The 57,395-nt window shown below is 72.2% G+C and carries 47 protein-coding genes (2 of these 47 cut by a window edge); 18 read left to right on the top strand and 29 right to left on the bottom strand.

All coding sequences use genetic code 11. From position 1 onward, the window contains the following. Positions 1-328 carry the beginning of a cation:proton antiporter gene (locus OG904_RS19610; RefSeq protein WP_405498120.1) on the bottom strand. 923 nt of this gene lie to the left of the window's left edge, so only the first 328 of its 1,251 coding nucleotides appear in the window; the start codon lies at positions 326-328; its stop codon lies beyond the left edge, outside the window. A gap of 164 nt (positions 329-492) precedes the next feature. Here OG904_RS19610 and OG904_RS19605 point away from each other — a divergent pair, with 164 nt between their 5' ends. After that, positions 493-726: a heavy-metal-associated domain-containing protein gene (locus OG904_RS19605; protein ID WP_405492699.1), complete on the top strand. Its 234-nt coding sequence runs from the start codon at positions 493-495 to the stop codon at positions 724-726. Positions 727-816: 90 nt separating this feature from the next. Then, on the top strand, positions 817-3,135 hold the full coding sequence (locus tag OG904_RS19600) for a heavy metal translocating P-type ATPase (RefSeq protein ID WP_405492697.1): 2,319 nt from the start codon (positions 817-819) through the stop codon (positions 3,133-3,135). Positions 3,136-3,427: 292 nt separating this feature from the next. On the opposite strand, the gene OG904_RS19595 is transcribed toward OG904_RS19600, so the two are convergent. Together OG904_RS19595 and OG904_RS19590 are read right to left on the bottom strand one after the other, a co-directional pair. Further along, positions 3,428-4,717 carry a citrate synthase gene (locus OG904_RS19595; RefSeq protein WP_405492695.1) on the bottom strand — a complete coding sequence of 430 codons (1,290 nt, stop codon included), beginning with the start codon at positions 4,715-4,717 and terminating at the stop codon, positions 3,428-3,430. A 183-nt stretch (positions 4,718-4,900) separates the two neighbouring features. Then, positions 4,901-7,147: an ATP-dependent RecD-like DNA helicase gene (locus OG904_RS19590; protein ID WP_405492693.1), complete on the bottom strand. Its 2,247-nt coding sequence runs from the start codon at positions 7,145-7,147 to the stop codon at positions 4,901-4,903. A gap of 299 nt (positions 7,148-7,446) precedes the next feature. Between OG904_RS19590 and OG904_RS19585 the strand changes: the two genes are divergently transcribed. Next, positions 7,447-8,034 (top strand): DUF937 domain-containing protein, encoded by a 588-nt coding sequence (locus OG904_RS19585; RefSeq protein ID WP_405492691.1) that lies wholly within the window; start codon positions 7,447-7,449, stop codon positions 8,032-8,034. 111 nt (positions 8,035-8,145) lie between these two features. On the opposite strand, the gene OG904_RS19580 is transcribed toward OG904_RS19585, so the two are convergent. The 14 genes from OG904_RS19580 to OG904_RS19515 form a co-directional block, all read right to left on the bottom strand. Then, positions 8,146-8,520, bottom strand: a complete 375-nt coding sequence (locus OG904_RS19580; RefSeq protein WP_405492689.1) for a nuclear transport factor 2 family protein — start codon at positions 8,518-8,520, stop codon at positions 8,146-8,148. Between the two features lie 105 nt (positions 8,521-8,625). Further along, the gene (locus OG904_RS19575; RefSeq protein ID WP_405492687.1) at positions 8,626-9,855 is read right to left on the bottom strand and encodes a PLP-dependent aminotransferase family protein; all 1,230 of its coding nucleotides are present in this window, start codon (positions 9,853-9,855) and stop codon (positions 8,626-8,628) included. Beyond that, positions 9,852-11,189 (bottom strand): MFS transporter, encoded by a 1,338-nt coding sequence (locus OG904_RS19570; RefSeq protein ID WP_405492685.1) that lies wholly within the window; start codon positions 11,187-11,189, stop codon positions 9,852-9,854. Before OG904_RS19570 ends, OG904_RS19575 begins: the two co-directional genes overlap by 4 nt. Then, positions 11,186-13,807, bottom strand: a complete 2,622-nt coding sequence (locus tag OG904_RS19565) for an acetyl-CoA carboxylase biotin carboxylase subunit family protein (protein WP_405492683.1) — start codon at positions 13,805-13,807, stop codon at positions 11,186-11,188. Before OG904_RS19565 ends, OG904_RS19570 begins: the two co-directional genes overlap by 4 nt. A 119-nt stretch (positions 13,808-13,926) precedes the next feature. Beyond that, positions 13,927-15,195: an acetyl-CoA carboxylase biotin carboxylase subunit family protein gene (locus OG904_RS19560; protein ID WP_405492681.1), complete on the bottom strand. Its 1,269-nt coding sequence runs from the start codon at positions 15,193-15,195 to the stop codon at positions 13,927-13,929. Beyond that, a complete protein-coding gene (locus OG904_RS19555; RefSeq protein WP_405492679.1) occupies positions 15,192-16,496 on the bottom strand; it encodes an amidohydrolase in 1,305 nt (434 codons plus the stop codon). Before OG904_RS19555 ends, OG904_RS19560 begins: the two co-directional genes overlap by 4 nt. A 10-nt stretch (positions 16,497-16,506) precedes the next feature. Continuing rightward, positions 16,507-17,904, bottom strand: coding sequence for an MFS transporter (locus OG904_RS19550; RefSeq protein ID WP_405492677.1), 1,398 nt, complete (start codon positions 17,902-17,904; stop codon positions 16,507-16,509). Continuing rightward, entirely contained in the window at positions 17,891-18,625 is a 735-nt protein-coding gene (locus OG904_RS19545; protein ID WP_405492675.1) for a hypothetical protein, read from the bottom strand. The genes OG904_RS19550 and OG904_RS19545 overlap by 14 nt, the downstream gene beginning before the upstream one ends. 80 nt (positions 18,626-18,705) lie before the next feature. Continuing rightward, positions 18,706-20,040 (bottom strand): diaminobutyrate--2-oxoglutarate transaminase family protein, encoded by a 1,335-nt coding sequence (locus tag OG904_RS19540; RefSeq protein ID WP_405492673.1) that lies wholly within the window; start codon positions 20,038-20,040, stop codon positions 18,706-18,708. A gap of 4 nt (positions 20,041-20,044) precedes the next feature. Next, positions 20,045-22,441: a carbamoyltransferase HypF gene (hypF, locus tag OG904_RS19535; protein WP_405492671.1), complete on the bottom strand. Its 2,397-nt coding sequence runs from the start codon at positions 22,439-22,441 to the stop codon at positions 20,045-20,047. A 20-nt stretch (positions 22,442-22,461) separates the two neighbouring features. Then, positions 22,462-23,487, bottom strand: coding sequence for a hydrogenase expression/formation protein HypE (hypE, locus tag OG904_RS19530; RefSeq protein WP_405492669.1), 1,026 nt, complete (start codon positions 23,485-23,487; stop codon positions 22,462-22,464). Between the two features lie 43 nt (positions 23,488-23,530). After that, complete coding sequence (locus OG904_RS19525; RefSeq protein WP_328298773.1) at positions 23,531-24,115, bottom strand: isochorismatase family cysteine hydrolase; 585 nt, start codon at positions 24,113-24,115, stop codon at positions 23,531-23,533. Between the two features lie 437 nt (positions 24,116-24,552). After that, entirely contained in the window at positions 24,553-25,134 is a 582-nt protein-coding gene (locus OG904_RS19520; RefSeq protein ID WP_405492667.1) for a GNAT family N-acetyltransferase, read from the bottom strand. Between the two features lie 159 nt (positions 25,135-25,293). Continuing rightward, a complete protein-coding gene (locus tag OG904_RS19515) occupies positions 25,294-26,097 on the bottom strand; it encodes a hypothetical protein (protein ID WP_405492665.1) in 804 nt (267 codons plus the stop codon). Between the two features lie 401 nt (positions 26,098-26,498). On the opposite strand from OG904_RS19515, the gene OG904_RS19510 reads away from it, so the two are divergent. Then, a complete protein-coding gene (locus OG904_RS19510; RefSeq protein WP_405492663.1) occupies positions 26,499-27,374 on the top strand; it encodes a helix-turn-helix transcriptional regulator in 876 nt (291 codons plus the stop codon). A gap of 53 nt (positions 27,375-27,427) precedes the next feature. Here OG904_RS19510 and OG904_RS19505 read toward each other — a convergent pair whose 3' ends face one another. Next, a complete protein-coding gene (locus tag OG904_RS19505; protein WP_405492661.1) occupies positions 27,428-28,444 on the bottom strand; it encodes an EamA family transporter in 1,017 nt (338 codons plus the stop codon). Between the two features lie 108 nt (positions 28,445-28,552). Here OG904_RS19505 and OG904_RS19500 point away from each other — a divergent pair, with 108 nt between their 5' ends. Then, complete coding sequence (locus OG904_RS19500) at positions 28,553-29,509, top strand: LysR family transcriptional regulator (protein ID WP_405492659.1); 957 nt, start codon at positions 28,553-28,555, stop codon at positions 29,507-29,509. A gap of 10 nt (positions 29,510-29,519) precedes the next feature. Beyond that, complete coding sequence (locus OG904_RS19495) at positions 29,520-31,403, top strand: glycoside hydrolase family 3 protein (RefSeq protein WP_405492657.1); 1,884 nt, start codon at positions 29,520-29,522, stop codon at positions 31,401-31,403. Positions 31,404-31,428: 25 nt separating this feature from the next. Here OG904_RS19495 and OG904_RS19490 read toward each other — a convergent pair whose 3' ends face one another. The 3 genes from OG904_RS19490 to OG904_RS19480 form a co-directional block, all read right to left on the bottom strand. After that, a complete protein-coding gene (locus OG904_RS19490) occupies positions 31,429-32,883 on the bottom strand; it encodes a S28 family serine protease (protein ID WP_405492655.1) in 1,455 nt (484 codons plus the stop codon). An 84-nt stretch (positions 32,884-32,967) separates the two neighbouring features. After that, on the bottom strand, positions 32,968-33,381 hold the full coding sequence (locus OG904_RS19485; RefSeq protein WP_405492653.1) for a hypothetical protein: 414 nt from the start codon (positions 33,379-33,381) through the stop codon (positions 32,968-32,970). 73 nt (positions 33,382-33,454) lie between these two features. Continuing rightward, positions 33,455-35,062, bottom strand: a complete 1,608-nt coding sequence (locus tag OG904_RS19480) for an aldehyde dehydrogenase family protein (RefSeq protein ID WP_405492651.1) — start codon at positions 35,060-35,062, stop codon at positions 33,455-33,457. A gap of 99 nt (positions 35,063-35,161) precedes the next feature. Here OG904_RS19480 and OG904_RS19475 point away from each other — a divergent pair, with 99 nt between their 5' ends. After that, a complete protein-coding gene (locus OG904_RS19475) occupies positions 35,162-35,719 on the top strand; it encodes an EF-hand domain-containing protein (protein ID WP_405492649.1) in 558 nt (185 codons plus the stop codon). Between the two features lie 24 nt (positions 35,720-35,743). Here OG904_RS19475 and OG904_RS19470 read toward each other — a convergent pair whose 3' ends face one another. The 3 genes from OG904_RS19470 to OG904_RS19460 form a co-directional block, all read right to left on the bottom strand. Further along, a complete protein-coding gene (locus tag OG904_RS19470) occupies positions 35,744-39,547 on the bottom strand; it encodes an ABC transporter ATP-binding protein (protein WP_405492647.1) in 3,804 nt (1,267 codons plus the stop codon). Between the two features lie 149 nt (positions 39,548-39,696). Beyond that, on the bottom strand, positions 39,697-39,831 hold the full coding sequence (locus OG904_RS19465) for a hypothetical protein (protein ID WP_405492645.1): 135 nt from the start codon (positions 39,829-39,831) through the stop codon (positions 39,697-39,699). Positions 39,832-39,840: 9 nt separating this feature from the next. Further along, on the bottom strand, positions 39,841-40,605 hold the full coding sequence (locus OG904_RS19460) for a GntR family transcriptional regulator (protein WP_405492643.1): 765 nt from the start codon (positions 40,603-40,605) through the stop codon (positions 39,841-39,843). Positions 40,606-40,768: 163 nt separating this feature from the next. Between OG904_RS19460 and OG904_RS19455 the strand changes: the two genes are divergently transcribed. Beyond that, positions 40,769-41,194 carry an ATP-binding protein gene (locus OG904_RS19455; RefSeq protein ID WP_405492641.1) on the top strand — a complete coding sequence of 142 codons (426 nt, stop codon included), beginning with the start codon at positions 40,769-40,771 and terminating at the stop codon, positions 41,192-41,194. Here OG904_RS19455 and OG904_RS19450 read toward each other — a convergent pair. Together OG904_RS19450 and speB are read right to left on the bottom strand one after the other, a co-directional pair. Beyond that, positions 41,166-42,833: a thiamine pyrophosphate-binding protein gene (locus OG904_RS19450; protein WP_405492639.1), complete on the bottom strand. Its 1,668-nt coding sequence runs from the start codon at positions 42,831-42,833 to the stop codon at positions 41,166-41,168. The two genes, OG904_RS19455 and OG904_RS19450, sit on opposite strands and share 29 nt — an antisense overlap. Before the next feature lie 5 nt (positions 42,834-42,838). Then, a complete protein-coding gene (gene speB / locus OG904_RS19445) occupies positions 42,839-43,804 on the bottom strand; it encodes an agmatinase (protein ID WP_399266963.1) in 966 nt (321 codons plus the stop codon). 114 nt (positions 43,805-43,918) lie between these two features. On the opposite strand from speB, the gene OG904_RS19440 reads away from it, so the two are divergent. The 5 genes from OG904_RS19440 (at position 43,919) to OG904_RS19420 (ending at position 49,215) form a co-directional block, all read left to right on the top strand. Continuing rightward, positions 43,919-45,466 (top strand): helix-turn-helix domain-containing protein, encoded by a 1,548-nt coding sequence (locus OG904_RS19440; protein ID WP_405492636.1) that lies wholly within the window; start codon positions 43,919-43,921, stop codon positions 45,464-45,466. A 43-nt stretch (positions 45,467-45,509) separates the two neighbouring features. Then, entirely contained in the window at positions 45,510-46,034 is a 525-nt protein-coding gene (locus tag OG904_RS19435) for a hypothetical protein (protein ID WP_405492634.1), read from the top strand. Between the two features lie 109 nt (positions 46,035-46,143). Next, positions 46,144-47,301, top strand: a complete 1,158-nt coding sequence (locus OG904_RS19430; protein WP_405492632.1) for an acyl-CoA dehydrogenase family protein — start codon at positions 46,144-46,146, stop codon at positions 47,299-47,301. 27 nt (positions 47,302-47,328) lie between these two features. Next, complete coding sequence (gene tesB / locus OG904_RS19425) at positions 47,329-48,207, top strand: acyl-CoA thioesterase II (protein ID WP_405492630.1); 879 nt, start codon at positions 47,329-47,331, stop codon at positions 48,205-48,207. 27 nt (positions 48,208-48,234) lie between these two features. Next, the gene (locus tag OG904_RS19420) at positions 48,235-49,215 is read left to right on the top strand and encodes a cation diffusion facilitator family transporter (protein ID WP_405492628.1); all 981 of its coding nucleotides are present in this window, start codon (positions 48,235-48,237) and stop codon (positions 49,213-49,215) included. Here the strand turns inward: OG904_RS19420 and OG904_RS19415 are convergent. Beyond that, complete coding sequence (locus OG904_RS19415; RefSeq protein WP_405492626.1) at positions 49,193-49,654, bottom strand: MarR family winged helix-turn-helix transcriptional regulator; 462 nt, start codon at positions 49,652-49,654, stop codon at positions 49,193-49,195. The genes OG904_RS19420 and OG904_RS19415 overlap by 23 nt on opposite strands. 120 nt (positions 49,655-49,774) lie before the next feature. Between OG904_RS19415 and OG904_RS19410 the strand changes: the two genes are divergently transcribed. Continuing rightward, the gene (locus OG904_RS19410) at positions 49,775-50,626 is read left to right on the top strand and encodes an SDR family NAD(P)-dependent oxidoreductase (protein ID WP_405492624.1); all 852 of its coding nucleotides are present in this window, start codon (positions 49,775-49,777) and stop codon (positions 50,624-50,626) included. A 46-nt stretch (positions 50,627-50,672) separates the two neighbouring features. Here OG904_RS19410 and OG904_RS19405 read toward each other — a convergent pair whose 3' ends face one another. Then, on the bottom strand, positions 50,673-51,479 hold the full coding sequence (locus tag OG904_RS19405; protein WP_405492622.1) for a phosphatase: 807 nt from the start codon (positions 51,477-51,479) through the stop codon (positions 50,673-50,675). A gap of 56 nt (positions 51,480-51,535) precedes the next feature. Further along, a complete protein-coding gene (locus tag OG904_RS19400) occupies positions 51,536-52,114 on the bottom strand; it encodes a TetR/AcrR family transcriptional regulator (protein WP_405492620.1) in 579 nt (192 codons plus the stop codon). A 100-nt stretch (positions 52,115-52,214) separates the two neighbouring features. On the opposite strand from OG904_RS19400, the gene OG904_RS19395 reads away from it, so the two are divergent. The 4 genes in view from OG904_RS19395 to OG904_RS19380 are tightly spaced (at most 16 nt apart) and all read left to right on the top strand, a layout consistent with a single transcriptional unit that may run on beyond the window. Further along, positions 52,215-53,831 carry a carboxyl transferase domain-containing protein gene (locus OG904_RS19395; protein WP_405492618.1) on the top strand — a complete coding sequence of 539 codons (1,617 nt, stop codon included), beginning with the start codon at positions 52,215-52,217 and terminating at the stop codon, positions 53,829-53,831. 16 nt (positions 53,832-53,847) lie between these two features. Continuing rightward, on the top strand, positions 53,848-56,073 hold the full coding sequence (locus tag OG904_RS19390; protein ID WP_405492616.1) for a biotin carboxylase N-terminal domain-containing protein: 2,226 nt from the start codon (positions 53,848-53,850) through the stop codon (positions 56,071-56,073). 11 nt (positions 56,074-56,084) lie between these two features. Next, positions 56,085-57,002, top strand: a complete 918-nt coding sequence (locus OG904_RS19385) for a hydroxymethylglutaryl-CoA lyase (protein WP_405498118.1) — start codon at positions 56,085-56,087, stop codon at positions 57,000-57,002. A gap of 8 nt (positions 57,003-57,010) precedes the next feature. Further along, positions 57,011-57,395: the beginning of an acyl-CoA dehydrogenase family protein gene (locus tag OG904_RS19380; RefSeq protein WP_405492614.1), read on the top strand. It continues 776 nt past the right edge of the window; the window shows 385 of its 1,161 coding nt (coding positions 1-385); the start codon lies at positions 57,011-57,013; its stop codon lies off the right edge, out of view.

Here is a 57,395-nt window from a genome sequence, read left to right as displayed (position 1 = left end):
TCGCCAGCAGCAGGCCGACGCCGAGCCCCAGCCCGAGGGCGACCACCCAGGCCCACACCGACCGCTTCAGGGTGTCGCCCCTGACCTGGTCGAACTGGATCTCGTAGCCGGCCAGGAAGATCAGCATCGCGAGACCGAGCTCGCTCAGTACGTCGACCACCTCGCCGGAGTGCGCCCAGCCGAGGACGTCGGGCCCGACCAGGACGCCCAGCAGGATCTCGAAGATCACCAGCGGTACGGGAAGCCAGCGCGCGACCCCGTACGCGAGCAGGGGGGCGAGCACCGCGATCGACATGATCAGGATGAGGGTGACCCCCGAGTGCGCCATGGGTGCCATTTACATACGCTTCACCCCGATTGTCCACTTCATGGATTCGCGGCGAACGCTCGCATCGATACCCCCTAGGGGTATAGTCTCGGAGTGTCGGGAAGAAGGTGGGGAGATCCACCGCTTTCCGGCCGCCCGGAAACGCCCCTCAAGAGGAGAACGACATGAGCGCCGACACGGACACCCAGACCACCGCCGTCTACCGGGTGACCGGCATGACCTGCGGGCACTGCGAGGGCGCGGTGACCACCGAGCTCTCCGCCCTGGCGGGCGTCACCTCGGTCAAGGCCGTCGCCGCGACCGGCGAGGTCACCGTGGTCTCGGCCGCCCCGCTCGACGAGGCCGACGTGCGCGCCGCCGTGGACGAGGCCGGCTACGCGCTCGCCGACCAGGCCTGAGCACCTCCTCTTCGGCAGTGTCCCGCCGGGCCGTGCCGGCCAGCTCATACTGGTTCCGTACGGCCCGGCCCTCCCCCTGGAGCCCGGATCATGAGCAGCAGCACAGTGCACGACGGACCCATAGCGGCGACCGGCGCCACCCCCGCACCGGACGGGGGCGCGGACGGGGCCACGGCCGAGGTCGAGCTGACCATCGGCGGGATGACCTGCGCCTCCTGCGCGGCCCGCATCGAGAAGAAGCTCAACCGGATGGACGGGGTCACCGCCTCGGTGAACTACGCCACCGAGAAGGCCAAGGTCTCCTACCCCGCGGGCCTCCAGGTCGCCGACCTCATCGCGACCGTCGTCAAGACCGGCTACACCGCCGAGGAGCCCCCGCCGCCGCAGCCCGAGCCGGGACCGGAGGAGGCGCAGGCCGCCGGATCGCCGGAGGTGCGGGACCCCGAGCTGGCCGCCCTGCGCCAGCGCCTCCTGGTCTCCACCGCGCTCGCCCTGCCCGTCGTCCTGCTCGCGATGGTCCCGGCCTTCCAGTTCGACAACTGGCAGTGGCTCTCGCTGACCCTCGCCTCCCCCGTCGTCGTCTGGGGCGCCCTCCCCTTCCACAAGGCCGCCTGGACCAACGTCCGGCACGGCGCCGCCACCATGGACACCCTGGTCTCGGTGGGCACCCTGGCCGCCTTCGCCTGGTCGCTGTGGGCCCTGTTCTTCGGCCACGCCGGAATGCCCGGCATGCGGCACGAGTTCGATCTGACCATCTCCCGCACGGACGGCTCCTCGGCGATCTACCTGGAAGTGGCGGCCGGGGTCGTCTCCTTCATCCTGCTCGGCCGGTACCTGGAAGCCCGCTCGAAGCGGAAGGCCGGGGCGGCCCTGAAGGCCCTGATGCGCCTCGGCGCCAAGGACGTGGCGGTACTGCGCGGCGGCGCCGAGGTGCGCGTCCCGGTGAGCGCGCTCGCCACGGGCGACCGGTTCGTGGTCCGGCCCGGCGAGAAGATCGCCACCGACGGCACGGTCGTCGAGGGCAGCTCCGCCGTGGACGCCTCCATGCTGACCGGCGAGTCCGTACCGGTGGAGGTCTCCGCCGGCGACACCGTCACCGGAGCCACCGTCAACACCTCCGGCCGGCTGGTCGTCGAGGCGACCCGCGTCGGCTCGGACACCCAACTCGCCCGGATGGCCAGGCTGGTCGAGGACGCGCAGAACGGCAAGGCCGAGGTGCAGCGCCTCGCCGACCGGATCTCCGGCGTGTTCGTGCCGGTCGTGCTCCTCCTGGCCCTGGGCACCTGGGTGACCTGGCTGCTGATCACCGACAACCCGACGGCCGCCTTCACCGCCGCCGCGGCCGTACTGATCATCGCCTGCCCCTGCGCCCTGGGCCTGGCCACCCCGACCGCGCTGATGGTCGGCACCGGGCGGGGCGCGCAGCTCGGCATCCTGATCAAGGGTCCCGAGGTGCTGGAGTCCACCCGCCGCGTGGACACGATCGTCCTGGACAAGACCGGCACGGTGACCACCGGCCGGATGACCCTGACCGGCGCGTACCCCGCCGATGGCGTCGACGCGCACGAACTGCTGCGCCTGGCCGGCTCGCTGGAGCACGCCTCCGAGCATCCGATCGCCCGGGCCATCGCGGCGTCGGCGGCAGACCTCGCCGAGGGGCTGTCCGTCCCGGAGGGCTTCCGGAGCCACGGCGGCCTCGGCGTCCAGGGCGTGGTCGACGGCCGTGCCGTGCTGGTGGGCCGCGAGAAGCTGCTGGCCGACTGGTCGATCGCGCTGCCCGCCGGGCTTTCGGAGCACAAGGAGGCCGCCGAGGCCGCCGGTTCCACCGCCGTCCTGGTCGCCTGGGACGGGGAGGCGCGCGGGGTGCTGACCGTGGCCGACGCGGTCAAGGAGACCAGCGCCGAGGCCGTTTCCCGGCTGCGGGCCCTGGGACTGACCCCGGTGCTGCTGACCGGCGACAACAGGGCCGTCGCCGAGACGGTGGCCCGCGAGGTGGGCATCGGGGAGGTCATCGCCGAGGTCCTCCCGCAGGACAAGGTGGACGTCGTACGCCGCTTGCAGGCCGAGGGCCGTACGGTCGCCATGGTCGGCGACGGGGTCAACGACGCGGCCGCGCTGGCCCAGGCCGACCTGGGCCTGGCGATGGGCACCGGCACCGACGCGGCGATCGAGGCGAGCGATCTGACCCTGGTGCGGGGCGACTTGCTGGTCGCGGCGGACGCGATCAGGCTCTCCCGCCGCACCCTGGCCATCATCAGGGGCAACCTGTTCTGGGCCTTCGGCTACAACGTCGCGGCGCTGCCGCTGGCGGCCGCCGGACTGCTCAACCCGATGATCGCGGGGGCCGCGATGGCCTTCTCCTCGGTCTTCGTGGTGACCAACAGCCTGCGGCTGCGCTCCTTCCGCTAGTGATCACCCTTCGCAATTCGCGCACACTTCCTTCACGCGAGACGCAGATCACAGCGATCACAACGTAACCATCGGGCAGGCCCATGGGTCTAATGGGGCGATGCCAGAAACGCGTTGAGGTGTACGCGCGTTTTTCGGCACGCAGACACCCGGTCCGGGTCCCGTGGGGGGAATCCGTTCCGGGGTACGGAAAGCGCCCCGACCTTCGACCCGTGGGGGGATCGATGGCGGGGCGCTTTTCCTGTACTGCGGGTACTACGGGTCCTACGGGTACTGCGGCTCTGCCCTCGGGTCAGCGGGACTCGACCGGGACGAAGTCGCGCAGGACCTCGCCGGTGTAGATCTGGCGCGGGCGGCCGATGCGGGAGCCGGGCTCCTTGATCATCTCGTGCCACTGGGCGATCCAGCCGGGCAGCCGGCCGATCGCGAAGAGCACGGTGAACATCTCGGTCGGGAAGCCCATGGCCCGGTAGATCAGGCCGGTGTAGAAGTCGACGTTCGGGTAGAGGTTGCGCTCGACGAAGTACTCGTCGGCCAGCGCGTGCTCTTCCAGCTTCAGGGCGATGTCGAGGAGCTCGTCGTCCTTGCCGAGCGCCGAGAGGACATCGTGCGCCGCCGCCTTGATGATCTTCGCCCGCGGGTCGAAGCTCTTGTAGACGCGGTGCCCGAAGCCCATCAGGCGGACGCCGTCTTCCTTGTTCTTCACCTTGCGGATGAAGGCGTCGACGTCGCCGCCGTCGTTCTTGATGCCCTCGAGCATCTCCAGAACCGACTGGTTGGCGCCACCGTGCAGCGGACCCCACAGGGCCGAGATGCCGGCGGAGATCGAGGCGAACATGTTCGCCTGCGAGGAGCCGACCAGGCGCACGGTGGACGTGGAGCAGTTCTGCTCGTGGTCCGCGTGCAGGATGAGCAGCTTGTCGAGCGCGGCGACCACGACCGGGTCCAGGTCGAACTCCTGGGCCGGCACGGAGAAGGTCATGCGCAGGAAGTTCTCGACGTAGCCGAGGTCGTTGCGCGGGTAGACCACCGGGTGGCCGACCGACTTCTTGTACGCGTAGGCCGCGATCGTCGGGAGCTTGGCCAGCAGCCGGATCGTCGAGAGGTTGCGCTGCTTCTCGTCGAACGGGTTGTGGCTGTCCTGGTAGAACGTCGACAGCGCGCTGACCACGGAGGACAGCATCGCCATCGGGTGCGCGTCGCGCGGGAAGCCGTCGTAGAAACGCTTGACGTCCTCGTGCAGCAGCGTGTGCTGGGTGATCTCGTTGCGGAACGACGCGAGCTGGTCGACGGTCGGCAGCTCCCCGTTGATCAGCAGGTAGGCGACCTCGATGAAGGTCGAGCGCTCCGCGAGCTGCTCGATCGGGTATCCGCGGTAGCGCAGGATGCCCTGCTCACCGTCGAGGTAGGTAATGGCGGACTTATAGGCGGCGGTGTTTCCGTAGCCGCTGTCCAGGGTGACCAGCCCGGTCTGAGCCCTGAGCTTCGCGATGTCGAAGCCCTGGTCACCGACGGTGCTCTCGACCACCGGGTAGGTGTATTCACCGTCCGCGTACCGCAGTACTACAGAGTTGTCGCTCACGTCATCCCTCACCGACGTAGTGCCTCTTCTTCGAGGTGCCCTGACTGCCTCTACCTTCCCCCATTTGGCGCAGGTGAGTGCACTCGGGGTCGAGCTTTGGTGTTTTTGACGGCACTGAGTGCCGCCAACCTGCACATCCTGCCCCGTCCGCGCCGGTTGTAGGAACCCCAAATGATCGATCATCTAGGTGATGTTTCCCACCGGTATGCGGCCGGCCAGTCTCGGTGCGACGGCGGTGTACCTCCTGCCTGCGGAAACGGTACGCACCGCCTGGGCAAGGGCTTTGCGGGACCCGACCAGGACGACCAGTTTCTTCGCCCTGGTCACCGCCGTGTAGAGCAGATTTCGCTGGAGCATCATCCAAGCACCCGTGGTGACCGGGATCACCACGGCCGGGTATTCACTCCCCTGGGAACGGTGGATGGTGACGGCGTACGCGTGGGCCAGCTCGTCGAGCTCCGCGAACTCGTAGGCCACTTCCTCGTCTTCGTCCGTGCGCACCGTCAGACGCTGTTCTTCCAGGTCGAGGCCGGTGACCACGCCGACCGTGCCGTTGAAGACGCCGTTGGCCCCCTTGTCATAGTTGTTCCGGATCTGAGTGACCTTGTCGCCTACCCGGAAGACCCGGCCGCCGAACCGCTTCTCGGGCAGGTTCGGCCGGGCGGGGGTGATGGCCTGCTGGAGCAGGGCGTTGAGGTTCCCGGCGCCGGCCGGGCCGCGGTGCATGGGGGCGAGGACCTGGATGTCACGCCTCGGGTCGAGCCCGAATCTGGCTGGAATTCGACGTGCGGCGACGTCGACGGCGAGTTTTCCGGCCTCCTCGGTGTCCTCCTCGGGGAAGAGGAAGAAATCGGGCAGCCCGTCGGTGATCGGCGGCACTCCGGTGTTGATCCGGTGGGCGTTGGTGACCACGCCGGACTGCTGGGCCTGCCGGAAGATGGTGGTCAGCCGGACGGCGGGGACCGGCCCGCCCTCGGCGAGCAGATCGCGCAGCACCTCGCCCGCCCCGACGGAGGGCAGCTGGTCCACGTCTCCGACCAGCAGCAGGTGGGCACCCGGTGCCACGGCCTTGACCAGCTTGTTCGCCAACAGCAGGTCGAGCATCGAGGCCTCGTCCACCACGACCAGGTCCGCGTCGAGCGGCCGCTCCCGGTCGTACGCCGCGTCCCCGCCCGGCTTGAGCTCCAGGAGCCGGTGCACGGTGGAGGCGTCGGCCCCGGTGAGCTCGGCCAGCCGCTTCGCCGCCCGCCCGGTGGGGGCGGCGAGGAGGACCTTGGCCTTCTTGGCCCGGGCCAGCTCCACGATCGAGCGGACGGTGAAGGACTTGCCGCAGCCCGGGCCGCCGGTGAGGACCGCCACCCGGCGGGTGAGCGCGAGGCGGACCGCGTCGCGCTGCGCGGGGGCCAGCGTGGCCCCGGTCCGGCCCGCGAGCCAGCCCAGGGCCTTGTCCCAGTCCACGTCCCGGAAGGCGGGCAGCCGGTCCTCGTCGGCGTGCAGGAGCCGGCGTACCTGACCGACCAGGGACAGCTCGGCACGGTGGAACGGCACCAGGTAGACCGCGGTGAGGGGGTCCGGGCCGCCCTGCGGGTCCGGTACGGATTCCCGTACGACGCCCTCCGGATCGGCGGCGAGCTCCGCCAGGCAGTCGATGACCAGCCCGGTGTCCACCTGGAGCAGCTTGACCCCGTCGGCGATGAGCCGGTCCTCGGGCAGGAAGCAGTGCCCCTGGTCGGTGGACTGGGACAGGGCGTACTGGAGCCCGGCCTTGACCCGCTCCGGACTGTCGTGGGGGATCCCGACGGCCTGCGCGATGCGGTCGGCGGTGAGGAAGCCGATGCCCCAGACGTCGGCGGCGAGCCGGTAGGGCTGGTTCTTCACCACGGAGATGGAGGCGTCGGCGTACTTCTTGTAGATCCGGACGGCGATCGAGGTGGAGACGCCGACCCCCTGGAGGAAGACCATGACCTCCTTGATCGCCTTCTGCTCCTCCCAGGCGGCACCGATCAGCCTGGTCCGCTTGGGGCCGAGGCCGGGCACCTCGATGAGCCGCTTCGGCTGCTCCTCGATGACGTCCAGGGTGTCGAGGCCGAAGTGCTCCACGATCCGGTCGGCGATCTTCGGCCCGATGCCCTTGATCAGGCCGGAGCCGAGATAGCGCCGGATGCCCTGGATGGTCGCGGGCAGGAGCGTCGTGTAGTTCTCCACGGTGAACTGCTTGCCGTACTGGGCGTGCGAGCCCCAGCGGCCCTCCATGCGCAGCGATTCACCCGGCTGGGCCCCGAGCAGGGATCCGACCACCGTCAGCAGGTCACCGGCGCCGCGGCCGGTGTCGACCCGGGCGACGGTGTAACCGCTCTCCTCGTTGGCGTAGGTGATGCGCTCCAGCACCCCCTCGACCACAGCGGACCGCACGTCCGCGTTCGTCGTCATGGCCCGAAGCTACAGCCCGGATCCGACAGCCCGCCGGGCCTGTGGAAAGACCGGGGAGGACCGGCCGGAAAACCAGAAGGGGGTCCGGCCTTCCGGCCGGACCCCCTCACGGTTACCCCTCCCTCGCCGGACTTCCCGATCCCCCCGGATCCCTCCCCGGAAGCGCCGACGCAACATACGACCCGCGACCCCCGCCGGTGGTTGCACGCGGATCCGGAGCTTTACCTTTCCATTACTCAGGGGTGGTCCGGAGGCCATCCGAGGTGCCGGTGAATCACCACAGAAGTAGCGTTTCAGGCATGAGCGAATCTTCATTCCAGGACGACGTGCTGGGCGAGCTCGGCGACGACAAGCTGACCGAGATCGCCGGGCTCCTCGGCACCGACGCCGACGGCGCCCGCGACACCGTCGCGGCCACCGTCGGCGCGATGACCGGCGACCTCCAGCAGAAGGCCGACGCGGACGACGACGACGGCAACGAGGTGCGCCAGGCCTTCGCCGAGGTGACCGAGGCCCCGCTCGAAGGCGTGGCCACCCTCGGCGGCGGCCTGGGCGGCCTGCTCAGCGGCGGGATGATGGCCGGGGTGCTCGCCAAGGTGAGCAAGCCCGTGGCCAACGCCGTCTCGAAGAAGACCGGCATCCCCGCGCCCACCATCGCCCGGGTCATCGAACTGCTGATCCCGGTCCTGCTGGCCGTCTTCGCCAAGCGCGCGGCCGCCGGCAAGGGCGGGGCCGGGGCCGGCGCCCCGACGGCGGCGGGCGGGGAGTCCGCCATCCCGTCGCCCGGAGCCGTGCCGGGCGCGGCGGGCGCGGCCCCGGCCGCCCCGGCGGGCGGTGGCGGTCTCGGTGACCTGCTCGGCCAGATCCTCGGCGGCGGCAAGAAGTAGCACCGCGGATTCACCCGTTCGGCGGAGACGAGCCGGGTACGGGCCGGAACCGGGCCTTACCCGGCGAGTCCCGGCCCGCACCGGCCCGCACCGCCCGTACCGGCCCCGTGCTCAGATCGCCGGGCGGTAGAAGAAGGTCTTGCGGCGCTCGATCCTGCCGTCCCGTACGAGGTAGGTGTCGGCGAAGGCCTCGTCCAGGGCCGTGCCGTCCTTGTCGGCCCCCCGGAAGCGCCCCCAGCAGGCAGCCGCGGCGAGGCCGCCGGTCACCTGGCTCACCTCGTGGGCCCCCGAGGTGATGATCCGTTCGTGCTCGTAGAACCGGCGGATCCGGTCGAGCCCCTCCAGCGCCGGGTAACCCGGCCGCTCGTACACGGCGTCCGGCGCGAAGACCTCGCCGAGCCGGTCCCACGAGCGGGTGTCGATCACCTGGAACAGCCGGGCCACCAGGGATTCGGCGGTCACCGGTGCGGGCGACGTCGTTGTCACGGCCTTGCTCCTTAAGGGTGTGGACGGAAAAACGGTGCGGATGCCGTTCGTGCGGATGCCGTTCGTGCGGATGCCGTTCGTGCGTACGCAGGCACTGCGGCCGGGTCAGGCTCCGTCGGCCAGGGCCTTCTCCCATGCCGCGGCCAGGCGCGAAACGCCCTCCTGGCGCTGCGCGTCGTCCAGGGAGGCGAAGGACAGGCGCAGGACCCGCGAGCCGTCCTCCTCTATGCAGAAGGGCGTACCGGGCACGATGGCCACGCCCTGCGCCAGCGCGTGCTCGTACAGCGCGTCCGAGCCGACCCTCGGGTCGGTCAGCCGGCACCAGAAGAAGAGGCCGCCGCGCGGCCGCTCGAAGTCCAGCCAGGGCAGGCGCTCGCGCAGCAGCGTCTCCATGTCCCGGGCCCGGCCGCCGTACAGGGTGCGCAGTCCGGCCAGGTGGGCCGGCAGGAACTCCGGGTCCCCGAGCAGATCGGCGAGGAGGTACTGGCCGAAGGTGTTGGTCTGGAGGTCCCCGCACTGTTTGGCGGCGACCAGCTCCCCGATCAGTTCGGCCGGGGCGACCAGGCCCGCCACCCGCAGCCCCGGGCAGACCGTCTTGGACAGGCTCATCAGCCGGACCACCCGCCCGCTGTGGACGTCGGTGGACGGCAGCCGGCTGCCCTCGAAGGCCAGGTCCCCGTACGGATCGTCCTCGACGACCAGGAATCCGTACCGTTCGGCCAGCGCGGCCAGGTGGCGGCGGCGCTCCTCGGAGAGCACGGCCCCGGTGGGGTTGTGGAAGTGCGGTACGACGTAGACTAGTTTGGGCCGCGCCCCGGCGGCCAGCCGCTGCTCCAGCACGTCGGTGCGCATCCCCTGCGCGTCGCCGGGCACCGGCAGCAGCCGGGCACCGGCCCGCCGGAAGACCTGTACGGCGCCCAGGTAGCTCGGGTCGTCCAGGGCCACCTCGTCGCCCTCGTCGATGAGGGTCTGGGCGACGAGGTCGAGCCCCTGCTGGCTCCCGGCCGTGACCATCACCCGGTCGGACGTGACGGGGGCGCCGGTCGCACTGGCCCGCGCCGCGATCACCTCGCGCATCGGGGCGATGCCGTCGGTGGGGGCGTACTGGAGCGCCCGGACGGCGGAGCCGGCGAACAGCCGGTCGGTGGCCTCGGCGAGCCGGGCCACGGGGAAGCTGTCGGGGGCCGGGATCCCGCCGGCCATGGAGAGCACGCCGGGGGCGGCGGCCGCCGCCAGGATCCGGCTCACCGCGTCGGAGCGGCCCCAGCCGGTCCGGCGGGCGAGCAGGCTCTCGATGGCCCCGGGGGCGGGGGCCTGCCGTACTGCGGAGCTCATCTTGCGTCCACCTTCCGGGGCTGCGCGACGATCTGGGGCGGGAAGTCCTTCAGGCGCCAGACCGGCGACTTCAGGACCACCAGGACGGCGGTGAGGAAGACCCCGGCCGTGACGAAGAGCGTTTCCCGCAGCCCGATGAGGTCGCCGAGCCAGCCGCCCAGCAGGGCGCCGAGCGGCAGGGTTCCCCAGGAGACGAAGCGGTAGCCGGCGTTCATCCGGCCCAGCAGGTGGTCCGGGGTCATGGACTGGCGCAGGCTGATGATGTGGATGTTGGCGATGGTGCCGCCCGCGCCGATCAGGCCGAACGCGGCGACGAACAGGGCCAGTGAGAGCGCCCCGCCGTTCGCCGGGGCCGCCGGGATGGCCACGGGGGCCAGGCAGCACAGCAGCAGGGCCGTCAGGATGGCCGGGCCGAGCCCGGTCCTGCGCTTGAGCCACTGCGCGACCATCGAGCCGGCCAGCGAGCCGACCGCTCCGGTGCCCAGCAGGAGGCCGATGCCACCCGGCGAGATGCCGAGCGTGCGGGCCGCGTAGAGCACGAATACCGTCTGCAGCGACATCCAGCACAGGTTGTACAGCCCCGACTGGAGTGCGCAGGCCCGCAGGTGGGCGCTGTCCCAGATGATCCGGATGCCCTGGGCGATGCTGGTCCGGATCCCGGTCCGCTCCTGCTGGGGCACCGGCTCCGGCTCGGGCCGGCGTACCGCGAGCAGGGTGAGCACGGAGACCAGGTACGAGATCCCGTTGATCAGCAGGGCGTACGGGGCGGTGACCCAGCCGATGAGCAGGCCGGCCAGTCCGGGTCCGCCGATCTGGGCCAGTGAACTGGTGCCCTGGAGCTTGCTGTTGCCCTCCACCAGGTGTTCCTTGCCGACCAGGGTCGGCAGGTAGGACTGGTAGGAGACGTCGAAGACCACCGTGAGGGTGCCGACGAGCAGCGCGGCCACGTACACGTACTCGATGCGGAGCATGTCGAGCACGGCCAGCAGCGGTACCGCGCTGACCAGCACCGCGCGCCCCACGTTGGCCATGATCATCAGGGGCCTGCGCCGCACCCGGTCGACCCAGACGCCGACCAGGAGGGTGACCATCAGGAACGGGGCGTAGGAGGCCGCGTTGACGAAGCCCACCTGGGAGGAGCTGGCGTCGAGCGTCAGCACCGCGGTGAGCGGCAGCGCCAGGGTCGTGACCTGGGCCCCGACCTGTGAGATCGCCTCCCCGGACCAGAACTTGAGGAATTCCGGGTCCCGCCAGAGCGTGGTGGGGGCGGCGGGAGCGTCCGCGGCCACCGTCTCCCCGGTCTGCTCGGCGGCCCCGTTCCCGATGTCGGTCACTTGGAGTCCACTCCCTCTGCCGCCGGGTCCACGTGGAACGCGCAGCCGATCTGGGCGCCGCGCAGCATGCTCACGATGCCCACGGCCGGGTCGGTGACCCCGCGGGCCAGGGTGCCGGCGTAGCGTCCGTCGACCATCAGCGTCCCGTAGGCGACGGCCATGTCCTCGCAGGTCTCGCCGTCCTCGGAGAGGAACCGCTCGGTGGTCGGCAGCAGGCGGTGCTGCAGGACGTACGGGCCGTCGACGGCCTGGCGCAGCTTGGCCACCCACTCCTTCTGGTCGGTGGTCCAGCCGGGGGTCACGCCGACGCCGCCGTAGAGCAGGGTGGGCTTGAGGACCAGGTGGTCCTTGTTGGCGATGGCGTAGGGCAGCAGGTCGATCTTCTCGCCGCCGAAGGTGACCTTCTCGTCGCGGACGAACCGGGTCCACGGGAGGATCCGGTCGATCAGCTCGCGCTCGGCCTCGGTGAAGACGGCGCGGTTGCGCTCGTCGCTGAGCATGGCGAGGCTGCCCTTGTTGCCGTACAGCTCGCAGTCCAGCGGGGCGAACAGTTCGACCGTGCCGGCCTCGACGGCGTCGAGCAGCGGGTTGACGAGGTCGTAGGTGCGGGGCTCGTCCGGCATTTCGCCGGGCAGGAACATCCGGTAGACCACGTCGACCTTGCGGCCCCGGTGGAGGACGTTTCCGTCCTCGTAGGCGAAGTCGCCCAGGTGGCAGACGACGGGCTCGAAGCCGAGCCGCTCGAAGGCCGGGACGACGAACTCCATCCAGCACTTGGACTTCTCGAAGCCCTCGGGCCAGTCGGTGATCGCCAGCAGCGGCCGCTCCACGCCTTCCAGGGCCGGAGCCTGGCGGCGCAGCACCTCGGTGATGCGGGCGAGCGGGTCGGGGTACACCAGGCCCTCGGCAGCCGCGAACTTCGCGAACTCCTCGTCCTGGATCAGGGCGCGGGCGAACTCGCCCATCTGCCAGCCGCCCAGCGAGGAGCCGGTGTTGAGCTCCATGACGCGGAAGCCGCCGGTCTCGCGGTACAGGTCGGCGCGGGAGAGCGGGGCGAGCTCCTCGGAGGAGCCGCGCAGGACCAGGTCGGCCTGGGTGTCGGACATCCCGACGGCGGTGGCGAAGGCGCGCAGGTCGCCGCCGAAGAGCCGGGCGGGCACCGCCTTCAGCAGCTCGAAGAGGCCGTTCAGGTCGTTCTCCAGGCCGGTCACGTCGGCCGCGCTGAGGAAGACGGGGCGGTTGAGGCCCTCGCCGCCGCCGGCTCCGTAGCGGAACCACTCCACGCCGCGGACGCCGGAGACGGTCATCCGGGCCGAGGTGCGCTCGTGGTCGAAGAAGCGGCGGGTCACGGCGTTCTCGACGCGGGCGCCGAGCCGGTGCGCGGCGACTCCGGAGACCTCCGTACGGGAGAGCGCCTCGGCATCGTCCAGGGCGCGGCGGGTGCCCGCCGGGGTCGCGCTCACCGCGACGAGGGCGGCGGAGCGCGGGGTCAGGCCGCGCGGCGGGAGCAGCAGCTCGTCGCCGGGCTCCACCAGCGCGACGGCCTCGACGAGGTCCTCGACCTGGTCGGGGGCGGGCAGCACGACCCGGTCGACGGCGCCGTCGTAGGCCGGGTAGAGGAAGCGGACCTCAGCGCTCAGGGCGCGGGTCGGGGTGATGTCCGGGGTCTCCTCGAAGGCGATCCGGGCGGCGGCCAGCGGCAGGTCCACGCCGGTGGCCAGCTTGTTCAGGTGCGGGATGAGGTCCCCGCCGAGGCGGCCGTTGAGCTCGATCAGGCGCGGGCCGTTCGCGGCGACCCGCAGTTCGGTGTGGGTGACGCCGTAGTCGACGCCGGCCGCGCGGTGGGAGTCCTGGACCAGCTGGGTGACGGCGTCCGCCCACGGCTCGTGGCGCCAGTCGGTGACCAGGTGGCCGACCTCCTCGAAGTACGGGTGGGCGCCGAGCCGCTTGCGGGCCACGCACACGGGGGTGGCCACGCCGTCCACGACGACGCTGTCCACGCTCAGTTCGGGGCCTTCGATGAACTCCTCGATCAGGACCGAGGCGGTGGTCCCGGCGCCGCGCAGCCGGCTGGTGGAGGCGAGCCGGAAGGCCCGGCGCAGGCCGTCCACGTCGCGGGCCATCATCACGCCGAAGCTGCCGCCGAGGGTGCGGGGCTTGACGACGACGGGGAAGCCGATGGACTCGGCGGCGGCGACCGCCTCCTCCTCGGTGGTGGCCGGGATGTAGCGGACGGCGGCCATGCCGGCCGCCTCCAGGGCCTGCCGGGTGGCGTACTTGTCGCGGCAGATCTTGGCGGCGGCCGGGTCCATGGCCCGCATGCCCAGCTTCTTGGCGACCGAGGACACGGCGACCAGGGACCACTCGTCCCAGGTGACGACGGCGGCGTCCGCGACCTCGCCCCGCAGGTCGGCGACCGGGGCGTACAGCTTGGCCGCGTCCGTGGTGTCCGCGATCCGGTGGGTGTCCACGTACCGGGCCTGCCAGGTGGGCGCCTCCGGCGCGACGAGCGTCACCTCGTAGTGCTCGGCGAGGGAGGCCAGGGCGTATTCCCGGTACTGCTGTATGCGGCTGCCTACGAGGATGACGCGCTGGCGTTCAGAGGTCTTGAGGACCACGGTGGAATCCTTTCCGGTGCGGGGCGGGGCGTGGTGTGCGTGACGCCCCGGAAAACAGGAGGTGCGGCAGGGGTTCGGGAGGGACGGGCCGCGGGCCGGGCCGCGCGGCGCGCCGTGGGTCAGCTCTTCGGGCCGGGTGGACCGTCCACCGGTACGCAGGTCAGCCGGAAGGAGTTCGCGGCCTCGGTGATGGCCGCCTCGACCTCCCGGGTGGAGCTGCCGCGGAAGCGGAAGCGGGTGCCGACGTGCTCGTAGCCGCTGATCGCCGGGGCCACGCTGCCGACCGGGGTGTGCTTGACGGCGTACGGGAGCCGCTCGGGCGCGGGTTGCCGTACCCAGCCGGCGGCTTCGACCCGGCAGGGGGCGGGCAGGGGCAGCGGGAGCAGCAGGTAGCCGCCGACCTCGCCGGTCTTCAGGGGAGGCAGGACGGGGGTCAGGCCGAGCTGGATGTCCACGGCGGCGGCCATCAGGTCGATGCCGTGGACGTCGCGCCAGGTGAAGGGGATCTCCCCGCCGCCCACCCGGGCCCCGCACTCCAGGAAGACCAGCGCGGGCCCGCCGCCGGGCGCCTCGGTGACGAAGGCCTCCAGGTGGAAGACCCAGGGCTGGGAGCCGCCGAGGGCGGGTCCCACGGCTGCGGCGAAGGCCTCGACGGCGTCCAGCAGCGCCGGGTCGTCCTCCTCCACGGAGCCGAGCCAGGTGCCCTGGGTGAAGTCGGCGCAGGTGCCGCCCACGTAGCGCGAGACGGTCCAGCTGCCCAGCGAATCGCCTTCCCACAGGCCGTCGATGTGCAGGATCGGCCCGTCCACGTAGGTCTGGACGAGGTGCGGTTCGGCGGCGAGGGCGGCGGCCAGCCCGGTCAGCGCGCCCAGTTCCGCGGCGGAGTCGATCTGGACCACGCCCCGGCTGGCGGTGCCCCGGTGCGGTTTGACGACCAGCGGCCAGCCGTGGGCTTCGCCGAAGGCGAGCACGGCGGCCGGGTCGGGGGCGGGGGCGAAGGCCGGTACCGGGAGCCCGGCCGCCTCGGCCGTACGGCACATGGTCAGCTTGTCGCGGAACACGGCCAGTTCGGCGGTGCTCTGGCCGGGGACGGCGAACTCCTCGCGGATCATCGCGGCCGTGTCCAGGTCGCCCTCGTTGAGGGCGATCAGCCGCGCGGGGGCGCCGAAGCGGGCGACGAGCCCGGCGACGGCCGCGCGCACGGCGGGCAGGTCGTCGGTCAGCCCGACGGTGGTCACCGCGGCGGCGCTCTGCGGCAGCGAGGCGCGGCCGAGCTCGGTGCTCACGTAGGTGACGTGGGCGGCGGCGTGGTCGAGGTAGTCGGCGTAGTGGGCGTGGGTGTCGCGCCAGCGGTGCAGGACGATGATGTGCGGCCGGTCTGCGCTCATGCCGTCCCGGCCCCCTCACCCGCGTCGGCGGTCGTGGCGGCGGAGTCGGCGGCCTCGGCGGCCAGCCAGGGCAGTGCGGCCGTGGCCATCGTGCGGACGCCCACGGACAGGGCGGGGCCGGCGACGGGGGCGAAGGTGGAGGAGTGGTTCTGCGGGAGCTCCTCCAGCTTGCCGGCGGCGAAGGCCTCGCCGAAGGCCTGCGGGTCGAGCCCGCCGTAGAACCAGTACACCGAGGGCACCTGGGCGGCCGTGGCGAGGAGGCCGAAGTCCTCGCTCGCGGTGGTCGGGCCCATCGTCATGACGGCCCCGGCCCCGAAGTGCTCGCGGTGGGCGTTGGCCACCCGCTCGGCGGCCTCCGTGTCGTTGACGGTCATCGGCAGGTGGTAGACGGAGGTGATCTCGGGGTCGGCGGTCGCGCCCGCGGCCGCCGATTCGGCGCGCGCCAGGCGTTCGATGGCCGCGAGGACCTTCTCGCGGACCGGCGCGGAGCTGGTGCGTACGTTGATGCCGAGCTCGGCGGTGTCGGGTATGACCGCGGCGGTGGTGCCGGCGTGCAGTTTGCCGACGGTGACCACCACCGGCTCCTGGGCGGCGATCTCGCGGGAGACCACCGTCTGCAGGCGCAGCACCAGCGAGGCCGCCATCACCACCGGGTCCACGGCGGCCTCGGGCTTGGAGCCGTGGCCGCCGCGCCCGAACAGCTTGACCGTGATGGAGTCGGTGGCGCCCATGACCGTTCCCGGCAGGGTCGCGATGAGCCCGGCCGGGCCGGGTCCCACGTGCGATCCGAGGATCACGTCGGGGCGCGGGAAGCGCTCGAACAGGCCGTCGTCGACCATCTCGCGGGCTCCGTAGCCGCTCTCCTCGCCCGGCTGGAAGACCGCCACGACGGTGCCCCGCCAGGCTCCGCGGTTGCGGGCGAACAGTTCGCAGGTGCCGATCAGCGCGGCCACGTGCAGGTCGTGGCCGCAGGCGTGCATCACCGGGACCTCCGCGCCCGTGTCGTCGGTGGCGGTGACGGTGCTCGCGTAGGGCAGCCCGGTGGTCTCCTTCACGGGCAGCGCGTCCATGTCGGCGCGCAGCATGGCCACCGGGCCCTCGCCGTTGCGCAGGACGGCGACCACGCCGGTGCGGCCGACGCCGGTGGTGATCTCCCAGCCGCCCTGGGCGGCGAGCCGCTCGGCGACCAGGGCCGCCGTCCGCTTCTCCTGGAAGGCGAGTTCGGGGTGGGTGTGCAGTTCGCGGTAGTCGGCCTCCAGGGCCGGCATCAGCGCGTCGAGTCCTTCGAGCAGTGCAGTCATGTCGTCCTTCTCAGGCATGAGGGGTTACGGACACGGGGTGTTCGCGCACACCCCATGAGGCGGCCAGCGCCGCCGCGGCGGTCAGGGCGGGCCACCAGGGCAGCCAGTCGTTGTGGCCCGCCGACCTCAGGAGCTCCGCGAGCATCGGGAAGGTGCCGCCGAAGAGGCTGATCGCGGCCGCGGTGGGCAGTCCCACGGCCACGGCGCGCACGGCCGGCGGGAACAGCTGTCCCGCGAAGACGTTGCTCACCGCCAGGGGCAGGCCCAGCAGGAAGAGCAGGACCACGGTGACCAGTTGGACGGGGACCCGTCCGGAACTCATCGCCATCAGCAGCGGTACGGAGCCCAGGGCGAGTCCGGCGAAACCCAGGCGCAGGACGGGCAGGGCGCCGAACCGGTCGGCCGCCCTGCCGCCGCCGAGCATCGCGAGGAGCAGCGCCACCATGCCGAGGAGGAGGGCGGCGGAGGTCTCCTCCTTGGTGGCGGCCCCGGTGCTGTCCGCGTAGGAGGGGAAGTCGACGGTGACGAAGTAGAACGCGGTGGTGGCGCCGGAGGTGATGGCGAACACCACGGCCAGGCGCCCGAGGTGGGCCCGCAGCACCGGCCAGGGGCTCGGCGCGGCCGTCCTCGGTGCCTTCGCCCCGGGCGCCTTCGCCGCCGTGGACGGCTCCGGGTCGGCCGCCCCGCCCGCGGCGGCCGTGAAGACGCGGCTCTCGGCCGCTCCGCGCCGGATCCACAGGGCCGTGAGCCCGAGCAGTCCGCCGAAGACGAAGCCGAAGCGCCAGGCGCCGTCCTCGACGCCGGTCTCCCCGAACACCCCGAGCAGGACGTTCATCACGATGAAGGAGAGCGCGCTGCCCAGCACCACGCCGCCGTAGGAGACGGCGCTGTAGAAGTAGCGGCGGCCGGCGGGCGCGGTCTCGGTGACGTACGCGGCCACGCTCGGGTTCTCCGCCCCCACGGACAGCCCTTGCACCAGCCGGGCGCCGACCACCAGGAGCGGGGCGGCCAGGCCGATGGACGCGTAGCCCGGTACGGCCGCGAGGAAGAGCGAGCCGGCGGCTATCAGGCCGACGGTGAGGGTCAGTCCGAAGCGCCGGCCGCGGGTGTCGGTGAGCCGGCCGATGAGCACGCTGCCCAGCGGGCGGACCAGGAAGCCCAGGGCGAAGCCGAGGTAGGCGGCGATGAGTTTGGCGGTGGGTGAGGTGCCGGGGAACAGTGCCTCGGCGAAGTAGGGGGCGAGGATGCCGTAGATGGTCCAGTCGTAGGCCTCGACGACCGATCCGACGGTAGCGGCGGCCAGTTCCCTGCGGGGGCGCCGGGCCGGCGCGGCGGCGGTGGTGTCCGCCGCCGCACCGGCCGCCGGGACGCCGCCCCCCGCGTGACGGTCGGTCTCAATGCTGGTCATCTGTTACTCCGTAGACCCTGATCAACGAGTTGTCCCGGCCCGGGAACGGCACGGCGTGCAGCCGCACCCCGGTCGCCGGGAGCGCCTCCAGGCCGGTCAGGCCGGTGAGGGCGGGCAGACCGGCGGCGGCGAGCGCCGCCGCCACCGGTCCCCCGCCCTCGCGGCTGTCGGTCGCCACGAGGGCGGCGCCCTGCCCGGCGAGCAGTGCCACGGCGTCCTCGGTGAGGTACGGGCCGGCCGCACGGCCGGTCTGCACCAGGACGGCGTGACCCGCGAGGTCGAAGGGCGCCAGCGCGAGCCGGTCGGCGACCGGCTGCCCGGCTCCCAGGAGCCGGACCAGGACCACGGGAAGGTCCACCAGACCGGCCAGGGCCGGTGCGGCGGTGCCGGGACCCGCCGGCCAGGAGGCCCGGGTCGCGGGTCCGGTCAGGTCCGCGGCGGCGGCGCGGTCCGGGCCGGTGGCACCGGTGTTGCGCGAACCCTTGTGGGGTTCCTGGATCAGCTCCCGGCGGGTGATCTTCGTACTGCCGACCATCAGCAGTCCGAGGTGACGCACCAGCAGTTCGCCCAGTTCCCCGTCGCCGATGTCCTCGCCGGGGATGTCCAGGCGGAACCCCTGCATCTGCAGGGCGCCTCCGTTGCTGAAGACGACCTCGGCGTCGAAGTCGACCCGCCACTCAACGCCGTTGGTTCCCGTGGTTCCCGTGGTTCCCGTGGTCATGTTCTCTGTCCTCGCGTTCGTGGATCCGCCGCCCGGCGGATCCGTGCTCTGTCCTGCCGTGCCGAACCGGCTGATCCGGTTCAGGCGCAGTCGATCAGAGCCTTCTCCAGAGCCGCCGCCATCTCGTGGATCTCCTCCTCGGTGATCACCAGTGGCGGAAGCAGGCGCAGTACGGCGCCGTGCCGGCCGCCGCTCTCCAGCAGCAGCCCGTGGTCCAGGCAGGCCCGCTTGATGCGCTTGGCCCGGGCGCCGTCGGCGGGCAGGGTTCCGAGGTGGTCGGCCGGCCCCGCGGGGTCCACGATCTCGATGCCCCACATCAGGCCCCGGCCCCGGACCTGGCCGATCTCCGGGTGGTCCGCGGCCAGCCGGCCGAGCAGGCCCTCGATCAGCAGGCCCTTGGACGCGGCCTTTTCGATCAGGTCCTCGGACTCCGTGACCCGCATCCCGGCGAGTCCCGCGACCAGGGCGATCTGGTTCCCGCGGAAGGTGCCCGCGTGGGCTCCGGGCGACCAGGAATCGTATTTGCCGTGGTAGAGCAGCAGCGCCAGCGGGAAGCCGCCGCCGGCCGCCTTGGACACGAGGACGGCGTCCGGCTCGATCCCGGACTCCTCGAAGGCCCACATGCTGCCGGTGCGCCCGAAGCCGGCCTGGATCTCGTCCAGGACCAGCGGGATGTCCAGCCGGGCGGTGATCTCCCGCAGCCCGCGCAGCCAGGCGGCCGGTGCGGGGATGACCCCGCCCTCGCCCTGGACGGCTTCGACGAAGATGGCCGCCGGTCTGGTGATGCCGCTCTCCGGGTCGGTGAGCAGCCGCTCGATGTAGGTCAGGCCGGCCTGGATGCCCGCCTCGCCGCCGAGTCCGAAGGGGCAGCGGTAGTCGTAGGGATAGGGCAGGTGGTGGACGTCCGGCATGAGGGAGGGCACGGACTCCTTGGCGCCCAGGTTGCCGGTGAGGGCCAGCGCCCCCGCGGTCATCCCGTGGTAGGCGCCGTGGAAGGACATCACGGTCCGGCGGCCGGTGGCGGTCTTGAACAGCTTGATCGCGGCCTCGGTGGCGTCGGTGCCCGCCGGTCCGCAGAACTGCGTCTTGAAGGTGTCCGCCATGGTTCCCGGCAGCCGGGCGTACAGCGCCTGGAGGTACTCGTACTTGGCCGGGGTGGTCAGGTCCAGCGCCTGCTGGACCTGACCGGAGGTGAGGTACTCCCCCACCGTGCGCAGTACTTCGGGGTGGTTGTGCCCCAGGGCGAGGGTGCCCGCCGCTGCGAGGCAGTCCAGGTATTCACGGCCGTGCCCGTCGCGGATCCGCGCGCCGCGGCCTTCGGTGAGGAGCTTGCCGAAGGCGTTGGCGTAGGTCCGGGCGCCCGATTCGCGCGCCTCGACGAATGTGTACATCTCGTCCGGCGTGAGGGTGGTCACGTCTTCACTTCCTCAGGTGTGAGCGGGCGTCGGCGACCATGACCTGACCGAGGGCGATGCCTCCGTCGTTGGTCGGCACGAGCCGCTGGACATAGGTGTCGAAACCGTCGGCGGTCAGCCCGGTCAGACAGTTGAGCAGCAGGAACTCGTTGAGGAACACGCCTCCGGAGAGGGCGACCTGGTTGACTCCGGTCGCCTCCCGCAGGGCCTTGCAGCGCTCCCGGACCATCTCGACGACGGCCGTGTGGAAGCGGCGGCTGATCCGGTCCACGGGCAGTCCGGCGGCGATGTCGGCGGCCATGGCCCGGATCACGGGCCGCGGGTCCACCTCGGTCAGGCCGTCGCTCTCGTAGGCGCCGAAGCGGTACGAGGCCTGCGGCTCCCGGGCCGGGTCGCGGTCGAGCAGGCCCTCCAGCTCGATCGGGCCCTGGGCCTCGTACTCGGCCTTCGCGCAGACCCCGGCGAGGGCCGCGGCCCCGTCGAAGAGCCGGCCCATGCTTGAGGTCAGCGGGGAGTTGACGCCCCGGGCGGCCATCGTCGCGAAGACCTGGCGGCGCTGCTCGTCGAGGGCGGCCAGGGCGGGGAAGCCCGCCAGGGCCCGGTCCGGGTCGCCGTCGAAGGCGTCCAGGGCCAGTGCGTATCCCGTACGGATGGGTTCGCGCACGGCCTGGTCACCGCCGATCAGCGGCAGCCCGCGCATCCGGCCGACGCGGCGGAAGGAGGCGAAATCCCCGAGCAGGAACTCCCCGCCCCACACCGTGCCGTCCTCGCCGTAGCCGAAGCCGTCGAAGATGACGCCCAGGGTGGTGCCGCTCACGTGGTTCTCCGCCATGCAGGAGGCCATGTGCGCGTGGTGGTGCTGCACCTCGACGGTGGCGCCGACCGGGCCGGTGCCGTCGTCGTCCAGGGCGGCGCGGGTGGAGCGGAACTGCGGGTGCATGTCGTGCGCGGTGATCTCCGGCTTGAGCGCGTACAGCTGCGCCAGGTGCCGGGCGGTGCGGTGGTGCGCGGCGAAGGTCTCGTCGTTCTTGAGGTCGCCGATGTGCTGGCTGAGGAAGACCTGGGAGCCGTTGGTGAGGGCGACGGTCGTCTTCAGTTCGGCCCCGAGGGCGACCACGGGGGCCACCTCCCGGCCGACGTCCACCGGGTAGGGCGCGTAGCCGCGGGCCCGGCGGATGAACTGGAGCAGCGGCTCGTCGAGTTCGGGGTGGTCCGAGAGGCGGACCACCGAGTCGTCGACGCGGATCTCGATGTCGCGGTCGTGGTAGAGGATCACGTCCGCGATCTCGAAGAGCTGCTCCAGGGCCTCCTCGTTGCGGTAGGCGATGGGGTAGCCGGAGATGTTGCCGCTGGTGGCGACGAGCGCTTCGAGCCCGGGCTCGTCCAGGAGCAGGTGGTGGTGGGGCGCCGAGGGCAGCATGATCCCGAGGTTGGGATTGCGCGGGGCCACGGACTCCGGGAGGGAGCCCGCCCGCTTGCGTGCCAGCAGGATGGGGCGGGCCGGCGAGCGCAGGATGTCGATCTCCGCTTCCGAGAGCTCCACCAGGCGCTGCGCCGTTGCGAGGTCGCGGACCATCACCGCGAACGGCTTGGAGTCACGGCGCTTGCGGCTGCGCAGCAGGGCCACGGCCTCCGCGTTGGTGGCGTCCACCACGAGGTGGAAGCCGCCGACGCTCTTCATGGCCGCGATCCCGCCGTCGGCCAGGACCCGGGCGGTCCGCAGGAGCGCCTCGTCCCCTTCGGCCGTGTTCCCCTCGCGGTCCCGGAGCAGCAGCCTGGGGCCGCAGTCCGGGCACGCGTTGGGCTGCGCGTGGTAGCGCCGGTCCATCGGGTCCTCGTACTCGCCCTTGCACTGCGGGCACATGGTGAACGAGGACATGGTGGTCATCGGACGGTCGTACGGAAGGTCCTGGATGATGGAGTACCGGGGCCCGCAGTTGGTGCAGTTGATGAAGGGGTAGCGGTGCCGGCGGTCCTTCGGGTCGCGAAGTTCCGCCTGGCAGTCGCCACATACGTGGGTGTCCGCCGGGAGCAGCGCGGACCGGGCTCCGGTGTGCTCGCTGTGCACGATGGTGAACGGCCCTGCGGGCACGGTGCCCGGAGTCAGTCCCCTGGTCGGCCGGACCTCGTCCACCCGGGCGAGTTCGGGGGCGCGGCCGCGCAGGCCGGCCGCGAACTCCGTGAGGGCGGCGACCGGTCCGGACGCCTCGACCAGCACGCCCTCGGGGTCGTTGCGGACCCAGCCGGAGAGGCCGAGTTCACGGGCCAGCTTGTAGACGAACGGCCGGTAGCCGACGCCCTGGACCACGCCGGTGACGCGGATGCGCCACTCGTCGAACGTCACTGCGTTCTGCTCGGTCTCCGCGGCCTCGGTGGTCGCCGCGATCTGCTCGGTGCTCATGGCGGTCTCCTCGGTCCTTCTCAGCAGAGCCGGGGGAGTTCGGCGCCGAGCAGTTCCTCCAGCTGGGTCTCGCGACCGTCCTTGTCGCGCAGCAGCACCAGGGCCTCGGTGTCCTCGGAGATCTCCCCGATGGTCACCGCGTCCTTGCCGTAGGGCAGGGAGCGCAGGGCCGCCAGCACCTCGGCCTCGGCCGCCGGGTCCACGAACAGGGCCAGGCAGCCCTCGTTGGCGCAGTGGAGCGGGTTGATGCCGAGCATGTCGGCGGCCATCGCCGTCTCGTGCTGGATGGGCAGGTCGTCCTGGGCGACGCGGATGGTGCGGCCGAGCTTGCCGGCGTACTCGTGGAGCACGGCCGTCAGGCCGCCGCGGGTGACGTCGCGCATCGAGCGGACGGCGCCGGGCGCCACGTCCGACAGGACCGTGTCGACGAGGCCGTTGAGCGGCGCGCAGTCGCTGTCCACGCGCTGTTCGAACCCGAGGCCCTCGCGGATGGAGAGCAGGTGCACCGTGTGGTTGCCGATGGGGCCGCTGAGGATCACCTTGTCCCCGGGGCGCACGTCGGTCATGGTGAGCGGCTCGCGCTCGAAGACCCCGACGCCCGCGGTGTTGAGGTAGATCTGGTCGGCCTCGCCCTTGCGGACCACCTTGGTGTCGCCGCCGACGACCTGTACTCCGGCCTCCAGGGCGGTGTCGCGGATGGACTCCAGGACCCGCACCAGCTTGGCGATGGGGAACCCGGTCTCCAGGATCATCCCGAGGGTGAGGTACTTGGGCCGGGCGCCGGCCACGGCCAGGTCGTTGACCGTGCCGCAGACCGCGATCTTCCCGATGTCCCCGTTGCCGAAGAACGGCGGGTCGACCACGAAGCAGTCGGTGGTCATCGCGATGCGGTCGCCCTCGATCTTGAGGATCGCACTGTCCTCCATGATGCCGATGTACGCGTCGCCGAGGGTCGCCGCGATCAGCTGGACCAGGTCCTGGCTCAGCTTCGCGCCGGTGCCGTGGTCGAGGACGATGAATTCGGTGGGATCCACGCTCGTGGTCATGCCGGTTCCTCTCTGGAGTGCGGGGTCGTGGGGAGGGGCGTGGTCACGGGGTCTTGATGTTCTTGCGGGGCAGGCCGCCCTCGGCGTCGAGGACCTTGATGACCTCGGTGGAGTCGCTCACCGTGGCGCAGTAGCCCTCCAGCCAGTCCAGGGCGCGCTGCTTGTCGTCCAGCCGGGCCGAGACGACGCAGTCGGAGGGGACCCAGATGTTGTAGCCGCGGAAGAACGCGTCGGCGGCGGTGGTCTGGACGCATATCTGCGTCTGCATGCCGGTGATCAGGACGGTGTCGACGCCGAGGGCCTGGAGCCGCTCGTGCAGGTCGGTCTCGTAGAAACCGGAGTCCTTGCTCTTCTCCATGACGACGTCCTCGGGGGCGAGGAACGCCTCGATGATGTCGGCGCCGTGGGTGCCGCGCTGGACCGGGAGGTGACCGTCGTAGCGCTCGGCGTTCGGGTCGTCCGGGTCGTTGACCAGCTGGAGGTGGAAGATGTGGTGGCCACGGCTGCGCATCTCGTCGAGGAAGCCGGTGAAGTGCGGGGTCGCGGCCTCGACGGCGGCGACGCGCTCCGGGTTCTTCTCGACCAGTTCGTACTGGAGGTCGTTGGTCAGGACGGCGATCTTGGACATGGCTGTGCCCTTCGGTGAGGTGGTGTGGTGCGCGGGCCCGGCCGGGCGCACGTCGGAGCGCGCCCCGGCGGGTGGGGTCGTGGAGGTGCGGCGGATGCCCGGCCGCCCCGGTACGGAGCTTCGCGGCCGGCGGGTCCCTGCCCCGTCGGCGCACAACGCCGCGGACGGCGGTTCGGGGGAAGGCGCACCGGTCCGGGCGGCCACGAGGGGCCACTGCCGCGCGGGCGCGTCGGCCCGGGGCGTGCCGCGGAGTGCTGTCGGTGCGCGGCCGGCTGCCCTGTCGGGCGACGGCGGTCAGATGGGGCGCGGAGGGTGCCGGAAGGAAGGCTGCGGGAAGGGAGGCTGCGGGAAAGAGAGGTGCGGGAAGTCGGGCCGCGGGAGGAGCCGGCGGAGCGGTGCGTCAGGCTCGGTGCGAGCCGGTCCTGCCGCTACGGGGATCAGCTCGCGACCGCGACCCGGTCGGCCTCGATCTCGTGCAGCCAGGTGCCGGTGGCCTCGAAGTGGGCCTGGATGTCGGCGAGCCGGGCGTGCATGTAGAAGCCGGTGACGGGCCGGCCGTCGGCGCGGGCGTAGTCGGGCAGGCGGCCGTACTCGCGGAAGCCCAGGCGCTGCCAGAGCACCGAGGGGCCGTCGTCGCGGACCTCGAGCGTGATGACGTCGCAGCCCATCTCGCCGACCTTGCGCAGGGCCTCGGCCCAGCCCTCGAGCAGGAACTGCCCGCGGTAGTCCGGGGCGACGACGCAGCGCCGCATCTCGACGATGTGCCGGCGGGCGGGCAGCGGGGCCCGGGCGAGGGTCACCATCCCCACGATGCGGCCGTCGTCGTTGCGGACGTGGAGGAGGTCGACGGCGCCCTTGCGCAGGTCGGCCTCGAAGGCCCGCATCAGGGGCAGACCCTTCTCCAGTCCCACCGGTTCGTAGAAGCCGAGGGTCATCTCCTTGACCGCCACGGCGTCCATCAGCTCGATCATTTCGCGCATGTCCTGTTCGGACAGCTCGCGAGGCCATGAATAGTGCATCGTCTTCCTTGGTGAGTAGACGGGTGGAGCAGCCGGACCCCGGACATCGCGCGCACCGCCCCGTCGGGGCGGTACGGCACATCTGGAACGCAATGCCCGGGATCGCCGGCATGCGGGAGTGTCGGCCCTTCAAACAGCGGGCCGACCGGAGCCGGTCGGTCAGACCGAAGCGGTGGCCTTCGTCTGCAGGTTGGTCTGGACGGCGGCCGCCGGTGCTGCCTGGGTCAGCAGCGAGGGGTCCGCGCCGGCGCCGAGCACGGTGGCGGCGTAGACCTCGACGAAGTACGAGACGAACAGGGAGTTGATCTTGATGAGGTGGTCGACGAAGCGCTCTTCGTCGGCCTCGTCCTTGATCACGCGCATGATCAGGTTCCAGACCATGTCGACGTGGTCGTCGTCGTCGTCCAGGGCCAGGTGGGCACGGGCGCCCTTGGTGTTGGCGGCGCCGACGTGCTGCTCCATGATGTCGAGCCAGTCGGGCTGCGTCTTGCCCGCGATGTACTCCAGGTAGAACCCGCTGATCATCGCGGCCAGCGGACCCTCCGTGGCCATCGTGTAGTAGAAGTAGCCGTTGAGGAGCTCGGTGGCGAAGGTCGGACGGATCGCGTAGATCTCGTCGTCCGTCATGCCGACCTTGTGCAGGTCACCGGCGAACATGCGGTCGTGACGGCCCTCTTCGGCGCCGTACAGGCCCCACTCCTTGCAGAGCTGCGGGTCGCGGGTGGCCCAGTAGTTGGCGATGAGCGGGTCGACGGCGCGCTTGAGACCGATGCGGATCATCGTCTCGACGTTGTGCCGCTTGTACAGCTCGAGGTCGAACTTCTCCTTGTCGAGCATGCCGTCGGCGCCCGCGCTGCGCTCGTAGAAGTCCCGCTCGAACTTCAGCAGGAGCTCGTCGACGCGCTTGCGGAACTCAGGGCGTTGCAGGTTGGAGTACGTGTTGTACGACTTACTACGAGGCATCTCATCCCCAGCCGAGATCGTTGACTACCTGACCCGGACCAGTGGAGGCGGCGAGGTTCGCCGCACCACTCGTCGACGGGGCAAGGAAGACGGTCACCGCGAAAGTTGCCGCAATGGCGATGAGGAAACTCGCTATACGTGGCATGCTTGCCTGCCCCTCAAGATGTCCTGCGGTCCGGATCAGCTTCGGCCTCATCCTGTCCGTTCGACGACATCCGGATCCATCCCTTTCTGGGATCATGTTGCCGCTGGCGAAAACATGACAGGGGGATGAATTGAGCTCAATCAGACAAGTCCATCCTTTTCCCGTGCCCCGGCTCACCCATGCCGGGGACCGTCTCTACCGGTTCGTCACCCAGACACCGGGTACAACATGCGAAACAGCGGCCCGGGCTCTGGACATGGACGCCACGGAGATAGAAGAGGCCGCCGGAGCACTGGAAGCCCTGGGGCTGCTCGGCAAGTGCCCGGTGACGGGGATCTTCACACCCTTCCCGGTGGAGCACGCGCGCATCAAGGTCCTCAATCCGGCGCAGCACAGCCTGAACGAGAACCAGACCCATCTCGACCAACTCCGCGGAGATCTCGATGAGTTAACCCTGAGAACGGCGCACCTGCAGGACGACACCTCACTGGAGGTCATCCCGGGCGTGGGCGACGTGCGCAAGCTCATCGCCGGGCTCGCGGACGGCAGCCGCACCGAGGTGCTGACCTCGCAGCCCGGCGGAGCCCGGGACGAGGAGGTGCTCCAGGAGAGCCTGGAGCGCACCGAACGACTGCTGGAACGCGGCGTGCGGATGCGGACCCTCTACCAGCACACGGCCCGGTTCAGCCCGGCCACTTCCTCCTTCGTGGGGCGGGTGACACCGCTCGGCGCGGAGGTGTGCACGCTCGCCGGCGGCTTTCCGCGCTGCATCATCTTCGACAAGGAAGTGGCGATCATTCCCCTCGCGGACGGATCGCACGGAGCGGCCGTATCGAGAAACAGTCACCTTGTCTCATTTCTTTCGGATGCCTTCGAGCGCGCCTGGAGCGCGGCCGAGAAATTCACCCCGGAAAGCGACCGGCCGGCCCGCGCGGCGATTACCTCCGACATTCAGCAGACCATCGTCTCGCTGCTCATTCAGGGCGAATCGGACAACCGAATAGCCCACGTCGTGGGTATATCGCTGCGTAATTGCCAGCGCCACATCGCGAACATCATGAAGAGCATCGGCGCCCGCAACCGGCTCCACGCCGGATACCTGCTGGGCAAGGAGCCCTTCAACGGCATCTGACCCGCCCGCGGGTCCGGGCCGCCGCAGTGCGGCCCGGACCCGCGGGCGGCCCCCTAGCGGCCCCCCGCCGCAGGGAGCGGATCCGCCGTACCGGTCCGGGTCCCGTTCCCGGTACCGGTCTCGGCCACGGCGGTGGCTGTGGGTGTGGCTGTGGCTGTGGGTGTGGCTGTGGTTCCGGGCGTGGCCGCGGCCACGTGCTGCGGCCGGGGCCTCGGCTTCGAGGGGACCAGCGAGGTCACCGCCACCCCGCCCACCAGCAGGACGGCCGCCACCCAGCGCAGTGCGCTGACTTCCTCCCCCAGCACCAGCGCCGCCGAGCTCATCCCGAAGACGGGCACCAGCAGCGAGAACGGGGCCACCGAGGAGGCGGGATAGGTGCGCAGCAGGTACCCCCACGCACCGAAGCCGAACACCGTGGTGATCCAGGCGAGGTAGACGATGACCCCGACCCCGCTCCAGTCGAGCCCGCGCAGCGCCGCCAGATCCCGGTCGGGTCCCTCGATCAGCAGCGAGAGCACCGCCAGCGGCACCACCGGCACCACGCTCACCCACACCATGAAGTTCAGCGCGTCGGGCGGCGACGCCTTGCGGGTCAGCACGTTGGACACGCCCCAGCACGCCGCGGCCGCGATCACCATCGTGAAGCCCAGGACCGGTCCGGAGGCTCCCCCGTCCACGGCGGCCACGGCGATCCCCGCGAAGGCCACGGCCATGCCCGCGATCCGCAGCCGGCCCGGCCGCTCCTTGAGCACGACCGCCGCGAACACGGCGGTGAACACCGCCTGCGCCTGGAGGACCAGCGAGGACAGTCCGGCCGGCATCCCGTTGGCCATCCCGGAGAACAGCAGCCCGAACTTCGCGATGCCGAGGACCACGCCGACCGCGATCACCCACTTCCAGGCCACCTTGGGCCGGCCGACGAAGAACACCGCCGGGAGGGCCGCGACCAGGAAGCGCAGGGCCGACAGCAGCAGCGGCGGGAAGGTGCCGAGGCCGAACTCGATGACGACGAAGTTGAAACCCCAGACGGCTGCCACGATGACCGCGAGGGCGGTGTGAATGGGTCGCATGATCCGAGCATCGGGTCATCAACCGTTTAGCACCAGCACAGATGTCTTCAGGGTCGGATGTAGCGTTGCTACATCCGGGCTGGCCACGGGCCCCCTAAGCTGCCTGGCATGCTCGACCTCTCCCGGCTCCGCGCCCTGCACGCCGTCTCCGTCCACGGCTCGGTCGGCGCGGCCGCGGCCGCCCTCGGGTACACCCCCTCCGCCGTCTCCCAGCAGATCGCCAAGCTGGAGCGGGAGACCCGCACCACCCTGCTCGAACGCCACGGCCGCGGTGTCGCGCTCACCGAGGAGGCCAAGCTGCTGGCCGCGACGGCCCAGCAGCTGATGGCCATCGCCGAGCAGGCCGAGACCGCGCTGGAGGAGTCCCGCGGCCAGCCCGTGGGCCGACTGCGGGTCGCCGCCTTCGCCTCCGCCGCCCGCGGCCTGCTCCCCGGGGTCCTCGCCGACCTGGCCCACCGTCACCCGGCCCTGGAGGTGCGGCTCACCGAGATCAATCCGCACCTCTCGATGGACCTGGTCTCGCGCGGCGTCACCGACCTGGCCGTCACCCACGACTGGGACATCGCCCCGCTGCCCGCTCCCGAGGGCGTGGAGCAGGCGGTGATCGGGGACGACCGCTGCGACCTCGTGGTGCCGTCCGGGCACCCCTTCACCTCCCGCGCCGTCATCCACCGGTCCGACCTGGGCGGACAGCGCTGGGTGTGCCAGCCCCCGGGCCGGGTCTGCCACGACTGGCTCGTACGGACCCTGCGCACGGCCGGGTTCGAGCCCGACATCACGCACGTCGCCGAGGAGAACCACACCGTCGTCGCACTGGTCGCCGCCGGGCTCGGGGTGGCCGTCGTACCGCGGCTGGGCACCGGGGCGCTGCCGCCGGGCGCGGTGGCCGTACCGCTGGAGCCGGGACCCGTACGCCGGTTGTACGCCCTGTGGCGGACCGGGGCGGCCCGGCGGCCCGCGATCACCGAGACCGTACGGACCCTGCGGGAGCACTGGCCGCAGGTCTCCCCCCGTCCGGGGGACTCCGCGAGTGTCCGTCGCCCGGAAGGCCCAGCCCCGCAGTAGCGTCCGGCGCGTGCCGTACCAAGCCTCCCGCCGGACCCTGCTCACCGCGGCCGCCGTGGCCGCCGTCACCGCCGCGGGGGCCGCCTCCGCCGCCGTGGACCCCTCCCGGTCCCCCGGCGGCCAGCCCACCGACGACCCCCGGCCGGGTGACAGCCCGCCGGGGCGTTCCCGCGCCCGGTTCCTCCCGCGCGCGACCCTGGCCCGGATGAGCCTGGCCGAACTGGTCGGGCAGCTCTTCGTCTCGCGGGCGTACGGGCACTCGGCCACGGACCCCGATCCGCAGGACGCCGAGCAGAACCGGGCGGCGTTCGGGGTGGGCACCGCCGCCGAGCTGGTCTCCCGGTACCACCTCGGCGGGATCGTCTACTTCGGCTGGGCGCACAACACCCGTACCCCGCGCCAGATCGCCGAGCTGTCGGCCGGCCTCCAGCGCGCGGCCGCCGGCTCCGGCGCGGGCGTCCCGCTGCTGCTCTCCACGGATCAGGAGCACGGGGCCGTCGCCCGGGTGGGCAAGCCGGCGACCCTGCTCCCGGGCGCCATGGCGCTGGGGGCCCTGGCCCAGGGATCCCGGGAGCCGGGGGCCGCCGTCTCCGAGGCCTCCACCGCCGAGGCCCGCCGGGCTGCGCGCATCGCGGGCGCCGAGCTGGCGGCCATGGGCATCCGGCACAACTACGCCCCCGTGGCCGACGTGAACGTCGATCCGGCCAACCCGGTCATCGGCGTACGGTCCTTCGGCGCCGACCCGCAGGCCGTGGCGGCCCTGGTCGCCGCCCAGGTCCGCGGTTACCAGGGCGCGGGGGTGGCCGCCACCGTGAAGCACTTCCCCGGGCACGGGGACACCGGGACCGACAGCCACGTCGGGCTGCCGCTGATGCGGCACACCCGCGCGCAGTGGGAGGAGCTGGACGAGCCGCCGTTCCGGGCGGCCGTGGAGGCGGGCGCCGACGTGGTCATGACGGCCCACATCGTCTTCCCCGCCCTCGACCCCTCGGGGGATCCGGCGACCCTCTCGCGGCCCATCGTCACCGGCATCCTGCGCGAACGCCTGGGCTTCCGGGGGGTGGTGGTCACCGACGCCCTCGACATGGCCGGGGTCCGCCAGAAGTACGGGGACGACCGGGTCCCGGTGCTGGCCCTGAAGGCGGGCTGCGACCAGCTGCTGAACCCGCCGGACCTGGGACTGGCGTACCGCAGCGTGCTGGCGGCCGTGGCCTCGGGCGAGCTGACGCGGGCCCGGATCGAGGAGTCGGTGCTGCGGATCCTGGAACTGAAGGCCCGCCGGGGCCTGTTCGACGAGGCCGCACGGCCGGCCGCCGACGCCGCGCGGACGCAGGAGGAGGTGGACGCCGCCGTCGGGATCCCGGCGCACCTGGCGGCCGCCGGGGAGATCGCGGACCGCACGACGACCCTGCTGGCCAATCCGGTGGAGCTGCTGCCGCTGGATCCGGCGGACCGCCCGCTGCTCCTGGTCACCGGGACCGACCCGGTCTCCCCCACGGGGACGACCGGACCCCCCACCGCGGTACTGGCCAGGGAGCTGTCCGCGCTGGGCTGCCGGGCCACGGCGGTGCCGCCCGCCCGCGCGGCGGCGGCCGCCCCCGGGAACGCGGCCGTGCTCGTGTGCACGTACAACGTCCCCGAGGGGGAGAGCCCGCAGCGCGAGCTGGTCACGGAACTGCTGGCCACCGGGGTGCCGGTGGTCCTGGTGGCCGTCCGCAATCCGTACGACCCGGCCCGGCTGCCCGACTGCGCGGCCGAACTGGCCACCTACACCTGGACGGACGTGGAGATGCGGGCGGCGGCCCGGGTGGTCACCGGGACCGTACGGCCCACCGGGCGGCTCCCGGTCCCGGTGCCGGGCCGCTACCCGCTGGGCCACGGCCTGAGGTACTGACCCGCGGCACTACGGCATTACGGCATTACGGCCGCAGCATCGGCTCGCGCTCGATGTCGCGCTGGTCGAGCTGCGCGTCCGGCTTGGCCAGCGGTGCGGCCTTCGCCGTGCCGGTGAGCGCGGTGGCCGGGGCCACACCCGCCCACTGCAGGATCTTCTGGGTGGCCAGCGCCTTCTCGCCCTCCTGGAGCTTGTCCACGTTGGCCCCGTGGTTGGCGCCCGGCGCGATCATCACGTAGCTGTCGCGCACCCCGTAGCCGAGGTGGAACTGCTCGGCACCCCACGGGTCGTTCTGGCCGTAGACGAACAGCATCTGGTTCGCGTTGTTCTTGACCCAGGTGTCCACGTCCCGCATCGCTCCCGGCTGGAAGGTCATCGGGATGTCGCGGGGCACGAAGCTGCGCGGCGGCTGGTAGCCGTAGCGGCTCAGGTTGCCCAGGTGGGGCTGCTTGATGTCGGGCGAACCGAGCTGCGTGCCCGCCTGGTAGTAGTACGGCGTGTACGTCTCCAGGCCCTGGTCGGCGTAGGCCGAGAAACCGGAGATCGTGTCGACCGTGTCCCAGATCTCCTGGTCGGTCGCCGTGGCGGCGGCCGGGATGGTGGCGCAGTCGGCGAGCAGGCTGTACTGCCAGAAGGCCCACACGTAGTCGAGCACGACGGCCTCGTAGGCCTTGTCGAGGTTGCCGACGGTGGTGAAGGTCCAGCCGTTCTCGACGGCCGCGGTGGCGTACTTGGCCTCCAGCGGGACGCGGCGCACGAGCGCCTCGCGCTGCACCGCGTTCAGCTTGTCGCGGCACTCCTTGGTGCCGACCTTGGCGAAGAACCGGTCGTAGGCCGAGTCCTCGTTGTTCACCACGTCGTTGGGGGCGACGTAGGCGACGACGCCGTCCATGTCGCGCGGGTAGAAGCGCTCGAAGTAGGTGGCCGTCATGCCGCCCTTGCTGCCGCCCGTGGCGAGCCAGTTCTTCTTGTAGACCTTCTTCAGGGCGGTGAAGAGCCGGTGCTGGTCACTGGCGGCCTGCCAGATGTCCAGGTTGGCCCAGTTGGCCGGATCGGGCCGGGAGGGGGTGAAGAAGCGGTACTCCAGGGACACCTGGTTGCCGTCGACTATCGTCGTCGGCTCACTGCGGCGCGGGCTGGTGTTGACGTTGTAGCCGGAGGTGAAGAACACCGTCGGCCGCGAGACGTCCTTGTGCAGCAGGGTCAGGCGCTGCTTGAAGGTGCCCTTCCACGGCGCGCGGTGGTCGACCGGCTGCTCGTAGTTCAGTACGAAGAAGCGGTAGCCGGGGTACGGCTTCTCCTCGATCAGGCTCATCCCCGGGATCGAGAGGATCTGGTCCTTGATGTCCTGCGTGGCGGCGGTGGCATCCGTGGCGGCGGCCGGCTCCGCGGCGGTGGCCGCTTGTGCCGTGGAACCCACCGCGCCCATGGTGCCGATGAGCACCACGAGCGACAGCAGCCATCCGAGCGTCTTGCGCATTCACCCTCCCCTTGAGTTCACTTCGGTCGCCGTGAACCTAGCCGGGGGAACACACGGCTGAACAGACCTAGTTGGGCCGCTCCATCAGCACAGAATCCAGCCGGAATCAACGGATCCGGCCCCCACGCTCCCCTTTACATACACGCAGCGGTTGATCGCGTGGGCGCCGACGGGTCCGGCGTACTGGGTGAATTGCCCCGAATCGCGCACCGGGTAGCCGCCGCGCGGCTGGATGCTCACCGACATCGGACGCCGCACACCGGGACGGTGGGCGACCGCCACGGCGCAGGCGCGGTCGCGGGTCTTGTACACGCGCACCTCACCCGTGGAGAACGGCAGCGTCCGCACCAGCTGCCCCGCACAGCCCCCGGCCGCCGCCTGCGCGGGCTGCGCGGCCAGCAGCCCGGCCGCGCCGAGCCACAGTGCCGCCGCACACATCCCCAGCCGGGCAGCCCACCGGCCGGTTCCGTTCCGCGCCTTCATCACCAGGTCCCCCATCGGTCGTACGTACCACGTGCGTACGCACGTACGACGCCCGATGCCCCCGAAAGGTTGCCGCGGACGGGAGAACTCAGGGGGCCGGGACCGCCGCCGCGCACCCCAGCCCGTGGTCGAAGACCGACTCCCGGGGGCGGACCAGGGTGGCGACCGCGATGGACTGGAGGTGGGTGGTGCGCACGGCGGGCTGGTTGGCCTCGCCGAAGATGCCGCCCGTGGCGCCCGTGCCGCCGTTGTACGGGAGCACCGGCAGGCAGCCGATGTGCGAATCGTTGACCTTCAGCATGCCGCCGTTGACCACCTCCTCGCAGAACCGCTCCACGACCCGCTCGTCCCGGGTCCACAGGGAGTTGCGCAGTCCGTAGCGGTTGGCGTTGAGGAAGCCGATGGCCTCGCCGAGGCCGGCCGGCGCCTCGGGCACGACCACGCACAGCAGCGGGAAGAAGGTCTCCTCGCGGAAGGCGCGCAGCCGGGCCGCGGCGGCCAGCCCGTCCACCCGCACGACCGCCGGGCGGATGAACGGCCCCTGCGCCGCGGGCACGTCGTCCACGTCCACGAACTCCCCGCCGCACAGCAGTTCCCCGCCGGCCGCCAGCACCTCGTCGAGGAACTCGGTGAACTCCGCCCGCTTGACCACCGGGCTCAGCACGGTGTCCGGATCCTCCGGCGGCCCCGGCCGGATCTCCCGCACCCGCTCCACCACCTCCTTCAGCAGCCGGTCGGCGACCTCGGGGTGGACGATGGCGAACTTCGGGGTCATGCAGATCTGCCCGGAGCCGTAGTACCGCTCGCACAGGGCCCGCGCGGCCAGATCGGCCTCCGCGTCGTGCCACACCAGTACGCCGTCGTTGCCGGACAGCTCCAGTACGGGTTTCTTCCCGGCGGCCACGCACTCCCGCTCCAGCTTGAGGCCCTGCTCGGAGCCGCCGAAGAAGACGAGGTCGTCGCAGTCGGGGCTGTCCAGCCACTGGCGCACCGCGGCGCGGGCGTGCGTGGAGACCACGTTCAGGGTGCCGGGCGGGGCGCCGAGCCGCTCCAGGAGCGGGGCCACGATCTCCCGGTAGACGAAGCTGACGCCCAGCGGGGCGGTCGGCGGCGCGTTGACGACCAGGCTGTTGCCGGCGGCGAGCGCCATCGCCCCGTAGAAGGAGTTCGAGGTGGGGGCGTTGCGCGGCGGGCTCAGGCACACCACCCCGTCCGGCTTGCGCACCATGCGGATCCGCCGGCCCGCCGCGGTCCGCTCGGGCTCCCGCAGCCGCCCGGTGAAGTCGGCGACGGAGTCCGGGTGGAAGGAGGCGGCCACCGAGGCGAGCTCCCAGGCGGCCAGCCGGACGGGATGCCCCTCGGCGACCAGCAGTCCGGCCAGTTCCGCGCGCCGCTCGACGACGGCCCGGTGGACCCCGTGCAGCAGCTCCAGCCGGTCGGCGAGCGGGACCCGGGCCCACGCGGGCTGGGCGGCACGGGCGGCGGCCAGCGCGCGCAGGCCCTGCTCCGGGGTGGACATGGCGACGCGGCCGGCCAGCAGGCGCTCGTCGTGGGGCAGGTCCTCGCCGCGTTCCAGCCGGGCCTTGAGCCCGAGCACCTCGAACGGCTCGCGCAGGAGTTGACCCACCCGGGGCCAGTAGACCCAACGGGTGCCGGGTTCGGCCACGCCGTTGACCCATACCTCGTAAGAGTGCATCCACAACTTCCTAGCCGGAGAACGGGAGTTCACGATCAAGAAGGAGATTACGGTAGGTGAGCGCAAGACCCCGCACCGTAGCCGTGAAAGGCAACTGAAATGACGAACGACCTGCTCGACCGCAAGCTGGACCGCGCCTTCACGCACCTGGACGTCAACGAGGACCGGGTGATCGACGAGCACGACATCATCGGGCTCGGTTCCCGCCTGCTGTCGGCCCTCGGCGAGCCGGCCACCTCCCCCAAGGCGACCCAGGTGATGGGCGGGCTCGTAGACTTCTGGCAGGAGCTCTTCACCGAGCTGGACCTGGACCGGGACGGCAAGGTCACGCCGGAGGAGTACAAGCAGGGCATGACCCGCCTCTACTCCGAGGACGGCGGCCAGGCGTACGACAAGTCGTTCCGGCCGATGGTCCAGGCGATGCTCCTGGTCGCCGACTCGGACGGCGACGGGCGCATCAGCGCCGAGGAGTTCCACAAGGCCCAGCTCGCCTTCGACACGAAGCTGGGCCGCGAGGACGCCGACGCGCTCTTCGCCCGGATCGACCTGAACCACGACGGGTTCCTGTCGGTGGACGAACTCCTCGGTGCGGTGCGCGAGTACTACACCGGCACCGAGGAGGACGCCCCCGGGAACCTGCTGTTCGGCGAGCTCTGAGCCCTCGGCCGTTCCCCGGGCCGCTCAGGCCGCGGCGGCCGGCTCGTCCTCTCCGACGAAGGTGCGCCACAGCTCCGCGTACCGGCCGCCGCGGGCCAGCAGTTCGGCGTGGGTGCCGTCCTCCGCCACCCGGCCGCGGGCCATGACCACGACCCGGTCGGCGCGTGCGGCGGTCGTCAGCCGGTGCGCCACCACCAGGGTGGTGCGCTTGCCGGCGAGCCGGTCGGTGGCCTGGTTGACCAGGGCCTCGGTGGCCAGGTCGAGGGCGGCGGTGGCCTCGTCGAGCAGCAGCACGTCGGGGTCGACGAGCTCGGCGCGGGCCAGCGCGATCAGCTGGCGCTGGCCCGCCGAGAGGTTGCGGCCGCGTTCGGTGACCGTGTGCAGGTAGCCGCCGTCGAGGGTGGCGATCATCCCGTGGGCGCCGACCGCGTGCGCGGCGGCCTCCACCTCGGCGTCGCTGGCCCCGGGCCGGCCGTAGGCGATGGCGTCGCGGACCGTCCCCGGGAAGAGGTACGGCTCCTGCGGGACCACCCCCAGCCGGTGGCGGTAGCCCGTCAGGTCCAGCTCGCGCAGGTCCACCCCGTCGGCGGTGACCCGGCCGGAGGTCGGATCGTAGAACCGGGCCACCATCTTGACCAGCGTGGACTTTCCGGCGCCGGTCTCGCCGACGAAGGCTACGGTCTGCCCGGCGGGGATGCGCAGGTCGATTCCGGCCAGGGCCGGCTCCTTCTCCCCGCGCTCCTCGGCGGTGCCGTACCCGAAGTGGACCCCCTCGAAGGCGATCTCGCCGCGCAGCCCGGGCACCGCACGGGGCTCGGCCGGGCGGGGGGTGCTGGTGGGCTCGCGCAGCAGGCCCTGGATCCGGCCGAGGGAGACGGTGGCCTGCTGGTAGCCGTCGAATACCTGGGAGAGCTGCTGCACCGGGGCGAAGAACAGGTCGATGTAGAGCAGGTACGCGACCAGCGCGCCGGTGGTGAGCGTGCCGGCCTCCACCCGGTTCGCACCGACGATCAGCACGGAGGCCGCGGCCCCGGAGGACAGCAGCTGCACGAAGGGGAAGTAGACGGATATCAGCCACTGCCCGCGGACCCGGGCCTGCCGGTAGGAGTCGCTGCGCTCGGCGAACCGGGCGGCTCCCGCACGCTGGCGGCGGAAGGCCTGGACGATGCGCAGCCCGGCCACGGACTCCTGGAGGTCGGCGTTGACCAGGCCGACCCGGTCCCGGGCGAGCTCGTACGCGGCCACCGACCTGCGGCGGAAGACGATCGTGCCGAGGATCAGCAGGGGCAGGGTGGCGAAGACGATCAGGGCGAGCCCGACGTCGAGCACGACCAGCGCGATCAGGATCCCGAAGAAGGTGAAGACGGAGACGACGGCGGTGACGAGCCCGGTCTGCAGGAAACTGGACAGGGCGTCCACGTCGGTGGTCATCCGGGTCATGATCTTGCCGGTCAGCTCGCGCTCGTAGTAGTCGAGGCCGAGGCGCTGGAGCTGCGCGAAGATCTTGACGCGCAGGGCGTAGAGCACGCGCTCGCCGGTACGGCCGGTCATCCGGGTCTCGGCGAACTGCGCGGCCCACTGGACCACGACCACGCCCAGTGCGAGCAGGGACGCCACCCAGACGGCGCCGAGGGCGGCCGCTTCGACTCCCTCGTCGATGCCGTTCCGGATCAGGATCGGCAGCAGCAGCCCGGAGCCCGCGTCGAGGGCGACGAGGCCGAGGGATATCGCGAGCGGAGCCCAGAACCCGCGCAGCAGGCGGCGCAGGTTGTAGCTGTCCTCGGCGGACTCGGCGCGGGTCTCGTCCACGTCGGGGGTGTCGTCGGCGGGCGGCAGCGCGGCCACCTGCGCGAGCAGTTCGGGGGTGGCGGGCATGCCGGCGGGGGCGGTGGTCTTCTCGTCCGCCTCCTCCTGGCGCTGCCAGAGCTCGGGGGTGATCCCGCCGGCCACCCGGCGCTTGGCGTTGACGGGCTCGGAGTCGATCTCGGCCTCGAGCTCGATGCCCCGCTCGATGTCGCGGTCGAGCTCCCGCTCGAACTCGCCCATCGCCGGCGCCTCGGGCGTGCGCGGCGAGCCGGCGCCCAGCGCGTCCGGGTCGGTCAGCAGCCGCCGGTAGAGGGCGGAGCGGCGCTCCAGCTCCTCGTGCGTGCCGATGTCGGAGAGCCGCCCCTGGTCCAGCACGGCGATCCGGTCGGCGAGCGCGAGCGTGGAGCGGCGGTGCGCGATGAGCAGGGTGGTGCGGCCGGCCATGACGGCCCGCAGCGCCTCGTGGATCTCGTGCTCGACGCGGGCGTCGACGGCAGAGGTCGCGTCGTCCAGGAGCAGTAGGCGGGGGTCGGTGAGGATGGCGCGGGCGAGCGCGATGCGCTGGCGCTGGCCGCCGGAGAGGGTCAGGCCCTGCTCGCCGACCTTGGTGTCGTACCCGGCGGGAAGGGCGGTGATGAACCCTTCGGCCTGGGCTGCGCGGGCGGCGGCCAGGACCTCTTCGTCGGTGGCGCCGGGGTGTCCGTAGGCGATGTTGGCGCGGATGGTGTCGGAGAAGAGGAAGGAGTCCTCGGGGACCAGCCCGATCGCGTCGCGCAGGGAGTCGTAGGTCAGCTCGCGCACGTCGTGGCCGCCGACCCGGACGGCGCCGCGGTCGGCGTCGTAGAAGCGCGGCAGGAGCAGCGAAACGGTGGACTTGCCGCTGCCGGAGGAGCCGACGAGGGCGACGGTCTCGCCTTCGGCGATCGAGAGGCTGAACCCGTCGAGCACGGGCCGCTCCGGGTCGTACCCGAAGCGCACGTCCTCGAACTCGACGGTGGCGGGCGCGTCGGCGGGAAGCTCGCCGCTCCCCTCCCGGATCACCGGCTCGGTGTCGATGAGCTCGAAGACCCGTTCCACGCCGGCCCGGGCCTGCTGGCCCACGGTGAGCACCATGGCGAGCATGCGGACGGGTCCGACGAGCTGGGCGAGGTAGGTCGAGAAGGCGACGAAGGTACCGAGGGTCACCTGCCCCTTGGTGGCCATCCAGCCGCCGAGGGCCAGCATGGCGACCTGCCCGAGGGCGGGGACGGCCTGCAGGGCGGGGGTGTAGCGGGAGTTCAGCCGGATGCCGCGCATCCGCCCGGCGAACAGCCGCCGGCCGGCGTCGCGGAGCTTGCCGGTCTCCTGGTCCTCCTGGCCGAAGCCCTTGACCACGCGGACGCCGGTGACGGCCCCGTCGACGACGGTGGCGACGGCGGCGGCCTGGCTCTGGGCGTACCAGGTGGCGGGGAAGAGCTTCTTGCGGCTGCGCTTGGCGATGAACCAGAGGGCGGGGGCCATGAGCAGTGCGACGAGGGTCAGCAGCGGCGAGAGCCACAGCATGATCCCCAGGGATATCCCGAAGAGCAGGAAGTTCCCGATGGTCATGGGCAGCATGAAGAGCAGGCCCTGGATGAGCTGCAGGTCGCTGGTCGCCCGTCCGACGACCTGTCCGGTGGACAGCTCGTCCTGGCGGCGCCCGTCGAGCCGGGCGATGGTGTCGTACATGTCGGTGCGCAGGTCGTGCTGCACGTCGAGGGCGAGGCGGCCGCCGTAGTACCGGCGTATGTAGGTGAGCACGTACACGAGCACGGCCGCGCCTATGAGCATCCCGGCCCAGGGCCCCATGGGCTTGGTCTTGCCCCCGATGACGTCGTCGAGGATCACCTTGGTGACCAGCGGCACGAGCGCCATGACGGCCATGCCGCCGAGCGAGGAGCCGAGCGCGAGCAGCACATTGACCTTGTAGCGCCAGGTGTAGGCGGCGAGCCGCCTCCCCCACCCCTGTTTGTCCCCAGCCGCCGTTCCCGTCGCCGTGGCCACGTACTGCCTCCCCGTTCGTCCTGCCCTACCGCAAGCGCCAACGCTCCGACCGGCGGATTTCATCCCGCCGCAACAATCGAACGGGTTTACGCGCAGCTGGGCGAGGCGGCCGTGGCCATCCGGGGTAGATGGTTCCGGGGCGCGCGAACTCAGCGGCGGTAGGCGGCCTTGTCCAGCAGAAGGTCGAAGTCGCCGCGCTCCCCCATGGCCACGAGCTCGTCCAGCGCCCGCAGCCTCTGGAGCCGGCGCTCGGCCTCGGCCCGGACTTCGTCGTCGTCTTCCACATGCGCCTCCTACGGGGCGTCGAACTCGTACTCCAGGACGTACGCGGAGGCGTCGAGGACCATCTCGTTGACCTCGACGACCCGGCCGTCGGCGGCGAAGGCGGTACGGACGACCAGCACGACGGGGGTCCCGGCGGCCAGCCCGAGGCTCGCGGCCTCCTCCGTGTTGGGCATCCGCGAGCGGACCTCCTCGCGGAAGCGGGCGGGCTTGTGGCCGAGCTCGGCGAGGCGGGCGTAGATGCCGCCGGGGCCGGTGTCCGGCTCCGTGATGGGAGTGCCCGCCACGAGGGCGGCGTCGAGGTAGGAGGTCGCGTGCATGACGGGCTTGCCGTCGAGGAGGAACCTGCGGCGGCGGACGCAGGCCGCTGAGCCGCTCGGGAGCCCGAGCACGGCGGCGACCGCGTCGGGCGCCGGTTCCTCGGAAACCCCGAGGAACTCGACCTCGGGGTCATGCCCCCTACCTTCTGCGGCCCAGATGGACCCTCCCGCGCCCCAGACCTCGACGGCCAGCCGTTGGATGCCTCTCCGCCGGATCCCGACCCGGAATTCACGTACGAAGACCCCGGCACCCTTGCGCGCCTCGGCCAGCCCTTCGGCCTGCAGAACGCCGAATGCCTGCCTGGCCGTCATCCGGGCGACGCCGTAAGTGGCCATGAGGTCGCTCTCGCCGGGCAGACGGTCGCCGGGCCCGTACTCGCCTGCTGCGATGGCGTCCTTCAGCGCGGCGGCAATGCGCAGGTACTTGGGCTGCCGTGCGGCGCCGTTACTCGGCATGCGGTCCTCCCCGATCATCTGCCGACAGCCTAGGGGCGCATCGGAACCGGAGATGCCGCCTGCCCGTACAACACACGCCAGCATCGAACATATCTAGATACCCCTTGACCGGGATCACGGAGGCCGCTTCACTTTTCTTAGGTATCTAGATAGGTGAGGCCTCATGACATTGCCCTGCACCGACGAGATGTTCTGGATCGTTCCCCGCAGCCTCCGCGCGCCCGGCCGGGCCCGAGCACTCGTGCGCAAGCAACTCACCGAATGGGGCGTAGACCCGGAGCCCGCCGAAACGGCGGAGCTGCTGCTCTCCGAGCTGGTCACCAACGCCGTACGGCACGCCCGTGCCCCGCAGGGCCGGGACATCGGGGTCCGGATCGCCCGGTACGACGGGGTGCTGCGCGTGGAGGTGGCCGATGCAGGAGACCCCGTCGAGCTGACCCCGCGGGCCGCCACCGCGTGGGACGAGTCGGGCCGCGGGCTCACCATCGTCGCCGCGCTCGCCGTGCGGTGGGGGCAGTGCCCCCGGCGGCACGGGATCGGGAAGGCCGTGTGGGCCGAGGTCAGAGGTGGGTCGGGGCGAACATCTTGAGGGTGGTCGGGAGGACCAGGACCGAGGGGCCCGGGGTGGACAGGGACTTCTTCAGGTCCTCGCGGAGGGACTGCGGGGTGGTGGTGGCCGCCGGGATGCCGAAGGAGGCGGCCAGGGCCACGAAGTCGGGGCGGGTCAGGGTGGTGCCCGTCTCGCAGCCGTACTCGCGCAGGATGCCGTAGCCGCCGTCGTCCACGATCAGCCAGGTGACGTCCAGGTCGTGCTGGCGGGCGGTGGCCAGGTCCGCGATCGAGTACATCGCGCCGCCGTCGCCGGAGACCGCGAGGACCGGGGTGTCCGGCTCCGCCACGGCCGCGCCGAGTGCCGCCGGGAAGGCGTAGCCGAGGCCGCCCGCGCCCTGGGCCGAGTGCATGGTGTTCGGGTGCTTGGCGTCGAAGGCGGACCAGGCCCAGTAGGACAGGATCGTCATGTCCCAGAAGGACGGGGAGCGGGGCGGGAGCGCCGACCTGATCGAGGTCAGGAGCTGCTGCTCCAGGGTCAGGTCCTGGGCGGCCAGGCGGGCCGCGATGTCGGCGAGGAGCAGACGCACGCGCTCCGGCGCACCGGGGTCCTCGCGCTCGGCGACCGTTTCGAGGAGGGCCTGCAGGGCGAGCCGGGCGTCCGCGTGGATGCCGAGGGCCGCGTGGTTGGACTCCAGCTTGCCCAGGTCCGCCTCGATCTGGACGACCCGGCCCTCCGGGAAGAACGTGTGGTAGTTCGAGGACAGTTCGCCCAGGCCCGAGCCGACCACCAGCAGGACGTCCGCGTCCTCCAGGAAGTCCGTCATGTGGCGGTCCTCCAGCCAGGACTGGAGGGAGAGCGGGTGGGTCCAGGGGAAGGCGCCCTTGCCGCCGAAGGTGGTGACGACGGGGGCGTTGAGTCGTTCCGCCAGCTGCTTGAGCTTGCCGGCCGCGTCCGAGCGGATGACTCCGCCGCCCGCGATGATCACCGGACGTTCGGCGTTCTCCAGCCAGTGCGCGGCCAGCGCCGTGAGCTCCGGGCGCGGGGCCAGCTCGTGCGGGGTCGCGTCCATGCCCGTGACCTGGGGGATGACGGTCTCCGCGCGCAGCACGTCCTCGGGGATCTCCACCCACACCGGGCCGTGCGGGGCGCTCAGCGCCGATTCCCAGGCCTCCGCGATGACCGAGGGGATCTGGGAGGGGGTCCGGGCCGTGTGGACGGACTTGACCACGTCGCGGAAGGAGGCCGCCTGGTCCCGCAGCTCGTGCAGGTGGCCGCGCCGGCCGCCGCCCAGGCCCGGGGTCGGGACCTGGGAGGAGATCGCCAGGACGGGGGCGGAGGCCGCCGCCGCCTCGGCGAGGGCGGGCAGCGCCATGAGCGCGCCCGGGCCGGTGGACAGGAGGAGCGGGACCGCCTCGCCCGTCATCCGGCCGTACGCGTCGGCCGCGAAGGCCGCGTTGTTCTCCGTACGCAGTCCCACGAGGCGGAGGTCGGAGCGGCCGACGGCGTCGAAGAGGGCGAGGGCGTGCTGGCCCGGCAGTCCGAAGACGGTGGTGGCGCCGAACGAGCGCAGCGTCTCCACGACCAGGTCCCCGCCCGTCCGCCCCGGTGGCGGCGCGAGCGCGGCCGCCTTCTGGGCTTCGGTGGGACGGAGTACCAGGTCGTGGTCGTGCGTCACTTCTTCTACTTGCCCTTCGCCTGCGCGATCTGACGGCTCATGATCGTGGTCAGCTCGTACGCGGTGTGCGAGGCCGCGACCGAGGTGATCTCCGCGTGATCGTACGCCGGGGCGACCTCGACCACGTCGGCGGAAACGAGGTTGCAGGAGGACAGCCCGCGGATGATCTCCAGCAGCTCGCGGGAGGTCATGCCGCCGGCCTCCGGCGTGCCCGTGCCGGGCGCGTGCGCCGGGTCCAGCACGTCGATGTCGATCGAGATGTAGAGGGGACGGTCGCCGATGCGCTGGCGCAGCTGGTCGGCGACCTCGTCGGCGCCGCGGCGGTAGACGTCGGCCGAGGTGACGATGCCGAAGCCCATCTTGGCGTCGTCGTCCAGGTCCTGCTTGCCGTACAGCGGGCCGCGCGTGCCGACGTGGGACAGCGCCTCGGTGTCGAGGATGCCCTCCTCCACGGCGCGGCGGAACGGCGTGCCGTGCGTGTACTCGGCGCCGAAGTAGGTGTCCCAGGTGTCCAGGTGGGCGTCGAAGTGCAGGAGCGCGACCGGGCCGTGCTTCTTGGCCACCGAGCGCAGGAGGGGGAGCGCGATGGTGTGGTCGCCGCCGAGGGTCATCAGGCGGGAGCCGTTGCCGATCAGCTCGTCGGCCGCGGCCTCGATCGTGTCGACGGCCTCGTTGATGTTGAAGGGGTTCGCGGCGATGTCACCGGCGTCGGCGACCTGGGCGAGCGCGAACGGGGAGGCGTCCTGCGCCGGGTTGTACGGGCGCAGCAGGCGCGAGGCCTCGCGGATGGCGTTGCCGCCGAAGCGGGCGCCGGGGCGGTAGGAGACACCGGAGTCGAACGGCACGCCGACGACGGCCACGTCCGCCTTGCCGCCGACCTCGTCCAGGCGGGGCAGCCGGGCGAAGGTGGCGGGGCCCGCGTAGCGCGGGATGCGGGAGGAGTCGACGGGTCCGCGCGGCTGCGTGCTCATGGGGGTGCCTTCCGGGGAGGTGTGCGGTGCGGTCCTTCGAGCGTAAACGGACACTCCGGGAGTACGGAGTGTACGTTTCATCCACCACGCCGCCCCGATGTGTACGGAGTATCCATGGAGGCCCCTCCCACCCCGCCGGTGCCGCTGGGCAGGCTCCTCGCCGACCGCGAGCTGGGGCTGCGCCACCTGGCCGGCCCCGCCGAGGGCGAGGTGCACGGCGTCCACGCCTCCGAGATGGCGGACCCCTCCCCGTATCTGCTGGGCGGCGAACTCCTCCTGACGGCGGGCGCGGGCCTCGGCCTCGCGGGCGCGGACCCGGCGGGGGGAGGACCGGGCGGGGCGGAGAGCGGCGGTCCGGCGCCCGGCGGGGCCGAACGCGGTGGCGCGGAGCAAGGTGACACCGGTGCCGGGCCGTACGTGGCCCGGCTGGTCCGGGCCGGGGTCGGCGCCCTCGGCTTCGGGGTGACCCCGGTGCACGAGACCGTGCCGGGTTCCCTCGTCGAGGCCTGCGACCGGTTCGGGCTGCCCCTGGTCGAGGTGCCGCCCGGGACCCCGTTCACGGCGGTCGGCCGGAGCGTCTGGCGGCTGATGGCGCGGGCCCGCACAGCGGAGCTCCGCCGGGTCACCGAAGCCCAGCAGTCCCTGGCGGCGGCCGCCGCCCGCCCGGACCCGGTCCCGGCGGTCCTGCGCCGCCTGGCCACCACCCTGGGCGGCTGGGCCGCCCTCCTGCCCACACCCCCGCCGGAGCCCGCGGAAGCGGGGACCCCGGGGGCGGGGGCCGGGGCCGTTGCACCCGCCCCCGGCGCCCCCGCCCCCGGCGCCTCCGCCGGTTCCGTGCCCGGTGGCGGGGTGCTCGACGCGGTCGGGGGGCTCGTCCGGCGGGTGGCGGCCGGGGGCGCCGCCACCGCGACGGGGGCGCACGGCGGGGTCCACCTCGGCGTCCACGCCCTCGGCGACGGGTGGGTCCTCGTGCTCGCGACCCCGGCGCGGGCTCCCGGGGACCACACCATCGCCTCGGTGGCGGCCGTCCTGCTGACGCTGCTCACCGCCCACCGCCCGGCCGGGGCGGAGGCGGCCCTGACCGGGCTGCTGCTCGGCGGGGATCCGGGCGGGGCGCTGGGCCCCGGGCCCTGGTACGCCGTCCACGCCCGCGGCTCCGGGGACCCGCGGGCCCTGGCGGCCGCGCTGGGCACCGTACTGCTGGACCCGCGCGAGGACCGCGTACGCCTGCTCACCGACCGGGATCCCGCCCCGCAGCCCGGCTGGCGGCTCGGGGTGAGCGCCCCGGCCGGGCCCGGGGGGCTGCCCGGCGCCGACGCGCAGGCCGGGCGGGCCCTGGAGCGCGCCGAGGCGGCCCGTACCCCGCTGGCCCGGCACCGGGACCCCGGCTTCGCGGGCCTCATCGGCGAAGCCGAGGCCCGCGCCCACGCCGAGGCCCTGCTCGGCCCCCTCTCCCCCGCCCTGCGGGACACCCTGCGCGCCTGGCTGGCCCACCACGGCAGCTGGGACCGCACCGCGGCCGCCCTCGGCGTCCACCGCAACACCGTCCGCCAGCGCATCGCCCGCGCCGCCGGCCTGCTGGGCTCCGACCTGGACGACCCGGACGCCCGGATGGAGCTGTGGTTCGCCCTCCGGCACGCCGGACCGGCCGCACGCATCTGAAGGGCGAGTCGCGGTGCGCCACCGCCGGGGCCACGCTTGGGACATGAACCCGCCGGACAGCTCCCCGGAGCCACAGGGCTGGGGACCGCGCCCGCCCGAGGGCCCGCCGCCCCGGGGCGCACCCCCGCAGCCAGCACCACCCTCGCACCCCTACGCGCCCCGGCCGCCCGCACGAAGGCGTCGCCGCTGGCCGTGGGTGGTGCTCGGCCTGGTCCTGCTGCTGCTCGGCGGGTGCGCCGCCCTCTTCGCCGTCTTCGTCAACGAGGTGGCCGAGGAAGCCGGACCGCCCGCCCGCATCACCTACGCGGCGACCGGAACCGCCCCGCGCGCGACCGTCTCCTACTCGACCTGGCGCGACGGGAGGGCCTCCTCCAGCCAGATCGGTGACCAGCCCCTGCCCTGGACCAAGGCGATCACCACGAAGGGCTTCGCCAAAGGCGGCTCGCTCGTCGTCACGCTCGGCGCCGACGGCGGCACGGCCACCTGCTCGGTGACGGTGGACGACTCCCCGCCGGTCACGGCGACGGCCAGCGGCCCCTTCGCCTCCGCGGTCTGCGAGGGGTTCTGACGCAGTGCCCCACCTCACTCTGGACAGGAGAGACAACTCGCCGGTAACTTAATCTGAGCAAGCGCTTAGGCATTAAGCGGCGGACCGCCGCGACCGAAGGGAGCCGGCCGTGCGCCGTACCGTTTTTGACGAGGACCACGAGGCGTTCCGCGAGACCATTCGCGCCTTCATCGAGGCCGAGGTCGTCCCGGTCTACGACGAGTGGTTCGCGGCCGGCCAGGCCCCGCGCGAGTTCTACTACAAGCTCGGCGAGCTGGGCGTCTTCGGCATCAACGTCCCCGAGGAGTTCGGCGGCGCGGGCCTGGACACCCACAAGTTCGAGGCCGTCCTCTACGAAGAGACCTCCCGTGCGGGCGTCAACTTCGGCGGCTCCGGCGTGCACGTGCTGCTCGCCCTGCCCTACATCAAGATGCTGGCCGACGACGAGCAGAAGAAGCGCTACCTGCCGAAGTTCGTCACCGGCGAGGAGATGTGGGCGCTCGCCATGACCGAGCCGGGCACCGGCTCCGACGTCGCGGGCATGAAGACCACCGCCAAGCTCTCCGAGGACGGCACGCACTACGTCCTCAACGGCTCCAAGACCTTCATCACGGGCGGCGTGCACGCCGACCGCGTGATCGTCTGCGCCCGCACCTCCGCCCCGCGCGAGGACGACCGCCGCTTCGGCATCTCCCTCTTCGCCGTGGACACCAAGTCCGAGGGCTACTCCATCGGCCGCAAGCTGGACAAGCTCGGCCTGCGCACCTCCGACACCGCCGAGCTGGCGTTCGTCGACGTGAAGGTCCCGGTCGAGGACCTGATGGGCGAGGAGAACAAGGGCTTCCACTACCTCGGCGCCAACCTGCCCTCCGAGCGCTGGGGCATCGCCTTCGGCGCGTACGCGCAGGCCAAGGCCGCCATCCGGTTCGCCCAGCAGTACGTGACGGACCGCACCGTCTTCGGGAAGCCCGTCGCGCACTTCCAGAACACCAAGTTCGAACTGGCCGCCTGCCAGGCCGAGGTGGACGCCGCCGAGGCCGTCGCCGACCGCGCCCTGGAAGCCCTGGACGCCGGTGAGCTCACCCCCGCCGAGGCCGCGTCCGCGAAGCTGTTCTGCACCGAGGTCGCGCACCGCGTCATCGACAAGTGCCTCCAGCTGCACGGCGGCTACGGCTACATGAACGAGTACCCGATCGCCCGCCTGTACGCCGACAACCGCGTGAACCGCATCTACGGCGGCACCAGCGAGGTCATGAAGTCCATCATCGCCAAGTCCATGGGTCTGTAAGCAGCAGGCGACTTACGCTTACCCACCATGAACGAGGCACTGACGACCCTCCTCGAACTGCTCGACCTGGAGCAGATCGAGGAGAACATCTTCCGCGGTACCAGCCGTTCGGCGCTGGTACCGCGGGTCTTCGGCGGCCAGGTCGCGGCCCAGGCCCTGGTCGCGGCCGGCCGCACGGTGCCCGAGGACCGCACCGCGCACTCGCTGCACTCTTACTTCCTGCGCGCCGGGGACCCGGGCGCGCCGATCGTGTACTCGGTCGACCGGATCCGCGACGGCCGCTCCTTCACCACGCGCAGGGTCGTCGCCGTCCAGCACGGCCAGCCGATCTTCCACCTCTCGGCGTCCTTCCAGAAGTACGAGGAGGGGCTCGACCACCAGAGCACGATGCCCGGCGCACCCGATCCGGAGACCCTGCCGACGGCCGCCGAATCGCTCCCGCTCTACCGGGAGGTCTTCCGCGACCCCGGCACGGTGGAACGGCTCATCGACGCGCGCGGCGCGGTGGACCTGCGGTACGCGACGGTCCCGCCCTGGGGCAGCGTCGGCGAGCCGGTCGAGCCGCGCTCGCAGGTGTGGTTCCGTACCGCCGGCAAGCTGGAGAGCGACGACCCGCTCCTGCACACGTGCCTGGCCACGTACGTCTCCGACATGACCCTGCTCGACTCCGTCCTGCTCGCGCACGGGCGCGGCGGATGGGCGGTCGGCGACGTGGTCGGCGCCTCACTGGACCACGCGATGTGGTTCCACCGGCCGTTCCGCGCCGACGAATGGCTGCTCTACGACCAGGAGTCGCCCTCGGCGGCGGCCGGCCGGGGGCTGGGCCAGGCCCGGATCTGGACCCAGGACGGCCAGCTGGCCGTGACGGTCATCCAGGAGGGCGTGGTGCGCGTCCCGCGCGCTTAGCACGGCCGTCCGACGTACCGTCACACCATGTCCAGCAGCGGTGGAAGCGAAGACGAAAGCGTCGGGACGGTCCTGGTCGCCGTGGTCACGAACCTCGGCATCGCGGCGGCCAAGGCGGTCGGCGGGGTCATCAGCGGATCGAGCGCGATGCTCGCAGAGGCCGCGCACTCGGTGGCCGACACGGTGACCGAGGTGATGCTGCTGGCCGCGCTGAAGCGCAGTGCCAAGCCCGCGGACGAGGCGCACCCGCTCGGATACGGGCCGGAGCGGTACATCTGGGCGCTGCTGGCGTCGATCGCCACCTTCATCGGCGGTGCGGTGTTCGCGATCTACGACGGCATCCACACGCTGGTCCAGGGGGAGGACCCGGGGAACCCGACGGTTTCCTACGTCATCCTCGGCGTGGCCGCCCTCCTGGAGGGCTACTCGCTGCTGGTCGCCTGGCGGCAGGTCAAGGGCGAGGCCGCGCGGATGCGGGCCCCGCTGGGCCTGTACGTGAAACACACCCCGGACACGGCGGTGAAGGCCGTCCTGCTGGAGAACGTGGCCGCGCTGATCGGCCTGGCGCTGGCGGCGGGCGGTCTGCTGGGGGCGCAGCTCACCGGGTCCGGGGCGTACGACGGGGTGGCCTCGCTGCTGATCGGGCTGCTGCTGGTGTGGGTGGCGTGGGAGCTGGGGCGCTCGAACGCGCAGTACCTGATCGGGCGGCCGCTGCCGGCCGCGATGCGGGCCGAGGTGCGCGAGGAGCTGCTGTCCGTGCTGCACATCGAGGGCGTACTGGAGCTCACCACGCTGGTGCAGGGGCCGGACGAGGTGCTGATCGCGGCCAAGGTCGACTTCCACGACCTGGCGTCGGCGCGGCAGGTGGAGGCGGCGTGCGAGGAGGCGGAGGCGCAGCTGCGGGAGCGGTTCCCGGCGATCCGCCGGGTGTACCTGGACCCGACGCCCACCCAGGCCCCGCCGCCGGAACCCGCCCCCGGTGCCCCTACCCCTGCGGGCGGGCCTTGAGCTTGGCCCAGACCGCTTCGAGCGCGGCGATGTCCTCGTCGTCGAGCCGGTCGTCGAAGACCTCGGCCAGCGCCTCGCGGCGGGTGGCGTCGGCCTCCTCGAAGGCGCGGTGGCCGGCGTCGGTGAGGGCCACCCGGATCGAGCGGGCGTCGGTCGGGGACGGTATCCGCTCGACGAGGCCGCGGGCCCGGAGCGAGTCGGTGACGCGCGAGACCTGACTGCGGCTGAGCAGGGTCCTGGCCCCCAGCTCGGAGGGGGCGACCGGCTCGGGCCGGGACCGCAGCCACAGCATGACCTCGAACCAGGACAGCGGCAGGTCGTGGCGGCGGGTCAGGGCCTGGTCCACCCGGGCGGTGAGGGTGGTGCCCGCCCAGACGAGGCCGTAGAAGGCGTGGTCGCGGGGGGTGAGACCGCCCAGGGTGAGGTCGTTGTGCGCCATGCGCCCAGGGTACCTGTTTGCGTGTACGCACACACAACGATAATCTGTGTGTGTACACGCGAAGATTATTCGCGTGACGTCCGCGACGCCTGCGCCGTCCACCGCACCCAGGAGACCTCCATGACACCCACGGCCCGCAAGACCGTCCTCATCACCGGCACCTCTTCCGGCATCGGCCTCGCCGCCGCCGTGGCCGCCGCCGCGGCCGGCTGGCACACCGTCGCCACCATGCGCGACACCGGCCGGGCCGACGCCCTGCTCAAGGCCGCCGAGGAGGCGGGCGTCTCCGGCCTCGTCCAGGTGAAGCGCCTCGACGTCACCGACCCCGCGTCCGTCGCCGCCTGCGTGGCCGAGACCGTGGCAGAGCACGGCCGGCTCGACGCGGTGGTGAACAACGCCGGCGCGGGCTCCGTGGGCACCATCGAGCAGCAGGGCATGGAGCAGGTCCGCTCCGCCATGGAGGTCAACTACTTCGGCGTCGTCGAGCTCACCCGCGCCGCCCTTCCCCATCTGCGGGCGGGCGGCGGCCGCGTCATCACGGTCACCAGCGTGGGCGGAGTGATCGGGCAGCCCTTCAACGAGTCGTACTGCGCGGCCAAGTTCGCCGTCGAGGGGTTCATGGAATCGCTCGCACCGGTCGCCGCGAGTGTCGGCGTCCACGTCACCGTCGTCGAACCGGGGGCGGTGGCGAGCGAGTTCGTCGCCAGCCTGCAGCTCGACCTCCCGGCCATGCTGGCCGCGGCGGGACCGTACGCGCCCGCGCTGAAGGCCTACGTCGAGCGGACGACGCAGTCCTTCGCCGGCGCCCAGAGCTCTGCGGAAGCCGCCGCCCCGGTCATCGCGGCGCTGACCGCGGAGCACCCGGCGTTCCGCGTCCAGACCTCGGAGTGGGCCCGCGACTTCGTCGCGGCGAAGCTCGCCGACCTCGACGGCTCGGCCGTCCAGACCCTCACGGGCGCCTGGGTCCGCTGACCCGGCCCCGCCGCGCGGAGGGGCCCCGGGAGCGGGGGCGCAGCTGCTACAGCAGGCCCGCCGCGTCCAGCAGGTACGCCACCATCGGGTCGTAGAAGCGCGGGTCGCGGACGTGGTCGTCCAGGGGGATCGCCACCTGGAGGGTGCCTTCGGCCTCGGCCAGGAAGAGCGCGGGGTCGTTGCAGTCGGCGTAGCCCACCGCGTCCAGGCCGCGCTGCGCCGCGCAGCCCGCCCAGCCGTGGTCGGCGACGACCAGGTCGGGCTGGGGGCGGCCGTGCGCCGCCAGCGCGTCCAGGATCGCGGCCATCGGCTCCGGGGAGTGGGTGTGCCACAGCGTCGCCCCGCGCTCCAGCACGGCGACGTCCGCGAACTGCCACACCGAGCCCTCGTCGGCCGTCAGCCCCGCCGGGATCACCACGATCTCGCAGCCGGCCGCGCGCAGCGCGTCGGCGGTGGCGCGGTGCACGTCCAGCAGGCCGCCCGGGTGCCCCGTGGCCAGCAGCACGCTCTGCCGGTCCAGCGCGGCCTTGCGCAGCCGCGCCGCCAGCCGGTCCAGGCCCGCCACGGTCAGTTCGGGGTCGATGGTGTCCTGGCCGAAGCGGTACGAGGCGTCGTCCACGACCCCGCAGCGTTCCGCCATCACCGCGAGCACGTCCTGCTCGTCCGTCCACCGGTCGCCCAGCTCCAGGCCCAGCCAGTAGTGCCGGTCGCCGTTGGCGAGCTTGCGGTAGTGGGAGAGGTTGTTGTCGCGCGGGGTCGCGACGTCTCCCGCGATCCGGGTCCGGACCAGGTGGTCGATGAGTTCGGCTCGGCTGGGGACAGGCGTCTCTATCGGCTTCGACATGCGGCCCATTCTGCCGCCGCGCGCCCGGAGCCGTCCCGTCCATCCCGATCTGCGGACGCGCCCCGTCATCCCGACAGCGCCCCGAAGGCCCCGTTGGCGAGCCGCCGCAGCAGCGACTCCGTCGCCTCCCGGCCGAGCGCGGCCAGGTGCGGGGTGGAGTTCAGCAGACCGAAGACCGCGTGCACGGAGACGCGTACCTCCGCCTCGCCCACCTCGGGGTGCAGCTCCCGTACGACGTCGACCCACAGCTCGACGTACTGGCGCTGCAGCTGCCGTACGAGCTTGCGGTCGGCATCGCGCAGCCGGTCCAGTTCCCGGTCGTGGAGGGTGATCAGCGCCCGGTCGTCGAGCGCGAAGTCGATGTGGCCGTCGATCAGGGAGGCCAGTACTCCGGACGGGTCACCGGCCGCTTCCGCGACCCGGTGGCGGCCGCCGGTCAGCAGCCGTTCGCTGATGCCGACGAGCAGCTCGGCGAGCATCGCGTCCTTGCCCGCGAAGTGCCGGTACAGGCCGGGGCCGCTGATGCCCACCGCGGCCCCTATCTCGTCCACGCCGACGCCGTGGAAACCGCGCTCGGCGAAGAGGCGGGCAGCCTCGCTGAGGATCTGCTCGCGCCGGGTCGGGGCGGCCGCTCTGGTGCTCATGGGAATCCATTCTAGACAGGGCCGTTAGCGGTCGTTAACCTAAGTCCCACATGCGTTAACGCTCATTAACAGGAGCGCACCGAGCAAGGGAGCTCGACCGATGCAGCAGGCACCAGTGCTGACGAGCGCCGCCGACCCGGCGTCCGATGCCTGGCGGGCCAACGAGGCCGCCCACCGCGAGCTCACCGAGGACCTGCGGGCCCGGCTGGAGGCCGCCCGGCTCGGCGGCGGGGAGAAGGCCCGGGCCCGCCACACCGCCCGCGGGAAGCTGCTGCCGCGCGACCGCGTGGACGCCCTCCTCGACCCCGGATCCCCCTTCCTGGAGCTGGCCCCCCTGGCCGCCGAGGGCATGTACGGGGGCGCGGCCCCGGCCGCCGGGGTCATCGCGGGCATCGGCCGGGTCAGCGGCCGCGAGTGCGTGATCGTCGCGAACGACGCCACCGTCAAGGGCGGCACGTACTACCCGATGACCGTCAAGAAGCACCTGCGCGCCCAGGAGGTGGCCCTGGAGAATCGTCTCCCCTGCCTCTACCTGGTCGACTCGGGCGGCGCCTTCCTCCCCATGCAGGACGAGGTCTTCCCCGACCGGGACCACTTCGGCCGCATCTTCTACAACCAGGCCCGCATGTCGGGGGCCGGCATCCCGCAGATCGCCGCCGTCCTCGGCTCCTGCACGGCGGGCGGCGCGTACGTGCCGGCCATGAGCGACGAGGCCGTCATCGTCCGCGGCCAGGGCACGATCTTCCTCGGCGGCCCGCCGCTGGTGAAGGCCGCCACCGGCGAGGTGGTCACGGCGGAGGAGCTGGGCGGCGGCGAGGTCCACTCGCGGATCTCCGGGGTCACCGACCACCTCGCGGAGGACGACGCCCACGCGCTGCGGATCGTACGGAACATCGTGGCCACCCTGCCCGACCGCGGGGCCCTGCCCTGGTCGGTCGAGGCTCCCGAGGAGCCCAAGGTGGACCCGTACGGGCTGTACGGCGCGGTGCCGGTCGACTCCCGCACCCCGTACGACGCCCGCGAGATCATCGCCCGGATCGCGGACGGGTCCCGCTTCCAGGAGTTCAAGGCCGAGTTCGGGCAGACCCTGGTCACCGGCTTCGCCCGGATCCACGGCCACCCGGTCGGCATCATCGCCAACAACGGCATCCTGTTCTCCGAATCCGCCCAGAAGGGCGCGCACTTCATCGAGCTGTGCGACCAGCGCGGCATCCCGCTGCTCTTCCTCCAGAACATCTCCGGCTTCATGGTCGGCCGGGACTACGAGGCGGGCGGCATCGCCAAGCACGGCGCCAAGATGGTCACGGCCGTGGCCTGCGCCCGGGTCCCCAAGCTCACGGTGGTGGTCGGCGGCTCGTACGGCGCGGGCAACTACTCGATGTGCGGGCGGGCGTACTCGCCTCGCTTCCTGTGGATGTGGCCCAACGCCAAGATCTCCGTGATGGGCGGCGAGCAGGCCGCTTCCGTCCTCGCCACGGTCAAGCGCGACCAGATCGAGGGCGCCGGCCAGGAGTGGCCGGCCGAGGACGAGGAGGCCTTCAAGGCCCCGGTCCGGGCCCAGTACGAGGCCCAGGGCAACGCCTACTACGCCACGGCGCGGCTGTGGGACGACGGGGTCATCGACCCGATGGAGACCCGGCAGGTGCTGGGACTGGCCCTGACGGCTTGCGCGAACGCTCCCCTGAGCGACTCGGGCTTCGGCATCTTCCGCATGTGACGTGAGGACTTCTTCGATGTTCAGCACTGTTCTGGTGGCGAACCGGGGCGAGATCGCGGTACGGGTCATCCGTACCCTGCGGGAGCTCGGCGTACGCTCGGTCGCCGTCTTCAGCGACGCGGACGCGGACGCCCGCCACGTACGGGAGGCCGACACGGCCGTCCGGATCGGCCCGGCGGCGGCCGCCGAGAGCTACCTGTCGGTGGAACGCCTGCTCGACGCCGCACGGCGTACCGGGGCGCAGGCCGTCCACCCCGGCTACGGATTCCTCGCGGAGAACGCGGCCTTCGCCGCCGCCTGCGCGGACGCCGGCCTCGCCTTCATCGGGCCGCCGGCCGCGGCGATCTCCCTGATGGGCGACAAGATCCGCGCGAAGGAGACCGTCAAGGCGGCGGGCGTGCCCGTGGTCCCCGGCTCCACGGGCAGCGGACTGTCCGACGCCGAACTGATCGCGGCCGCCGAGGAGATCGGCGTGCCGGTGCTGCTGAAGCCCTCGGCGGGCGGCGGCGGCAAGGGCATGCGGCTGGTACGGGACCCCGGGCTGCTGGGCGAGGAGATCGCGGCGGCGCGGCGCGAGGCCCGCTCCTCCTTCGGCGACGACACCCTGCTGGTCGAGCGCTGGGTGGACCGGCCCCGGCACATCGAGATCCAGGTGCTGGCGGACGCGCACGGGAACGTGGTCCACCTCGGCGAGCGCGAGTGCTCGCTCCAGCGGCGCCACCAGAAGGTCATCGAGGAGGCTCCCAGCGTGCTGCTGACGCCGGAGCTGCGGGCCTCGATGGGCGCGGCGGCGGTGGAGGCGGCGCGCTCGTGCGGGTACGTCGGCGCGGGCACGGTGGAGTTCATCGTCCCGGGCGGGGACCCGTCCTCGTACTACTTCATGGAGATGAACACCCGGCTCCAGGTGGAGCACCCGGTGACGGAGCTGATCACCGGGCTCGACCTGGTGGAGCAGCAGCTGCGGGTCGCGGCGGGCGCGGAGCTCGGCTTCGGCCAGTCGGACGTCACCCTCACCGGCCACGCCATCGAGGCCCGCGTCTGCGCCGAGGACCCGGCCCGGGGGTTCCTGCCCTCCGGGGGCGTGGTGCTGGCGCTGTCCGAGCCCTCGGGCGGCGCCGTCCGCACCGACTCCGGGCTGGTGGCGGGGGTGGACACCGGGTCCACCTACGACCCGATGCTGTCGAAGGTCATCGCCTACGGGCCCGACCGGGCGGCTGCCCTGCGAGTGCTGCGGGGGGCCCTCGCGGACACCGTGATCCTGGGCGTGCAGACGAACGCCGGGTTCCTGCGGAGGCTGCTGGCGCACCCCGACGTGGTGTCGGGCGAGCTGGACACGGGCCTGGTCGAGCGGGACCTGCTCTCCCTCCTCCCGGAGGGGGTGCCGGACGAGGTGTACGCGGCGGCCGCACTGCTCTCCTCCCCCCACTGCGCCCCTTCCCGAAACCGGGCTCTGCCCGGACCCTCGCCTCGAACGCCGGCGGGGCCGGACGAGGGCGGCTCGACGGGTTCGGCGAAGCCGGGATGGATCGACCCGTTCGACTCCGCCAACGGCTGGCGCCTGGGCGGCACCCCCGCCTGGACCGTCCACCACTTCCGCCTCCCGGGCCAGGACCCGGTCACCGTCCGCACCCGCCCGTCGGGTTCCGACACGGAACTGCTGCTCACAGCCGCCGCCGAGGCCGGCCGGGATCCGTCCACACCCGCACCCGCCGGCGACGCCGCCCAAAATCCGTCCACACCCGCACCCGACAGCGGCGCCAGGCAAAATCCAGCCCCGCCGGCGATTGAGGCGCGGGGTCCGGGGCGGAGCCCCGGCGCACCGGCCCGGGGCCGGATCCTCGCCCGCACCCCCGAGCACCTCACGGTCGAACTCGACGGGATCACGCACCGGTTCAGCCACGCCACCTCCCCCGACGGGATCTGGCTAGGCCACGACGCAGACGCCTGGCACGTGCAGACGTACGACCCGGTCGAAGCGAACCTGCGCGGCGGCACGAGGACCGGCGCCGGAACCCTCGCCGCCCCCATGCCCGGCACCGTCACCGTCGTCAAGGTGGCCGTCGGCGACGAGGTGACCGCCGGTCAGAGCCTGCTAGTCGTCGAGGCCATGAAGATGGAGCACGTCATCTCCGCCCCGCACGCCGGAACCGTCACCGAGCTGGACGTCACCCCCGGGACCACCGTCGCCATGGACCAGGTCCTGGCCGTGGTCACCCCCGGGAACGAGGAGGAGGCCAAGTGAACGGGCTGCCCATGACCGTCCCCGCCGCCGGCCTGCCGGCCCGGGTCCGCATCCACGAGGTCGGCGCCCGCGACGGGCTGCAGAACGAGAAGCCGGCCGTCCCCACCCACGTCAAGGCCGAGTTCGTGCACCGGCTGGCCGCCGCCGGGCTCACCACCATCGAGGCCACCAGCTTCGTGCACCCCAAGTGGGTGCCCCAGCTGGCCGACGCCGAGGAGTTGTTCCCGCTCCTCGCCGACGTGGCGGCCGCGCTGCCGGTCCTCGTCCCCAACGAGCGCGGCCTCGACCGCGCGCTCGCGCTCGGTGCCACCCGTATCGCGGTGTTCGGTTCGGCCACCGAGACCTTCGCCTCCCGCAACCTCAACCGCACGGTCGCCGAGTCCCTCGCGATGTTCGAGCCCGTCGTGGCCCGCGCCAAGGAGCAGAAGGCGCACGTGCGCGGCTACCTCTCCATGTGCTTCGGCGACCCCTGGGAGGGGCCCGTCCCGGTCCACCAGGTGGTCGGCGTGGCCAAGGCCCTGCTCGACCTCGGCTGTGACGAGCTGAGCCTCGGCGACACCATCGGCGTCGCCACCCCGGGGCACGTCCAGGCCCTCCTGAGCGAGCTCAACGAGGAGGGCGTGGGCACCGACCGGATCGGCGTGCACTTCCACGACACCTACGGCCAGGCCCTGTCCAACACCCTCGCCGCGCTCCAGCACGGCGTGACCACCGTCGACGCCTCCGCGGGCGGCCTCGGCGGATGCCCGTACGCGAAGAGCGCCACCGGCAATCTCGCGACCGAGGACCTCGTCTGGATGCTCGACGGCCTCGGCATCGAAACCGGGGTCGATCTGACCGCCCTCACCGCCACGAGCGTGTGGATGGCGGAGCAGCTGGGGCGCCCCAGCCCCTCCCGCACCGTCCGCGCCCTCTCCCACAAGGAGTAACGAAGACCATGGCCCTCGACCACCGGCTCACCCCCGAGCACGAGGAACTCCGCCGCACCGTCGAGGCGTTCGCGCACGATGTCGTGGCGCCGAAGATCGGCGATCTGTACGAGCGGCACGAGTTCCCGTACGAGATCGTCCGCGAGATGGGCCGCATGGGCCTGTTCGGCCTGCCCTTCCCGGAGGAGTACGGCGGCATGGGCGGCGACTACCTCGCCCTCGGCATCGCCCTGGAGGAGCTGGCCCGGGTCGACTCCTCGGTCGCCATCACCCTGGAGGCGGGCGTCTCGCTGGGCGCCATGCCCCTCTACCTCTTCGGCTCCGAGGAGCAGAAGAGGCAGTGGCTGCCGAGGATGTGCTCCGGCGAGATCCTGGGCGCCTTCGGTCTGACCG

Origin of the sequence: Streptomyces sp. NBC_00096, assembly GCF_045041305.1 — a bacterium.
GTDB lineage: Bacteria > Actinomycetota > Actinomycetes > Streptomycetales > Streptomycetaceae > Streptomyces.
Note: the sequence above shows the minus strand (reverse complement) of the source record. Positions and strands in the feature narration are given on the sequence as shown.

Excerpts from the sequence above, each read along its gene's own strand:
- OG904_RS19585 (WP_405492691.1), top strand. The coding sequence starts at position 7,447 with ATGAGCGAATCTTCATTCCAGGACGACGTGCTGGGCGAGCTCGGCGAC.
- OG904_RS19475 (WP_405492649.1), top strand. The coding sequence starts at position 35,162 with ATGACGAACGACCTGCTCGACCGCAAGCTGGACCGCGCCTTCACGCAC.
- speB (WP_399266963.1), bottom strand. The coding sequence starts at position 43,804 with ATGAGCACGCAGCCGCGCGGACCCGTCGACTCCTCCCGCATCCCGCGC.
- OG904_RS19390 (WP_405492616.1), top strand. The coding sequence starts at position 53,848 with ATGTTCAGCACTGTTCTGGTGGCGAACCGGGGCGAGATCGCGGTACGG.
- OG904_RS19440 (WP_405492636.1), top strand. The coding sequence starts at position 43,919 with ATGGAGGCCCCTCCCACCCCGCCGGTGCCGCTGGGCAGGCTCCTCGCC.
- OG904_RS19590 (WP_405492693.1), bottom strand. The coding sequence starts at position 7,147 with ATGACGACGAACGCGGACGTGCGGTCCGCTGTGGTCGAGGGGGTGCTG.
- OG904_RS19550 (WP_405492677.1), bottom strand. The coding sequence starts at position 17,904 with ATGACCAGCATTGAGACCGACCGTCACGCGGGGGGCGGCGTCCCGGCG.
- OG904_RS19520 (WP_405492667.1), bottom strand. The coding sequence starts at position 25,134 with ATGCACTATTCATGGCCTCGCGAGCTGTCCGAACAGGACATGCGCGAA.
- OG904_RS19505 (WP_405492661.1), bottom strand. The coding sequence starts at position 28,444 with ATGCGACCCATTCACACCGCCCTCGCGGTCATCGTGGCAGCCGTCTGG.
- OG904_RS19490 (WP_405492655.1), bottom strand. The coding sequence starts at position 32,883 with ATGCGCAAGACGCTCGGATGGCTGCTGTCGCTCGTGGTGCTCATCGGC.
- OG904_RS19575 (WP_405492687.1), bottom strand. The coding sequence starts at position 9,855 with ATGAGCTCCGCAGTACGGCAGGCCCCCGCCCCCGGGGCCATCGAGAGC.
- OG904_RS19455 (WP_405492641.1), top strand. The coding sequence starts at position 40,769 with ATGACATTGCCCTGCACCGACGAGATGTTCTGGATCGTTCCCCGCAGC.
- OG904_RS19605 (WP_405492699.1), top strand. The coding sequence starts at position 493 with ATGAGCGCCGACACGGACACCCAGACCACCGCCGTCTACCGGGTGACC.
- OG904_RS19405 (WP_405492622.1), bottom strand. The coding sequence starts at position 51,479 with ATGGGCCGCATGTCGAAGCCGATAGAGACGCCTGTCCCCAGCCGAGCC.
- OG904_RS19395 (WP_405492618.1), top strand. The coding sequence starts at position 52,215 with ATGCAGCAGGCACCAGTGCTGACGAGCGCCGCCGACCCGGCGTCCGAT.
- OG904_RS19510 (WP_405492663.1), top strand. The coding sequence starts at position 26,499 with ATGGACGCCACGGAGATAGAAGAGGCCGCCGGAGCACTGGAAGCCCTG.
- OG904_RS19410 (WP_405492624.1), top strand. The coding sequence starts at position 49,775 with ATGACACCCACGGCCCGCAAGACCGTCCTCATCACCGGCACCTCTTCC.
- OG904_RS19485 (WP_405492653.1), bottom strand. The coding sequence starts at position 33,381 with ATGGGGGACCTGGTGATGAAGGCGCGGAACGGAACCGGCCGGTGGGCT.
- OG904_RS19560 (WP_405492681.1), bottom strand. The coding sequence starts at position 15,195 with ATGAGCGCAGACCGGCCGCACATCATCGTCCTGCACCGCTGGCGCGAC.
- OG904_RS19480 (WP_405492651.1), bottom strand. The coding sequence starts at position 35,062 with ATGCACTCTTACGAGGTATGGGTCAACGGCGTGGCCGAACCCGGCACC.
- OG904_RS19600 (WP_405492697.1), top strand. The coding sequence starts at position 817 with ATGAGCAGCAGCACAGTGCACGACGGACCCATAGCGGCGACCGGCGCC.
- OG904_RS19545 (WP_405492675.1), bottom strand. The coding sequence starts at position 18,625 with ATGACCACGGGAACCACGGGAACCACGGGAACCAACGGCGTTGAGTGG.
- OG904_RS19400 (WP_405492620.1), bottom strand. The coding sequence starts at position 52,114 with ATGAGCACCAGAGCGGCCGCCCCGACCCGGCGCGAGCAGATCCTCAGC.
- OG904_RS19460 (WP_405492643.1), bottom strand. The coding sequence starts at position 40,605 with ATGCCGAGTAACGGCGCCGCACGGCAGCCCAAGTACCTGCGCATTGCC.
- OG904_RS19420 (WP_405492628.1), top strand. The coding sequence starts at position 48,235 with ATGTCCAGCAGCGGTGGAAGCGAAGACGAAAGCGTCGGGACGGTCCTG.
- tesB (WP_405492630.1), top strand. The coding sequence starts at position 47,329 with ATGAACGAGGCACTGACGACCCTCCTCGAACTGCTCGACCTGGAGCAG.
- OG904_RS19435 (WP_405492634.1), top strand. The coding sequence starts at position 45,510 with ATGAACCCGCCGGACAGCTCCCCGGAGCCACAGGGCTGGGGACCGCGC.
- OG904_RS19415 (WP_405492626.1), bottom strand. The coding sequence starts at position 49,654 with ATGGCGCACAACGACCTCACCCTGGGCGGTCTCACCCCCCGCGACCAC.
- OG904_RS19385 (WP_405498118.1), top strand. The coding sequence starts at position 56,085 with ATGACCGTCCCCGCCGCCGGCCTGCCGGCCCGGGTCCGCATCCACGAG.
- OG904_RS19515 (WP_405492665.1), bottom strand. The coding sequence starts at position 26,097 with ATGCCTCGTAGTAAGTCGTACAACACGTACTCCAACCTGCAACGCCCT.
- OG904_RS19500 (WP_405492659.1), top strand. The coding sequence starts at position 28,553 with ATGCTCGACCTCTCCCGGCTCCGCGCCCTGCACGCCGTCTCCGTCCAC.
- hypE (WP_405492669.1), bottom strand. The coding sequence starts at position 23,487 with ATGACCACGAGCGTGGATCCCACCGAATTCATCGTCCTCGACCACGGC.
- OG904_RS19525 (WP_328298773.1), bottom strand. The coding sequence starts at position 24,115 with ATGTCCAAGATCGCCGTCCTGACCAACGACCTCCAGTACGAACTGGTC.
- hypF (WP_405492671.1), bottom strand. The coding sequence starts at position 22,441 with ATGAGCACCGAGCAGATCGCGGCGACCACCGAGGCCGCGGAGACCGAG.
- OG904_RS19555 (WP_405492679.1), bottom strand. The coding sequence starts at position 16,496 with ATGACTGCACTGCTCGAAGGACTCGACGCGCTGATGCCGGCCCTGGAG.